General features: G+C 34.7%; 51 protein-coding genes and 1 pseudogene (1 of these 52 running past the window's edge). 29 read left to right on the top strand and 23 right to left on the bottom strand.

Features of this window, described 5'->3' with window-relative positions:
- From IPM51_15715 to IPM51_15685, 7 genes are all read left to right on the top strand, one after another.
- Positions 1-614 carry the 3' portion of a MotA/TolQ/ExbB proton channel family protein gene (locus IPM51_15715; GenBank protein ID MBK9285744.1) on the top strand. 190 nt of this gene lie to the left of the window's left edge, so only the last 614 of its 804 coding nucleotides appear in the window; its start codon lies beyond the left edge, outside the window; the stop codon is at positions 612-614.
- 62 nt (positions 615-676) lie between these two features.
- Complete coding sequence (locus IPM51_15710; protein ID MBK9285743.1) at positions 677-1,342, top strand: biopolymer transporter ExbD; 666 nt, start codon at positions 677-679, stop codon at positions 1,340-1,342.
- A 24-nt stretch (positions 1,343-1,366) separates the two neighbouring features.
- Positions 1,367-2,005 (top strand): biopolymer transporter ExbD, encoded by a 639-nt coding sequence (locus IPM51_15705; protein MBK9285742.1) that lies wholly within the window; start codon positions 1,367-1,369, stop codon positions 2,003-2,005.
- 2 nt (positions 2,006-2,007) lie between these two features.
- Positions 2,008-2,802 carry an energy transducer TonB gene (locus IPM51_15700; protein ID MBK9285741.1) on the top strand — a complete coding sequence of 265 codons (795 nt, stop codon included), beginning with the start codon at positions 2,008-2,010 and terminating at the stop codon, positions 2,800-2,802.
- A gap of 65 nt (positions 2,803-2,867) precedes the next feature.
- The gene (locus IPM51_15695) at positions 2,868-3,089 is read left to right on the top strand and encodes a hypothetical protein (protein ID MBK9285740.1); all 222 of its coding nucleotides are present in this window, start codon (positions 2,868-2,870) and stop codon (positions 3,087-3,089) included.
- 59 nt (positions 3,090-3,148) lie between these two features.
- Positions 3,149-4,051 carry a substrate-binding domain-containing protein gene (locus tag IPM51_15690; GenBank protein ID MBK9285739.1) on the top strand — a complete coding sequence of 301 codons (903 nt, stop codon included), beginning with the start codon at positions 3,149-3,151 and terminating at the stop codon, positions 4,049-4,051.
- 97 nt (positions 4,052-4,148) lie between these two features.
- Positions 4,149-5,861, top strand: coding sequence for a tetratricopeptide repeat protein (locus tag IPM51_15685; protein ID MBK9285738.1), 1,713 nt, complete (start codon positions 4,149-4,151; stop codon positions 5,859-5,861).
- Between the two features lie 39 nt (positions 5,862-5,900).
- Here IPM51_15685 and IPM51_15680 read toward each other — a convergent pair whose 3' ends face one another.
- The 4 genes from IPM51_15680 to IPM51_15665 form a co-directional block, all read right to left on the bottom strand.
- Positions 5,901-6,503 (bottom strand): thioredoxin family protein, encoded by a 603-nt coding sequence (locus IPM51_15680; protein ID MBK9285737.1) that lies wholly within the window; start codon positions 6,501-6,503, stop codon positions 5,901-5,903.
- A 3-nt stretch (positions 6,504-6,506) separates the two neighbouring features.
- Positions 6,507-7,547 carry a transglycosylase SLT domain-containing protein gene (locus IPM51_15675; protein MBK9285736.1) on the bottom strand — a complete coding sequence of 347 codons (1,041 nt, stop codon included), beginning with the start codon at positions 7,545-7,547 and terminating at the stop codon, positions 6,507-6,509.
- A gap of 101 nt (positions 7,548-7,648) precedes the next feature.
- Positions 7,649-8,614, bottom strand: a complete 966-nt coding sequence (locus tag IPM51_15670) for a hypothetical protein (GenBank protein MBK9285735.1) — start codon at positions 8,612-8,614, stop codon at positions 7,649-7,651.
- Positions 8,611-9,669: a DUF255 domain-containing protein gene (locus tag IPM51_15665; protein ID MBK9285734.1), complete on the bottom strand. Its 1,059-nt coding sequence runs from the start codon at positions 9,667-9,669 to the stop codon at positions 8,611-8,613. Before IPM51_15665 ends, IPM51_15670 begins: the two co-directional genes overlap by 4 nt.
- A 36-nt stretch (positions 9,670-9,705) precedes the next feature.
- Here IPM51_15665 and IPM51_15660 point away from each other — a divergent pair, with 36 nt between their 5' ends.
- Complete coding sequence (locus tag IPM51_15660; protein MBK9285733.1) at positions 9,706-10,656, top strand: T9SS type A sorting domain-containing protein; 951 nt, start codon at positions 9,706-9,708, stop codon at positions 10,654-10,656.
- 85 nt (positions 10,657-10,741) lie between these two features.
- Here the strand turns inward: IPM51_15660 and IPM51_15655 are convergent, their stop codons facing one another.
- The 6 genes from IPM51_15655 to IPM51_15630 all read right to left on the bottom strand — a co-directional run bounded on the left by IPM51_15655 (position 10,742) and on the right by IPM51_15630 (position 19,101).
- Entirely contained in the window at positions 10,742-14,461 is a 3,720-nt protein-coding gene (locus IPM51_15655) for an ABC transporter permease (protein ID MBK9285732.1), read from the bottom strand.
- Positions 14,462-14,464: 3 nt separating this feature from the next.
- Positions 14,465-15,340, bottom strand: a complete 876-nt coding sequence (locus IPM51_15650) for an ABC transporter ATP-binding protein (GenBank protein ID MBK9285731.1) — start codon at positions 15,338-15,340, stop codon at positions 14,465-14,467.
- Positions 15,341-15,469: 129 nt separating this feature from the next.
- On the bottom strand, positions 15,470-16,108 hold the full coding sequence (locus tag IPM51_15645) for an ATP-binding cassette domain-containing protein (GenBank protein MBK9285730.1): 639 nt from the start codon (positions 16,106-16,108) through the stop codon (positions 15,470-15,472).
- Positions 16,109-16,125: 17 nt separating this feature from the next.
- The gene (gene lpxA, locus IPM51_15640) at positions 16,126-16,899 is read right to left on the bottom strand and encodes an acyl-ACP--UDP-N-acetylglucosamine O-acyltransferase (protein MBK9285729.1); all 774 of its coding nucleotides are present in this window, start codon (positions 16,897-16,899) and stop codon (positions 16,126-16,128) included.
- A gap of 1 nt (position 16,900) precedes the next feature.
- Positions 16,901-18,337 (bottom strand): bifunctional UDP-3-O-[3-hydroxymyristoyl] N-acetylglucosamine deacetylase/3-hydroxyacyl-ACP dehydratase, encoded by a 1,437-nt coding sequence (locus IPM51_15635; GenBank protein MBK9285728.1) that lies wholly within the window; start codon positions 18,335-18,337, stop codon positions 16,901-16,903.
- A 101-nt stretch (positions 18,338-18,438) separates the two neighbouring features.
- Complete coding sequence (locus tag IPM51_15630; GenBank protein MBK9285727.1) at positions 18,439-19,101, bottom strand: CBS domain-containing protein; 663 nt, start codon at positions 19,099-19,101, stop codon at positions 18,439-18,441.
- A gap of 67 nt (positions 19,102-19,168) precedes the next feature.
- Between IPM51_15630 and IPM51_15625 the strand changes: the two genes are divergently transcribed.
- Together IPM51_15625 and IPM51_15620 are read left to right on the top strand one after the other, a co-directional pair.
- A complete protein-coding gene (locus tag IPM51_15625; protein ID MBK9285726.1) occupies positions 19,169-19,885 on the top strand; it encodes a pyridoxine 5'-phosphate synthase in 717 nt (238 codons plus the stop codon).
- Positions 19,886-19,892: 7 nt separating this feature from the next.
- The gene (locus IPM51_15620; GenBank protein ID MBK9285725.1) at positions 19,893-20,660 is read left to right on the top strand and encodes an alpha/beta fold hydrolase; all 768 of its coding nucleotides are present in this window, start codon (positions 19,893-19,895) and stop codon (positions 20,658-20,660) included.
- A 43-nt stretch (positions 20,661-20,703) separates the two neighbouring features.
- On the opposite strand, the pseudogene IPM51_15615 reads toward IPM51_15620, so the two are convergent.
- The 3 genes and pseudogenes from IPM51_15615 to IPM51_15605 form a co-directional block, all read right to left on the bottom strand.
- Positions 20,704-21,499: pseudogene (locus IPM51_15615) on the bottom strand (undecaprenyl-diphosphate phosphatase).
- Positions 21,500-21,548: 49 nt separating this feature from the next.
- Entirely contained in the window at positions 21,549-21,965 is a 417-nt protein-coding gene (locus IPM51_15610) for a hypothetical protein (protein ID MBK9285724.1), read from the bottom strand.
- Complete coding sequence (locus IPM51_15605) at positions 21,962-22,198, bottom strand: DUF3098 domain-containing protein (GenBank protein MBK9285723.1); 237 nt, start codon at positions 22,196-22,198, stop codon at positions 21,962-21,964. The genes IPM51_15610 and IPM51_15605 overlap by 4 nt, the downstream gene beginning before the upstream one ends.
- A gap of 103 nt (positions 22,199-22,301) precedes the next feature.
- Between IPM51_15605 and gmd the strand changes: the two genes are divergently transcribed.
- From gmd to IPM51_15580, 5 genes are read left to right on the top strand one after another with little or no spacing between them, the layout of a single operon-like run.
- Positions 22,302-23,390 carry a GDP-mannose 4,6-dehydratase gene (gene gmd, locus IPM51_15600; GenBank protein ID MBK9285722.1) on the top strand — a complete coding sequence of 363 codons (1,089 nt, stop codon included), beginning with the start codon at positions 22,302-22,304 and terminating at the stop codon, positions 23,388-23,390.
- Between the two features lie 3 nt (positions 23,391-23,393).
- Positions 23,394-24,335 carry a GDP-L-fucose synthase gene (locus tag IPM51_15595; GenBank protein ID MBK9285721.1) on the top strand — a complete coding sequence of 314 codons (942 nt, stop codon included), beginning with the start codon at positions 23,394-23,396 and terminating at the stop codon, positions 24,333-24,335.
- Positions 24,336-24,359: 24 nt separating this feature from the next.
- Positions 24,360-25,919, top strand: coding sequence for a hypothetical protein (locus tag IPM51_15590; GenBank protein ID MBK9285720.1), 1,560 nt, complete (start codon positions 24,360-24,362; stop codon positions 25,917-25,919).
- Positions 25,919-27,043, top strand: coding sequence for an undecaprenyl/decaprenyl-phosphate alpha-N-acetylglucosaminyl 1-phosphate transferase (locus tag IPM51_15585; GenBank protein ID MBK9285719.1), 1,125 nt, complete (start codon positions 25,919-25,921; stop codon positions 27,041-27,043). Before IPM51_15590 ends, IPM51_15585 begins: the two co-directional genes overlap by 1 nt.
- A gap of 7 nt (positions 27,044-27,050) precedes the next feature.
- Positions 27,051-28,460, top strand: coding sequence for a TolC family protein (locus IPM51_15580; protein ID MBK9285718.1), 1,410 nt, complete (start codon positions 27,051-27,053; stop codon positions 28,458-28,460).
- A 51-nt stretch (positions 28,461-28,511) separates the two neighbouring features.
- Here the strand turns inward: IPM51_15580 and IPM51_15575 are convergent, their stop codons facing one another.
- The 3 genes from IPM51_15575 to IPM51_15565 form a co-directional block, all read right to left on the bottom strand.
- Positions 28,512-29,213, bottom strand: a complete 702-nt coding sequence (locus IPM51_15575; GenBank protein ID MBK9285717.1) for a response regulator transcription factor — start codon at positions 29,211-29,213, stop codon at positions 28,512-28,514.
- A gap of 64 nt (positions 29,214-29,277) precedes the next feature.
- Complete coding sequence (locus IPM51_15570) at positions 29,278-30,840, bottom strand: HAMP domain-containing histidine kinase (protein ID MBK9285716.1); 1,563 nt, start codon at positions 30,838-30,840, stop codon at positions 29,278-29,280.
- Between the two features lie 94 nt (positions 30,841-30,934).
- On the bottom strand, positions 30,935-32,407 hold the full coding sequence (locus tag IPM51_15565; GenBank protein MBK9285715.1) for an NAD(P)/FAD-dependent oxidoreductase: 1,473 nt from the start codon (positions 32,405-32,407) through the stop codon (positions 30,935-30,937).
- A gap of 129 nt (positions 32,408-32,536) precedes the next feature.
- Between IPM51_15565 and IPM51_15560 the strand changes: the two genes are divergently transcribed.
- The 11 genes from IPM51_15560 (at position 32,537) to IPM51_15510 (ending at position 50,273) form a co-directional block, all read left to right on the top strand.
- Entirely contained in the window at positions 32,537-35,320 is a 2,784-nt protein-coding gene (locus IPM51_15560; protein ID MBK9285714.1) for a sodium-translocating pyrophosphatase, read from the top strand.
- Between the two features lie 100 nt (positions 35,321-35,420).
- Positions 35,421-36,182, top strand: a complete 762-nt coding sequence (xth, locus tag IPM51_15555) for an exodeoxyribonuclease III (protein ID MBK9285713.1) — start codon at positions 35,421-35,423, stop codon at positions 36,180-36,182.
- Positions 36,183-36,288: 106 nt separating this feature from the next.
- Positions 36,289-38,049, top strand: coding sequence for an ABC transporter substrate-binding protein (locus IPM51_15550; protein MBK9285712.1), 1,761 nt, complete (start codon positions 36,289-36,291; stop codon positions 38,047-38,049).
- A gap of 40 nt (positions 38,050-38,089) precedes the next feature.
- A complete protein-coding gene (locus IPM51_15545; GenBank protein MBK9285711.1) occupies positions 38,090-38,761 on the top strand; it encodes a 2-C-methyl-D-erythritol 4-phosphate cytidylyltransferase in 672 nt (223 codons plus the stop codon).
- The gene (locus IPM51_15540) at positions 38,748-40,352 is read left to right on the top strand and encodes a DNA polymerase/3'-5' exonuclease PolX (GenBank protein ID MBK9285710.1); all 1,605 of its coding nucleotides are present in this window, start codon (positions 38,748-38,750) and stop codon (positions 40,350-40,352) included. Before IPM51_15545 ends, IPM51_15540 begins: the two co-directional genes overlap by 14 nt.
- A gap of 2 nt (positions 40,353-40,354) precedes the next feature.
- On the top strand, positions 40,355-41,881 hold the full coding sequence (locus tag IPM51_15535; protein ID MBK9285709.1) for a GH3 auxin-responsive promoter family protein: 1,527 nt from the start codon (positions 40,355-40,357) through the stop codon (positions 41,879-41,881).
- Positions 41,882-41,967: 86 nt separating this feature from the next.
- Positions 41,968-42,717 (top strand): hypothetical protein, encoded by a 750-nt coding sequence (locus tag IPM51_15530; GenBank protein MBK9285708.1) that lies wholly within the window; start codon positions 41,968-41,970, stop codon positions 42,715-42,717.
- A 180-nt stretch (positions 42,718-42,897) separates the two neighbouring features.
- On the top strand, positions 42,898-46,365 hold the full coding sequence (locus tag IPM51_15525) for a DUF4175 domain-containing protein (protein MBK9285707.1): 3,468 nt from the start codon (positions 42,898-42,900) through the stop codon (positions 46,363-46,365).
- Complete coding sequence (locus IPM51_15520) at positions 46,346-46,753, top strand: ATP-binding protein (GenBank protein MBK9285706.1); 408 nt, start codon at positions 46,346-46,348, stop codon at positions 46,751-46,753. Before IPM51_15525 ends, IPM51_15520 begins: the two co-directional genes overlap by 20 nt.
- 90 nt (positions 46,754-46,843) lie before the next feature.
- On the top strand, positions 46,844-48,667 hold the full coding sequence (locus IPM51_15515; GenBank protein ID MBK9285705.1) for a tetratricopeptide repeat protein: 1,824 nt from the start codon (positions 46,844-46,846) through the stop codon (positions 48,665-48,667).
- A 91-nt stretch (positions 48,668-48,758) separates the two neighbouring features.
- Positions 48,759-50,273 carry a tetratricopeptide repeat protein gene (locus IPM51_15510; protein MBK9285704.1) on the top strand — a complete coding sequence of 505 codons (1,515 nt, stop codon included), beginning with the start codon at positions 48,759-48,761 and terminating at the stop codon, positions 50,271-50,273.
- Between the two features lie 17 nt (positions 50,274-50,290).
- Here the strand turns inward: IPM51_15510 and IPM51_15505 are convergent, their stop codons facing one another.
- On the bottom strand, positions 50,291-51,340 hold the full coding sequence (locus tag IPM51_15505) for an anthranilate synthase component I family protein (protein ID MBK9285703.1): 1,050 nt from the start codon (positions 51,338-51,340) through the stop codon (positions 50,291-50,293).
- 163 nt (positions 51,341-51,503) lie between these two features.
- Here IPM51_15505 and IPM51_15500 point away from each other — a divergent pair, with 163 nt between their 5' ends.
- The 3 genes from IPM51_15500 to IPM51_15490 all read left to right on the top strand — a co-directional run bounded on the left by IPM51_15500 (position 51,504) and on the right by IPM51_15490 (position 53,992).
- Positions 51,504-52,562, top strand: a complete 1,059-nt coding sequence (locus IPM51_15500) for a hypothetical protein (protein ID MBK9285702.1) — start codon at positions 51,504-51,506, stop codon at positions 52,560-52,562.
- Positions 52,563-52,784: 222 nt separating this feature from the next.
- Positions 52,785-53,543: a hypothetical protein gene (locus IPM51_15495; GenBank protein MBK9285701.1), complete on the top strand. Its 759-nt coding sequence runs from the start codon at positions 52,785-52,787 to the stop codon at positions 53,541-53,543.
- Positions 53,544-53,794: 251 nt separating this feature from the next.
- A complete protein-coding gene (locus tag IPM51_15490; protein ID MBK9285700.1) occupies positions 53,795-53,992 on the top strand; it encodes a hypothetical protein in 198 nt (65 codons plus the stop codon).
- A 407-nt stretch (positions 53,993-54,399) separates the two neighbouring features.
- Here the strand turns inward: IPM51_15490 and IPM51_15485 are convergent, their stop codons facing one another.
- From IPM51_15485 to IPM51_15460, 6 genes are all read right to left on the bottom strand, one after another.
- On the bottom strand, positions 54,400-54,717 hold the full coding sequence (locus IPM51_15485; protein MBK9285699.1) for a hypothetical protein: 318 nt from the start codon (positions 54,715-54,717) through the stop codon (positions 54,400-54,402).
- A 15-nt stretch (positions 54,718-54,732) separates the two neighbouring features.
- Positions 54,733-54,924, bottom strand: a complete 192-nt coding sequence (locus IPM51_15480; GenBank protein ID MBK9285698.1) for a hypothetical protein — start codon at positions 54,922-54,924, stop codon at positions 54,733-54,735.
- A gap of 13 nt (positions 54,925-54,937) precedes the next feature.
- Positions 54,938-55,177, bottom strand: coding sequence for a hypothetical protein (locus IPM51_15475; protein MBK9285697.1), 240 nt, complete (start codon positions 55,175-55,177; stop codon positions 54,938-54,940).
- A gap of 394 nt (positions 55,178-55,571) precedes the next feature.
- The gene (locus tag IPM51_15470; GenBank protein MBK9285696.1) at positions 55,572-55,775 is read right to left on the bottom strand and encodes a hypothetical protein; all 204 of its coding nucleotides are present in this window, start codon (positions 55,773-55,775) and stop codon (positions 55,572-55,574) included.
- 165 nt (positions 55,776-55,940) lie between these two features.
- Positions 55,941-56,381 (bottom strand): hypothetical protein, encoded by a 441-nt coding sequence (locus IPM51_15465; protein ID MBK9285695.1) that lies wholly within the window; start codon positions 56,379-56,381, stop codon positions 55,941-55,943.
- A 5-nt stretch (positions 56,382-56,386) separates the two neighbouring features.
- Positions 56,387-56,644 carry a hypothetical protein gene (locus tag IPM51_15460; protein MBK9285694.1) on the bottom strand — a complete coding sequence of 86 codons (258 nt, stop codon included), beginning with the start codon at positions 56,642-56,644 and terminating at the stop codon, positions 56,387-56,389.
- Positions 56,645-57,671 lie beyond the last annotated feature (1,027 nt).

Genomic DNA, 57,671 nt, shown 5'->3' with positions numbered 1-57,671 from the left:
TGCCTATTTTAATTGGCTTTTTGTTAACTGTATTAACATTTGCCATTGAGCGTTTTATTACCATACAAAGAGCATCCGGCTCAGGTAAAACCGATAAGTTTATTGGTTCAATTAAAGAGTTAGTTAAAAATCATGATTTGGATGGTGCAATGGCTGCTTGCGATAAGCAAAAAGGATCTTTAGCTAATGTGATTCATGAAGGTATAGCCAAATACAAATTTGTTGAGAATGATTCAAATATGGATAAAGAATCTAAGGTAAATGCTATTTCTAAAGCTTTAGAAGAAGCTACTGCATTAGAATTACCGATGTTAACTAAAAACATGGTGGTTATTTCAACGATGGCCTCTATCGGAACTCTTGCCGGTCTAATCGGAACGGTTGTGGGTATGATTCGTGCGTTTGCGGCCTTAGCAAATGCAGGTGCACCTGATACTTCTGCATTAGCAACGGGTATTTCTGAGGCCCTTGTAAATACATTGGTTGGTATCTTAACTTCGGCCTGTGCTATTATTTTCTATAACTTGTTCAGTAACAGAGTAGATCAGATTACCCATGCTATGGATGAAGCCGGATTTTCAATCATTCAGGAGTTTCAAACCAGCGGAAAATAATTTTTTGAAATTATTTTATGGAATTTAAATAAACCAATCATCTAAATTAAAAACAGTAAACTATGTCAAAGAAAGGAAGTTCAGGAGGAGCACCAAGTTTGGATATGACGCCAATGGTGGACCTTGCCTTCTTGCTTGTTACGTTTTTTATGCTCACTGCGAGTTTTCGCATGGCAGAACCGGTAGTGGTTGACCCTCCTTCATCAATTGGAACGGTAACACTACCCGATAATCACATCATGGTATCTATTGATCCGGAAGGACGTGCCTTTTTTGGAATCAGTAATGCAGCAGCAAAAATGAATGCATTGCAGAAAATGGCTGATAAATATAAAATCTCCTTTACTCCTGAACAAATTAAAAAATTCAGTGGTTTACCAAGTTTTGGAGTAGATATCAAAGATTTACCAAGATATATAGATGCCAGCGAAGATGAGCGTATGAAATTTCAACCCCAAAAAGGTGTTCCTAATGACACATTAAATAATCCACAATTAAAGGATTGGATAAGTGCAGGAGGAGCCGAGGCGGTTAAAATTTATAATGAAGCGAAAAACAAAGCGGAAGAAAGTAATCAGGAATTTAAAGCTGAAAAACCACGATACGCAATTAAATGTGATAGTAAAACAAAATACATTTTAGTTAAGGATGTGGTAAAAGCTTTTACCGATTTAAAAATTTATCAATTCAATTTAATTACCAGTTTGGAAGCAAATCCAAATGAGTAAAATAAATAATTAAAAAATTAAACAATGGCAGAAATAGCAGAAGACGGCGGCGGCGGCGGTAAAAAAGGCGGTAAACGAAGGGCCAAGAAACAATCCACGCGGATTGATATGACGCCTATGGTGGATCTTGCGTTTTTATTACTTACCTTTTTCGTACTCACCTCCACCTTTAGTAAGCCTAAATCAATGGAGCTTACTTTTCCGGTGCCACCAAACCCAAATGATCCGCCTCCACCGGCAATTAAAAATGGTATTACCGTACTTTTAACTAAAGACGATAAGATTTTTTATTATGAGGGTGAATTCAGAGCGGTAGATAACGAAACGGGTGCAAAAACCACATTAAGCGAATTGGATTTTTCTCAAGGCAGTTTGCATAAATACCTGGCTGATAAAAATAAATGGGCCACGGATGAAATTGCTAAACTGGATGAAAAATTCAAAGCTAAACAAATGGCCGACACCACTTATAAACGAATGGTTCGTGAAATAAAAGCCAACAAACAGGCGCCAACCATACTGATAAAAACAGATGATAAAGCAACCTATAAAAATGTAATTGATGTGATTGATGAAATAAACATTAATCTCATTGGTAAATATGTTGTAGTTGACATCTTAAAATCGGAAATGGATTTAATGACTGAAAAAACAGGAGGTTAATTATGAATACTTGGAATGATGCAACCTTTGATAACCGTAACGACATTGTATTCGAAGGTCGGAATATTGCTTACGGCGCATATCAACTAAGAAGAAATTATAACAAAACCGTTACTTATGTAATTGGTGGAGTTTTAGCCTTTTCAATTATTTTAATGGGGGCTAAAAAAATAATTGATAACAGACCGGAAGAAGAGGAGATTGTACAAGACATGAGTAATATCGTTATTGATCTTACTCCTCCACCTCCGGTTGAAGAAACACCACCACCACCACCGCCACCACCACCACCACCAATGGTTGAAATGGTAAAATTCGTTCCTCCGGTGATTAAGGATGATGCTGTTGAAGAAGAACCTCAAAAACTACAGGAAGAAGTAAAGGATGTAAATGTTGGTGTTAAAGATCAGGAAGGTGATAAAGACATTGTTGCTCCACCAACCGAAGAAAAAGGACCAACAGAAGCCGCAGCTCCAGAAATTTTTACTATTGTGGAAGAATCTGCCGAGTTTCCGGGTGGCGTTACCGCCATGATGAAATATATTCAGGGAAATATTCAGTACCCTGCTATGGCACGTGAAGCCGGAATTAGCGGAAAATGCTTTTTAAAATTTGTGGTGAGTGAAAATGGCGATATCAGTAATGTGGAAATTTTAAAGGGAGTTCCAGGCTGCCGTGATTGTGATAAGGAAGCTATACGTGTTGTTAAATCAATGCCAAAATGGAAGCCTGCAAAAATGACCGGAAGAGCAGTAAAGTGTTATTTTAATTTACCAATCAGTTTCAAAATTCAATAATTAATTTTGTAATATTTTAAAAGCCATAATCGAAAATTGATTATGGCTTTTTTTGTCTGTTAATCATGAAAAATTTAAGTCAGTATATTTCTCTATGGTTTGGTGCAATTATGGTTTTGTTAGTTATATCAGGTGCTATTGCCATTGTATTTACCGACTTCCTTTCTGAACGACTGTACGGAAATAAAAGAACTATTTTTGTTTTTATTTTATTAGCATACGCCGTGTACAGAAGTTTCAGAATTTACCTTATCTTGAGTAAAAAAAGTAAATCTACATCGGCTTGAAATTCTTTTTGAAACATACGATCAATTTAAATATCTTCTTCAATTCAATACTTCTAATATTGATTTTGGTTTCCTGTGTTGACCCCTATTTCAAAAATGATTACGATGATAACACACCTACTTCCGGAAAATTAAAAATCCAATACGACGAAGGATTAGCGCTTCATGTGCTCAATCAGGTTTATACTTTTGAGTCGCAATATCACAACGCACATGTTGAAGTAAAAGAAACAACCGAAAACGAAGCGATTGAAGCCATGTACAAAGATAGTTGCAGAGCCATTATCATATCAAGACCCTTGAGTGAAAAGGAGATGAAACAATTTGCCTCCAAACAATTAGTACCCAAGTTTTCCATTGTGGCCTATTCAGGCATTACTTTTATCGCGAATGCGTCTTTACCTCTTTCGTCCATAAGTTATACAGCCTTACAAAAATTACTAGGTCAATCTGATTTATTAACGGATAGTTTGGGTAATCAAATCACTGTTCAAATTATCCTGGATAAAAAAAACTCGTCAGTAATACATTATCTAAGCGATTCCGTTCTTCAAGGGAAAAAATTTGCAGCGCATTGTGCAGTACTAAATTCAAGTAAGGAAGCCATAGAATATGTGATTGAGCATAAAAACGCCATTGCATGTATTGATTATGCCTGGTTGAGTGATGTAGATGACCCCTTATATAAAAATAATAAAGATTTATTAAAGTTTTTGGCCGTTCAAAAAGATACTTCTAAAGCAATTTACCCGAGTCAAAGTTCCTTCAAACTTAAAACATATCCACTAATGCGTGGAGTTTATGTTTATCGCCGAACCGGTGAATTTACTTTGGCAAAAGGTTTGGAAAGTTTTATTGCCGGACCAAAAGGACAAATGACATTTTTAAAACAAGGATTATTACCAAGCGTACAACAAGAAAGAAATATTCATGTAAATTTTGAACCTGTTCAATCTCCATAATATTATCTTAAAATATCATAAAATACAGTGACTTTTTCACCCTTGGCATGAGGCTTGCAAAATAATAAATAGTTAAATTTAGAGCTTAAACACGATTATGAGAAAATACATATATACAGTGGGAATTGCATTAACCGGCATAAGTATGCAATCTCAAACTTTACAGGAAGCCATGGTGAAAACAGATAATGAACGTTTTGAGGCAGCTGATAAAGATTTACGTTCCTTGATTAGTAAGGACCCATCAAAAGGTGAATATTACTTCAATTTGGGAGAGAATTTTTTCGCTAATGGAATACAGGATAGAGACGCATCTTTAATAGATAGTGCTAACTTCTATTACGCTAAGGGTTCAGAAATAAATGCAACCAACGCGTTAAATTATGTTGGATTAGGAAAAGTATTATTATACAATGGTAAAACAAATGATGCCAAAGCACAGTTTTTTAAAGCAGCCAGCGTAGCTCAAAATAAAAATGCAGAAGTTATGCGCAGAACAGCTGAGGCCTGGATTTTAACAGACAATAAAAATCCGGATGAAGCTATAGCTCAACTAAACAACGCCATAAAATTGGATTCTAAAACCGCAGAAAATTATATTTTAATGGGTGACGCACAATTAGAAAAAAACCCAACAGACGGCAGCGGGCCTATAAAAAGCTACCAACAAGCCACTACTTTAAATCCTAAAAGCGCAAAAGGTATTTTACGTGAAGGTAAATTATATCAGCGCGGTCGTAACTACCAGTTAGCACTTGAAAAATACAAGGCAGCCTTAACATTAGATCCAACTTTTGCACCGGCCTATCGTGAAATTGCCGAATTATATTATTTAGCCGGACAAAACAGTAAATCCATTGAGCACTGGAAAAAATATCTTGAATTAAACAATAGTGATTATGCACGTTATCGTTTTATGAGCGCTTTGTTTAAAAACAAACAATATAGTGATGCAATAACTGAATATGAAAATTTAAAAAAATCAAATTTCAAAAATGTTTATTTGGATAGAATAGCCGGAATGAGTTATTATGAAATTGGCGACGCAAAAGATAAAGATGCTTATTCTAAAGGATTAGATGCTTTAAATGATTTCTTTAACAGTGCAGGCCCTAAATTTAAGTACCTGGGAAGTGATTTTAAATATAAGGGTATGTTATTGATGAAAACAGGAAAAGATAGTTTAGGTATGATTGAGCTGGAAAAAGCTATTCAATTGGATACTTCTATGGCAGGAGAAATTTATAGTGAAATTGCTTATTCAAATTACAAAAATAAAAATTATGAGGGGGCGGTTAATTATTACGAAAAGAAAATTGGCAGAGGAGCTTCCTCTATGAATAATAACGATTGGTATAATTTAGGAAAATCATATTATTTTCCGGCTGTGACGAAATTAAATGAGGCAGCAAACACAAAAGATGCTAAAGTAAAAGCAGCAAAAGAAGCTGAAGCTATTCCGGCCTTGATTAAAGCAGATTCGGCTTTCGCTAATTTGGTTAGAAAAAATCCATCTTGGATACCGGCTTATGTATGGAGAGGTCGTGCCAATTCATTAATTGATTCAAAAGTTGAACGAGAGGATACCAAATTAATTTATGAAAAGGTACTTAGTTTAATTAAACCCGAAGAACTAAATGCGAATAAAAAAGATGCCGTTGAAGCTTATGAGTATTTAGGTGCCTATTATTTAAATAAAAAAGATAAAGCCAAAGCCGATGAAATGTGGACGAAAGTAAAAGAGTTAGATCCGGAAAATCAAAAAGCGAAGTATTATTTTACTCCACCTAAACAACCGGTAAAAAAATAAATTCATTTTTTCAAAAGCCTCAATATAAATTGGGGCTTTTTAGTTGATGTTTTTTAACAGTAAAATAAGCTCCCGCTGAAGAGAAAGTGTTTTATCCGTAGCATACCAGGCATGTATGGCTTTTGCGATATCGTTTTTTTCCTTTCCTTCTTTTTTTAGTTGAATCATAATATTCTGGCAGGTTTCTGGCCTTGGACCCCAAACAAAAAGTTCTGTTCCGGAAACGGAATCAAAACAAATCAGTTTAGGAATGGACTTAGAACCATTGGTTAAATATTGATTCATAATTTCGGAATTTTCATCCCGCAATATCAATTTCAAATTAATTTTATCACTTATTTTTTCTGCTAAAGCAAATACGGGCACATTTTGTGCTGCATCGCCACACCACCCTTCCGTAATAACATACCATTGAAGAGGTGTATTTAATTGTACTAAAGCATCTTTGAAGGCCGAATCCAATTCAATTTTTTGATCAATGCGATTCATTCGTTGAATATTTAATTTAGCATATTCGATCATGGCCTCACTTTGATCGAGGCCTGTAGTTTTATTTTGTTCCATTAACGAACTCAGCAAGTTTCGATATTCTACATAAGAATAGGCCTTGGAAATTTTAGAAGTAAAGGAAGATAATGTCACTGATTAATTGGATGAGGAAATATAATTTTCCGGGTAATTGATGCCTGCAATTTTATCAACTGCATTTATTTTATCATTCATCTCGAGCATGGCCGCTAAAATAAGCTGAGAATAATTTTGAGATGCGCTTTTAAATCTTCGTGTTTGCGCGTGCCATAAATTATAAACCACATTCATATCTCCGTTATTGGGTTTAAATGTTTGCAAGGCCTGATCTACATTACCTGAACCGGCATGATAACAATGCATCACCAACAACCTAAACCACAATTCATTTTCTTGGTAATTGCTTATCCCTAATGAATCCAGCATTCTTCGCGCATGTGGAATACAAACTCGTTTTATTAAACTACTTGCAGCAAACGCACTTCTTTTAAAATCTGCGCGCTCATCTATCTGCTTATTCACTTTTAATCCAAACAGGCGGGCCACTTCTTTCATTAATTGAAATGGACCATACGCTCCCGCATTTGATTTTTGCAGTTTATTCGGACTTTCAATAAGTAATATGGCCTGTGCATACCAAGGATCCACTTCATTTTCAATAAAACAATTAATTCCTTTATGGAAATTCTGATAGGTTCTATCAAAATTATAAAAAAAGCTTTTGCCGGTTGTTTGCAAAATACGCTCGGTAGAATCCAATTGTAAGTTCATTCTTATATTATCTCGATAAATTCTCTTTTCTTCGTCACTTTTTTTATCCCAATCTTTATTGTTTATTATTTCAATTACAAACCGATTTGAAGCCACGCATAAAATGGAACTATCTGCCGATAAATTCATGATTTTCCTCCAAAAACGAACCTGCTGAAGGGTGTCAACTCTGTACTTATACAAATCAGCATCCAATATATAATCTTCATTATTGTTGGTTTTAGGGTTTACAATACCAACTACACTAGTACACAATCCCGCATCGTTACAAATGAGCAGAGAGTCGGGCTTATCCTTAGATTTAACCGGCACGTCCTTACCTTTGGTCAACAAAGTAGTTCCCGACCAAAAAGCAAAAGCTAAAAATATGAAAGCCAATAATCGCATAATCGATAACCTTAAATCTAGTCAATTTTAACGAAAAAATCAAATCAGAATTGTAGAAAATGAAAAAAATACCGAATGTGCGCTGTTAGTATTTCGCTTAACTATGATTTTTTGGCGCTAAATGAGCCAAGCGCTTTTCCAATACCTGAAAAGGAAACAACATTCAACGGGAATTCAAGAAAAACATGTAAAAAGCTTAAGAAAAATAAAACATTCATGCCTAGAGAATAGTTGTAGGCATATAATCCAACCGAAGAAATCCAAATGATTAAAGTGATAGTTAAGCTCTTCCGTGAAACTTCGTGCCATTTAATTACCGAAGTTTTAGAAAACCAATTTAAATAGTGATACGTATAAGCAAAAGCAATAAATCGCATGATGACAAAACCTGCGTTGGAGGTAAACACCTGTGAAACTTCGGTAAAAGAATCTAATCCAAACAAATTAACTAAGCTGAAATTTAATAATGTAAAGTTTGAATAACTCTTTTGAATATATTCACTCACATTATAAAATAAATTTTGCGGTTGGATAGTAATCAATAAAATGGCGCAAATAATCAAAGTAAAGATAGAAACTAAACCGGGCCATGATTTTTCTTTCAATACTCCAAATAACATAAATGCCCAGGTAAAAATAAACACATGAATAATAGTTGGCAAAAATATTGCAGCCCAGGTGAAATAATGGGTGGTATCATTCACAAAACCTACCACCAGCAAGGCCAGTAAAATAACAGCGCCTCTGTACAGCCAGTCTTTCATAAACACAAAAACTATACTGCATAAAGCGCTAAATAAAATAATATCAGCCATAAGACCGGAATTTTTTGGGGGGAAAAAATTCCAAAATACCAGTATAGAACATGCAATACTCAGTAAAACAAAATCGTATTTACCTTTGGTAAAATAATTTTTCTTGTGCAACCAGCCTATTTCAGTTAAATAATGTAATGGACCCAAAACAGCGTACGAAAATAAAAATAATTCAAACGGAATAAAAAAAGCCACCATACACGACAATAAAATTAAGCCGGTGTTTAAATGATGTATGGTTGATGATTTCATTTTTTACTTTTTAATTGAGCAGAATTTGTAGAATACTCCTTAATAAAATCTGCCCAGGGCTTTGTTTTATATTTGTCACTTGCAAAATATTCAAGTATGGGTTTTATTTGCTGAGGTGACTGATAAAAATTAAGTACTTCCAGGGTATTTAATTGTTCGTCTAAAATACACAATGCGGGCAAAGAAAAACGGTTATTCGTTAACTTTAACGATAAAGTATGTAAAGGATAGCCATTAATCGGATTTTTGTAGAATTTTTCTTTCTTAAAAACGATAGTGTCATTTATTTCAGCATTCAAATTAACCAGGTTAAAGTATTTATTAATATAGGGGCCGATTAATGAATCACTAAAAGTTGTTTTTTGCATGACTTTACAGGTATTGCAAAATCCTGTTCCAATAAATACCAATGTCTTTTTTGGCTTTTTAGTATTTAATTTCTCCAAATCGTTCACGGCCTTCCAATTTACCGGCACTTTAAAATAAGTAGTATCGTAAAATGTACGCGAAAAGTTTTTATTAAATTCATCAAAAATGCTGCTTCTCCATGCATTTTCCACCATAAAAATTAAGATGGGTTCTATTTTTTTATCTTCCAAAAATCCTTGTGTAAGTAAGGTAAATTCAAAATTATTTGTAACAAAAACCGTTGAAGGATAACTCAAACTATTTCCCAAAAATTTCAGTGCCAATTCATGCGGCACTTTGGGTTCATTAGAAAGCGGTTTGTATATTTTACCATTATATTCAATAGTGTCTTTTCCTTCTGCATTAAATTTTACGGGGTAAAAATTAGCGTTGATGTAATTTGCCAGATTAGGATTGGAATAAGTAGTTTTCATCATATGCTTACACCAACCGCACCAATCGGTGTAAATATCAATTAAAAAAGGTTTTTGTGTTAATTTATTGTTGGCTTGCGCTTCCTTAAAATTCATCCATTTAACAAGGCCATCAGCCTCATTTTGAGCCTTAAAGTCAGTAAATAAGCCTGTTGAAATAAGACATAATAAAATAACCCGCTTCATATTATATGGCCCTATCTTTAATTTCAATTGTTTATTTTTGTATAAAATTAAAACTTTATAAGCATGATTAAAAAATTACTTTTTTCGACCATGGTCTTTTGCGGATTAATGGTATCAGCACAAAGCTTCAGTGGCATGTATCATTTCAGTAGTGTAATGTCGGGAACAGCAAATACCGGAACCTTGGATCCTACTCCAACACCTACAGCAAATGGTTTAACTTTTGGCGCATTTTCAGCAGTAGGCACTCCTTCTACAGTTTCTGCTAGCGGAGTATTTGCCTTTAATACCTGGGACTTAGGCGCTACAAATGGGGATAACATTACATTTACCGGATCTATTAATCCCGGTAAATATTTTGAAGTTACATTAACTCCGGCAGCCAATTCCACAATCAGTTTCTCTGATATTAAATTTAATATGTCGAGGTCAAGTACAGGGCCAAGACATTGGGCGGTGAGAGGAAGTTTAGATACGTATTCCACTAATTTAACAGCAACCATTGCCCCAACTAATTCCAATATTTCGGTTCAAGCCGGAGATAATTTTTTCTGGAATTTAGATTCTTATACAGTAACTGGCGGCGCTCAAGAAGTGGGTTCAACCATTTTATTGGGAAGTACATCTTATTCCAACGTTACTAATGCGGTTAGCTTCCGTTTTTATCCTTGGAATGCAGAAGGAAATGCCGGAACTTTCAGACTTGATACTGTAATTTTTAACGGTAGTGCAAATATGCAGGTTGGATTAAATAAATTAACTACAAAATTAAATTCAGGTTTTACAGTTTATCCTAACCCGAGTAATGAAGGTGTAATTCACATTGATGCAAAAGCGAATTATTCAAAAATAGAAGTGATTAATATATTAGGCTCAGTTGTTGCTAAACAGGAATTAACAGAAGCCGAAAAGTTAACACTAAACTTAAATAATTTACCGGCGGGAACTTATTTCATCCGAGCTTATACCCATGAATCGGCAATACTAACTGAAAAAATTATTCTGAATAAATAATTTATTTAAAACAAAATTAAAAAAAATCCCTGAGCGTTATTGTTCAGGGATTTTTTTTTGACCGTATATCTTTCTAAATCTATATTTATCCGGCTTGGATACTCACGCCGCCGCCTAAACCACTTCCCCCTCCAATTTCTTTTCCGTTTTTATCTCTACTATTATCTCCCGGGTTTTTATCTATTAGTTTGTTATACGGGTCAACTCCAAACATAAAAGGTTCCTGATCAACTATTACTTCTAAGGTATTTGATTTTTTATTGAACTTGTGCTTTTTTAAATAAAAACTTTCGCCTAAAATTTTGGATGAGTTATCATTCTTACCAAATACGCCCACATCAATCCAATCATTTAAATCTACTTCTTTTGCTTTACCTACACTATCACTTTGTGATTTATAACACTCAATAGTTGCTGTAATTTTAAATTTACCATCATTCATTTTTTGGTATGACCAATCTTTCACTTTATTATCAAACACCACTATACGCTCAAACAAATCCTTTACCGTTTCCAGTAAAGTATCAGGCGTGGCATTTTTAATAAAATCATAAAACTCCATAGATGTTGTAAAAGGCGGTTCCTGAAAGCCTACTTTTTGAATATACTTTTTGAGCGCATTATTCAGTGAATCTTCCCCAATATAATCCTTCAAAGCGTACATTACCACACTGCCTTTATTATAATGAATGTATTGTTGATTCTCACATAAAATGAGTGGTTGTTCTTTTTTACTTTCTCCGCTACGTGCACCTAAATAGGAATTCATTTCATACTTTAAAAATTTGCGCATAGCACCTTTTCCGTATTTCTTTTCCATCACCATTAAAGCGCTATATTGACTCATTGTTTCTGACATTACGGTACATCCCTGTACGTTAGCGCCAATCACCTGATGTGCCCACCATTGATGAGCAACTTCGTGCGCTGTTACGTAATAAGTATAATCAATAGCATCCGGATCACTTTCATCCAATCGGGCAATAAACCCAATACTTTCAGAATATGGAATAGTGTTTGGAAAGGATTGCGCAAAGGATGAATAACGCGGAAACTCAAGTATGCGAACTTGTTTGTGTTGATAAGGACTGAAGTTTTTTGAATAATAGGATAATGAAGCCTTTATGGCATCAATCATCACGTCAATATTATATTCATGACCTTTATGGTGGTAAATTTCAATATTTACATCTTTTCCTGCTTCAATTGGATTTACCCATTTATCTTTTTTGACTTCATATTCGGCAGATAGAAAGGCATAAAAATTTAAAATAGGCGCGTCCATTTTATAATGGAAATGGCTTCTTGTTTTTCCGGTTTTTGGATCTTTGTCTTTCCATTCCTTTTGCAAATATCCCGGTGCAATAGCAATTTGGCCATCTTTAGTAGATAATTTACATTCAAATCTAATCCAATCTGCGTCAGAAGAAATATAAGTGTTGCCATATTTACTTGAATCATAAACCGAAGCCATTCGGGGTTTAGGTGACAGATTGTATTTTTTACGAGTTGCATTATCACCAAGTTCCGAATCTTCACTATATCCTATGCTAGGTAATATACCGCTATTAAAGAACGTGCCGTTTTCTACAATTTGGGTTTGTTGTTTTTTCATGATAAAGTTTTTCGGAAAAAAACTTAAATCAAAATCGAATTTAATAGAATCACCCGGGTTTAAAGGAGAATTTAATTCATAACCATAAAACCCGTTCTTTTGGTCATCAATAAATTTTTTGCTGGGTATTGAAAACTTAAACGTTTCGATTTTTATCCGCTCAGAAATATTTACAAAAATTCTTTTTACGGCTGCCTTATTTTTATTCTTCAAAAAATAATAGCCTTTTACTGTTGCACCTAACTCATCGGGATAAATATCTACTTCCAAATTAGATTCGACGACACGGGGTTGTAATTCATTTTTATATTTTTTGTAAGCTAATTCAAAATCAACCGTTTTTTGCTCCTGCATTTTAGAAGTAACATACGGATTGAGCACGCGTATATTATAATATATCACACTACCACAGCCCACAAAGAAAAAACCACCTAACAATAATGCTAGTTTGTACGCTTTATTGAATCCTTTCATTCCTACTTTAAATCTGGTTTTAAATGAAGTTTCTTTTCCTCTTTGATAGATCGCAACCGCAAATGTTGCGAAAATTAGCATAATGCCTAACCAATAAAATTTATTCACAAAAAATGTTCCAACCGTATGTCCCATTTTATTCATATCCGAATAAGTCATTGTTCCGCCTCCTGAATTGAATCGCAATAAATCATTACTATAATCAAAGGCATTTAAAATGGCCGGTATTCCAAAAAGAACCAACACCGTAGCAAAAAAACCAATATACCTGTTTTTAAAAAATACTTGTAAGTTTAAAGCAAGAGCCACTAAACCAATTAAAGAGAATGTTTTCATTCCGAATAATTCTCTGACGTAAAGCCCTATTTCATAATTATAATAACCCTCATAGGTTTGTATCCCAATACAAGTAAGCATACAAACTGCAAAAACGCTTAAACAAAGCAATACAATTGAAATAAACTTGGAGGTAAATAAAACAATATTCTTAACCGGACTTGCCCCTACCAATTCGTCAATCTTACAATCTCTTTCTCTCCAAACCACCACACCGGAATAAAAAATTACAAGTATTAGAAGGAAAAAAGTAAATAAACCTGCAGCTGTATCAATTTGCTTATAGGTTACCGGCCAAGTAACTGTTCCATACATTACACCCGAATAACTATTTACCAATACGGTTAACAGAATACATAGAGAAATGATTATGTAGAAAAATATGGAGCGAGAAATTTTTCTGAATTCAAATTTGCTTAAAAAAAGTATTTGAGAAAACACTAATTTACGATCAAACACCTGAGTTACTTTGGGAAGTTGACCCATGGTTTGAATTAATTTGGATGGTTGCGATTTTCTTTCTGCTTTTTTACGACTGAAAATAGAAACCGGATTTAAAAACTGATTGAAATTAAATCTCCAAAAGGTAAGCCCTAATAAAAGCAGAGAAATTAAAAACCAAAAAACTCGGTTCACTAAAATATATCCGCTAAATGGAATTGGATTAACATTGCTCTCGGCCGGAGTCCAATATTCAGTAGCAAACTGTAATGCTTGTTGTCCGAACGGATCAATTAAAGTAGCCATGGTTTTATTATCCAAATCGCTGGTGATAGTACGAGCAATGCCGGCAATCACTAAAAATAACAAGCTTCCTACATAGCCACTGGTCATGTTTCTGGTCCAGGTAACCAGACTGAAAAAAACCGAACCAATCATAAATACATTGGGCAAAGTAAAAATTAAAAACGCCTGCAGGTAATTTGAAAAATGATTTTCGGTAATTTGCCCATTCTCATTCGGCGCTATTGCAAAGGCCAAGTACAAACCAATAATTAAACCAACACTAACTAATACCGTTAATAAAAAAGAGGCGGTGAAACGGCCAAACAAATAACTTGTTTTGGAAAATGGTTTCGTAAAGTAAAACGGGAAACAATTGTACTGAAAATCTTTTTGCACACACCCGGCCATTAAAGCTACACAAACCAAAATAGTAATAAGCCCTAATAAATAATCTGAACTGAAGCTGGTTAAAATTCCACCAATCATAATTGGCGAATTTAAATACGTATTGGTATCGTTTGTCACCTCGCTAAACATGCCACTGGCTGCTGCGCCCAATAAAAAAGAAATTGCAAAAAATATAACAAAATAAATATAAACTCCCGGACGTTTAAGCCACAGTTTTAGCTCGAATAAAAATATTTCTTTAAACATGAATTAGTTTTTATTTTGATTAATAAAAGAAAAATAAACGTCTTCCAAATCCGCATCAACCTGTTTAAATTGGCCGGATAAATTGTTCTCATTCATGAGATGCACAATTATTTTGCCATCTGCTACTTTAGTAGAGATAACCTGATGATGTAAACGGAAATCGGCTAATTCTTCCTTGGCAATAGTAGCAGAATAAATTTTTCCTTTTAATAAATCTAAGGCTTCGCTGGTTCGGCCTTTAAACATAACCTGACCTAAATTCATTACAGCCATATTGCTGCATAAATTGCGAACGTCTTCTACAATATGCGTAGATAAAATCACAATAATATTTTCTCCCACTTCGCTCAACAAATTATGAAAACGGTTTCGCTCCTGTGGATCTAAGCCCGCGGTAGGCTCATCTACAATTACAATTTTTGGATTTCCCAATAGCGCCTGTGCAATACCAAAACGTTGGCGCATACCACCACTATAATCACCGATGTATCGATGACGTACTTCATACAAATTAGTTTGATTGAGTAAAGCATCGCAAATTTCTTTCCTTTCCGACTTATCAGAAATTCCTTTGAGTATGGCAAAGTGGTGTAACATATCTTCAGCGCTTACTTTCGGATAAAAACCAAAATCCTGAGGCAAATACCCCAACACTTTTCTCACCTCGTCTTTTTTATTGATCATGTCGAGTTCATCCAGGAAAATAGTTCCACTACTGGGTTCCTGCAAAGTAGCGATTGTTCGCATGAGGGTTGACTTTCCTGCACCGTTAGGCCCTAGTAAACCAAACATCCCGTTAGTAATTTCAAGATTTACATCCGTTAGCGCTTTAGTGCCGTCGGCATACAATTTACTTAAGTTGGAAATTTTTAAAAGCATGAGATTAGATTTTGATTAAAATTATATAGAATAAAATTAAGCGATTTGCCAAATAATGCAAAATAAAAGGTATTAATTACTCAGAATGGGGGATTTTTGGAAAACTACTAATTCACTAAGGGTAAAACATCATTTACCAATTAATTTATAATCCTCTATATTCAAGTGTTTGGTGCAAAAGAAAAATTCATTTTGTATATTGTTTGAACATACTATCACCGTTCTGTCACCTGCAAATTCCTGAATCATATTTTTGTACCAGTCAATCGCCTGCGCATCCAAGTTGCTAATGGGTTCATCCAATAACAATAAGCCGCTGTCGCATAATAAAGCTAAAGCTATTTTTAAGCGTTGCTTCATTCCGCTCGAAAACTGTTTGATGAATTTATGTTCGGAAGCCTGTAAGCCCGACAATTTAATTAAATCGTTAATCTGCATGGAAGAAATGAGCGGTTTGTATGCCACAATATGCTCGGCCATTTCTCTTAACGTAAAATCTTCTACCAATTGTAAATAAGGAGATGCAAAAGAAATCTGTTTGTATATATCCTGTATTTGAATGGATTCATTTCCTTTAAAAGTAATTTCCCCTTCATTTAAGGAAATAAATCCACTGATTATTTGTAATAAAGTTGATTTACCTGAGCCGTTTCCTCCTTGTATAACTAGTCTATCCCCCGGCAAAATTTCCTGGTTCAGATTTCTGAAAACCCACTCTCTGCCAAACTTTTTACCTGCATTGTTTATTGAAATGGTAAGGGCCTTCATCTTTTTAAAATACGGGATTAAATTCCCCTCACAATACCGTCTTTCTGGTTTCTGATAAAATCCAGAATTTGTTTTCGATAAATACTATCCGGAATTTCTGATTCTACAATTTCCAACGCATTCGTTAAGTTATGTCCGCGTACAAAAATAATTCTATAGATATCTTCAATTTGCTTAATCACTTCCTTGTCAAATCCTCTTCTGCCCAATCCGATGGTGTTTACACCAATAAACTGAAGCGGTTCGCGAGCAACACGGATATAAGGCGGCACACTTTTTCTAACCAACGAGGCTCCGGCAATAAAAGAGTGTGCACCAATATTTACAAATTGCTGAGCAGAAACTACCCCTTCTATAATCGCAAAATCCTCAATGGTAATGTGCCCTGCCAAACTTCCATTATTGGCTATAATCACGTTATTTCCAACAATACAGTCGTGTCCTAAATGCACATAAGCCATAATCAAACAATTGTTTCCAACCTTAGTGGTCATACGATCAGCTGTGCCTTTATGTATAGTGGCATACTCGCGTATAACGGTGTTTGATCCAATCACCGTGTTAGATTTTTCGCCTTTGTATTTTAAATCCTGATTCACTATACCAATTACGGCACCCGGAAAAATCTGACAACCTGAGCCAATAATGGTATCCGGATAAATTAAAGCATTGGGATGTATATATACGTTATCTCCTATTTCCACATCATCAAAAATGGTGGCAAATGGACCAATGCTTACATTCTTACCTATTTTTGCTTTCGGACTTACCGAAGCGAGATTTGAAATCATGTTAATTTACTTCAGCGGTTTCTTTAACTTCTTTGCCTTTTACTTTAGAGAGTAGCGCCATCATTTCAGCTTCCATTACTTGTTTTTCACGCACAAAAGCTTCACCGCGCATATGCACAATTCCACGACGAATGGGAGTAACTAATGATAATCTGAAAACAATAGTATCTCCCGGAATTACTTGTTGTTTGAATTTAACTTTATCTATACTCATAAAATAAGTCAAATAATTTTCGGGGTCGGGTACTTTGCTTAAAGCAAAAATTCCGCCAACTTGCGCCATAGCTTCAATTTGAAGCACACCAGGGAAAACAGGAGCTTCCGGAAAATGTCCTCTGAAAAAATCCTCATTCATGCTGATGTTTTTCACACCAACAATTCCCTCTTCCGTAATTTCCATTATTTTATCTACAAATAAAAAGGGCTGACGATGCGGCAATATTTTTTGAATTTGATTTATGTCGTATAAGGCCGGTTTATTTAAATCGTAAGGTGTGATGATGTTTTTCTTTTTCCGCATGGCCTCTTCGCGTATCATTTGCTTTATTTTTTTAGCAAAAGAAACATTGCCGGCATGCCCCGGACGTGCAGCGAGTACGTGAATTTTTAATGGTTTTCCGGCTAAAGCCAAATCGCCAATAATATCCAGTAATTTATGACGGGCCGGTTCATTATAATAATGCAATTGCGTATTATTTAAAACGCCTTTTCCTTTAACTTCAACATGTTCCTTATTAAAAACTTTACGTAAATGATCTAATTTTTCTTTGGGCAACTCGCGATCTACTAATACAATGGCATTATCCAAATCTCCTCCCTTAATCAAATTATGTTGCAACAATGCTTCCAGTTCATGTAAAAAAACAAAGGTTCTGCATTTTGAAACTTCTTCTTTAAACTGATCTATAGAATATATTCCTGCATGTTGTGTGCCTAATACCTCACTATTATAATCTACCATTACGGTGCAACGATACGTATCTTGAGGTACCGCAAGCATTTCTACTTTTTTAACCGGATCTTCGTAAGTTAAGTTTTCAGTTAATTCAAAATACGTTCTCTCCGCTTCTTGTTCAACTATACCGGCTGCTTCTAAAGCTTCAATAAATTTCCAAGAACTTCCGTCCATGATTGGCATTTCGGGTCCGGTCATCTGAATCAAACAATTATCTATTCCTAAACCCACCAATGCAGCAAGCACATGTTCGGTGGTATAAACTTTGGCTCCGTTTTTTTCTAAAGTTGTGCCTCTTGCCGTATCAACCACCAAATCCGCATCCGCTTCAATAATCGGTTCGCCTTCCAAATCACAACGTTGAAATTTATACCAATGATTTTCAGGTGCAGGCACAAAAGTAATTGTGTTTGGCTCACCGGTATGCAAACCAACACCGGTAACTGAAATTTTTTGTTTAATGGTTTTTTGTTTTTCGGCCATCTTTTTTAAATCTATTAGGGTAAAGATACCAATATTTTATAAATAGGAAACCTCAATTTTTCGGGAATGCTAAACCAAATTTGTGAATAAATCCGAGCGAGTTACATGTTTAGATAACGCATAAATTCATCCATCCGGTTCTTATAATCTGAATTATAATCGCCTTGCTGAAAATGCGCTTTTACGGTATAGTTATATCGGGCAAAAGTTTGTAAAATTCCCGATAAATCTTCTCGGTTAACTTTAATGGTTACTTCCATTCTGCTACTATCCGGATCGGAAGAAACATGTAAACTCAATATTTTAGAATCATTTCCTTCAATTATTCCGGCTATTTGGGTAAGAGAATAATCTACCTGATTTAATTCCAGTACGATTACACCGCCCGGATTTTGAACGGACATCATTTTACTGATGTTTTGAACTATGCCTTTTAACGTAATACAGCCTTTATACAATTCATTTTCATCCAACACCGGCATTAAGGTTAAATTAAGACTACTCATTAGCTTTACTAAATCATAAGTGTGCTGATAATGATAGATAATGGGTTTTAATAAAGCTACTTTGGTAGAATTGATTTGCTCCTCGGGGTGCTCATAGTCCAGTAAATCTGCTTCCGATACCACACCAATTAATTCACGATTATGAACCACAGCCAAATGCGTTACCTTAAACTGCTCCATCCAGTCTAAGGCCATTTCCACCGTGTCCGTTACTTTTAACGGAGGAATCTCGTCTGTTATTAAATCGCCAACCAACATATTCTGTATTCAAAATTAGGAAATAAGTTTTACTTTTAATCTCTTTAAGTTACGAAAAATTAGTGTGATGTGCAAATTGAGTGTGAATATAAATAAAATTGCAACCCTGCGTAATGCCAGAGGTGGAAATGTGCCTGACGTATTAAAATGTGCAGCGGACATTCAACGATTTGGCGCGAACGGAATAACCGTACATCCAAGGCCCGATGAAAGACATATCACTTATGCCGATGTGCGGAATTTAAAAAAAATAGTATATACTGAATTCAATATTGAAGGTAACCCGAAAGAAAATAAATTTATTGATCTGGTTTTAGATGTAAAACCTCAACAAGTTACTTTAGTGCCCGACGCACAAGACCAACTAACGAGTAATCAAGGTTGGGATACCAAAACGCACAAAAAATATTTACAGGAAATAATTCAGGTATTTAAAAAAGCGGGAATCAGAACTTCGATTTTTGTGAACCCGGAAATTGCCATGATTGAAGGAGCTTTGGAAACGGAAACTGATCGAATTGAATTGTATACTGAAGCCTATGCCAGTACTTTTCTTACCAATAAAGAAAAAGCAATAGCTCCCTTTATTACTGCAGCGCAAAAAGCGCATCAACTTAAATTGGGTGTGAACGCCGGACACGACTTGAGTTTGGAAAATTTGCAGTACTTCAATAAAAATATTCCGCAATTAGAAGAAGTTTCTATTGGGCATGCTTTAATAAGTGATGCCTTGTATTTTGGTTTAGAAAACACCGTGCAAATGTATTTACGAAAGTTAAAATAAACGTAGGATGAAATTAGCTTATAGAGCGTTTGGAAGCGGAAAACCTTTAATTATTTTGCATGGTTTATTTGGTCAAAGTGATAATTGGAACACACTAGCCAAACAATTTGCCGAATCGGGATTTCAAGTTTTTACAATTGACCAGCGCAATCATGGATTAAGTGATCATAGTACGGAGTGGGATTATGAATGCATGGCTAATGATTTGCGCGAATTTATAGATACGCATCAACTGAAAAATCCAATTTTGTTGGGTCATAGTATGGGTGGTAAAACGGTGTTGTTTTTTGAATGGATGTTTCCGAAATATGCCGAACAATTAATTGTTGTTGATATAGCAACCCGGGCCTACACTCCGCATCACAATGAAGTTTTAAATGCATTAAATGCCGTAAATTTTGATGAAGTAAAATCAAGAAAAGATGCTGAAGTTATTTTGGGTGAATATATTCCTGACTTTGGAACAAAACAGTTTTTGCTTAAAAATATTTACTGGAAAAGTACCGAAGAAAATAAATTAGATTGGCGATTTAATTTAAAGGTTATCGGAGATAATTACAATAATATTGGCGTTATGGTACCCGAATTTAATAGCACCGTTCCTTGTTTGGTCATAAGCGGTGAGAAATCAGACTACGTGAATTTAAATGATCAGGAAGATTTTAAAAAAAGATTTTCTTCTATACAGTTTTTATCTGTTCCTGGTGCGGGACATTGGGTACATGCCGAAAAGCCCAAGGAATTTTTTGAGGCAGTGATTCGTTTTATAAAGTGATGTGATCATTTTAGTTATCGGTTTTGGAATCTGTAATTTCTTATTAAATCACGCTGATTTCAATTCCCATTAAGAAAAAAATAATTAAAATTCCGCCAACAATAATCCGATAATAACCCCACATTTTAAATCCGTATTTATTTAATAAACCTATAAAAGTTTTAATAGCGATGAGCGCCACTATAAAAGCCACTACATTGCCAAAAGCGAGTATTTTTATTTCTTCGTTATTCAACACCAATCCATCTTTATAAAAATCCAATAATTTTTTAGCCGTAGCTGCAAACATGGTGGGTACAGCCAGAAAAAAAGAAAATTCAGCTGCAGCTTGGCGCGATAATTTTTGACTCATGCCACCAATGATCGTGGCTGCGCTTCTGCTCACACCGGGAAATAAAGCCAAACATTGAAATAAACCAATTTTCACTGCTGTAATATTTTTTCACACCTTCCTCATCTTTTATCTTTTCCTCTTTAAACCACTTGTCTACAAATAAAAATATTATTCCACCAACAAACAAAGCTACGGCTACGCCAAAAACATTTTCTAACAATGCATCTATATAATCACCTAATAATAAACCGGCAATTGCGCTTGGAATGAAAGCAAAAAGTAATTTAATATAAAAATTAACTGTTCTGAAAAAACGTTTGAAATACAATACAACAACACTTAAAATTGCACCAAATTGTATTGCCACGGTAAACAACTTTACAAAGGAAGTGTGTTCCATTCCCAAAATTGCGGTGGTAATCATCATGTGACCGGTTGAAGAAATAGGAAGGAATTCACTTAAGCCTTCTACTATGGCAATAATTAATGCTTGTAAATAAGTCATATTGCCGGTAAAAATAATTGTTTATACAAAATAAAAAACTATCGCTGAATTAGTTTACCCATGTTATATTGTGAATAAAATAATTGGTATCCCCCTGCCAGAAAAATGCGTGAATGCGTTCTTTATAATGTAAGATAACTTTTTTACCCTGGGCCATTTCAAGACTTTTATAAATAGAATCTTGTTCGATAGAAAATTTAAATATAGAAGCCGGCATTATAGTGCCATCTCCCTGGCTAAATCCACCAACATTCAATTCCCCTTCATACGTTTTAAATACGTAACCTTTTTTACTTACTTTAGTTAATATACCTGAGCGAGTACCTTCGCTATAGGTCATGCCACAAATAAAATAGTAAATACTTAATGATACAATGAGTACTGAAAGAAAAATGACAAAGAATTTGCGCAGCTTGTATTTAAAAGGGCGTTGAACCGGTGGTTTATTGTCCGGAGAGTCTATCATTTTGCAGGTTCACCTTCGTTTTTGGGGCGCCACATGATGGAGACAATTATCGTAACAAAACCTGCCAAACAAACCATAGGAGCCAAGGTTATTCTTTGGAAGTCGAATATAGCCGGGTTGAAAACATTTGGATCATCGCTTCCTCCACCTATCATTAAAAGATAACCTATGAGAATAAGCAGTACGCCAGTGATTAGAATATAATAATTCTTTTTTGTGAAAGTTGTTTTCATTGTAAATTAGAAAGTCAAATATAGCTATTTTGCCCGACAGCGATTGAAAAAATCACTCTGTAAATCAGTTAAAATTTCGTAATATTGTTGATTATCATTTAACATGGCAAAAGTTGCATTAATTACCGGTATTACCGGACAAGACGGGGCCTATTTGGCTGAACTTTTATTATCCAAAGGCTATCATGTGCATGGCATTAAAAGAAGAAGTTCATTATTTAACACAGACAGAATTGATCATTTATACCAGGATGTTCACGAAAAAAATGTAGTGTTTAAGTTGCATTATGGTGATTTAACCGATAGTACCAACTTAATTCGTATTATTCAAGAAGTACAACCGGATGAAATTTACAATCTGGCCGCACAATCTCACGTAAAAGTAAGTTTTGAAACGCCGGAGTATACAGCAAACGCTGATGCCATTGGTGCACTAAGAATACTTGAAGCCATACGTATTTTAAAACTAGAAAAGAAAACCAAGTTTTACCAGGCCTCTACCAGTGAATTATATGGTTTGGTTCAGGAAGTTCCCCAAAAGGAAACCACCCCTTTTTACCCGCGCTCTCCTTATGGAGTTGCTAAATTATATGGTTTCTGGATAACAAAAAATTACCGCGAGAGTTATGGCATGTTTGCCTGCAACGGAATTTTATTTAATCATGAAAGTCCGATCAGAGGTGAAACATTTGTAACCAGAAAAATTACCAGAGCTGTGGCAAAAATTAGTTTAGGCATGCAGGATACACTTTTTCTAGGAAACTTGGATGCCGAGCGCGATTGGGGTCATGCCAAAGATTATGTAGAAGGCATGTGGCGTATGTTGCAACAAGATGAACCGGATGATTATGTTTTAGCAACCGGCATAAAAATTTCGGTTCGGGAATTTGTAAACATGTCGTTTAAAGAAGTTGGAATAGAATTAAAATGGGAAGGAAAAGAAGAAAACGAGAGAGGAATAGATATTAAAACAGGGAAAGTTTTGGTGGAGGTAGATAAAAATTATTATCGACCGGCTGAGGTAGATTTACTGGTAGGTGATGCCACAAAAGCAAAAACAAAATTAGGCTGGAAAACTAAATACACCGTTGAAACACTTTGTAAAGAAATGGTAAAGGCAGATGTGGAATTGTTTAAGCGTGATAAATATTTGTTGGAAGGCGGGCATAAAGTTTTAAGTCCAAACGAATAATAAATGGAGCTAAATTCCAAAATATACATTGCCGGACATAAAGGCATGGTAGGTTCGGCCCTTTTAAGAAATCTGCAGCAAAAAGGTTTCGATAATTTTATTTTTCGTGATTCTAAACAACTCGATTTAAGAAGACAAACTGAAGTAGAAGAATTTTTCAATGCTGAAAAACCAGACTATGTTTTTTTGGCTGCTGCAAGGGTTGGAGGAATTAACGCCAACAATACCTACCGGGCCGAGTTTCTGTATGACAACCTTTGCATACAAAATAATGTGATTCATGCATCTTACATTAACAAAGTAAAAAAATTATTGTTTTTAGGCTCCTCTTGCATTTACCCAAAAATGGCACCACAACCACTGAAAGAAGAATATTTGCTTAGTGGTTATTTGGAAGAAACAAACGAACCGTATGCGATTGCAAAAATTGCCGGAATAAAAATGTGTGAAAATTACCGCAGGCAATACAATTGTGATTTTATTAGTGTTATGCCTACCAATTTGTATGGGCCGAATGATAATTATAACTTAAATAACTCCCATGTTTTACCGGCCTTAATCAGAAAATTTCACGAAGCCAAAGAAAATAATGCCCCTGAAGTTACCATTTGGGGAACCGGAAATCCATTACGTGAGTTTTTACACGCCGATGATATGGCTGATGCCTGTGTGCATTTAATGAAAACATACAGTGGTGTAAAGCACGTAAATATTGGCTGCGGAACAGATATCAGTATTAAAGATCTTGCATTACTCATTCAAAAAATAGTAGGGTATAAGGGAGAAATAAAACACGATTTGAGTAAACCGGATGGCACTCCAAAAAAATTAATGGATGTGAGTTATTTAGAAAGCTTAGGTTGGAAATATAAAATTACACTAGAAGAAGGCATAAAAAGTGTATATGAGGATTTTAAGAAAAAGCAAAACGTAAAAACTTGGTAAAAACTTCCATTAACACTATATTATTTGGTAAAGTCGAAAACAAAATATAATCGCTTTTTATTTTTTACAGCTGCCTTATTATTTTCTAAAATTTATTTTGCTCAGTTTTACAACATGCCCGTTGATTATGCATTTTCATTGCTTACGGAAAAAAAACTGGCAAACAAAGATTCATCTATACATGCCGGCTTAAAACCCTACATTCATTTTTATTCTTCAAAATACGAACATGTACCCGACACGCACCGTATCTTTAAATTCATTTCAGATGACCCGGCGCTTGATATTGCTTTCTTTAAACACACACTTGATTTTTCTCCCAAAGGAACTAACGCACGTTTTATTCTTGATCCAATTTTAAATATTCAACCCGGAAATGATTACTACAAAGGAAATAAAACGCAAACCTTTACAAATACCAGAGGACTTATTGGCTCGGCTTACATAGGAAATAAAGTTTACGTTGAAACTATGTTTAGTGAAAATCAAGCCCGATTGCCATTTTATGTTGACTCCTTTGCTCGAGTGTTTGGTGTTGTGCCCGGACAGGGAAGATGGAAAAAATTTAAAGAATCCGGCTTCGACTTTGCTTACTCATCCGGTTTTGTATCGATACAAGCAACAAAACAAATTAATGTGCAATTTGGTCACGGTAAACACAAAATCGGAAATGGTTATCGCTCGCTACTATTAAGTGATAACTGCTTAAATTATCCCTATGCACGAGTAACACAACAGTGGTTCAAGGGTCGTTTGCAATACACCAATATCTATGCCTTGTTCATGAACCTAACACCGGCCTCAGCTAAATTTTCTCCATATGCCGAACCGCTGCTTCAAAAAAAACCAGCGGCGTTTCAATACTTGAGTATAAACCCTACGAAATTTGTTAATGTTGGGTTTTTTCAGGGCATTATTTGGGATGCGGGAGATCTAAAAAACAACTATCATGTAAATTATAATTATTATAACCCGTTTATATTTTCAACGGCAGCTACTAAAGGTTTAAACGACAGTAATAATATTTTAATTGGAGGAGATATTAAATTAAAAATAACCAACAAAATAAATATTTACGGACAGGTAATGATAGATGATTTAACTCCTGATGTTGATTTTCAGAAGGGTATGGGCTATCAAGCCGGTCTTTGTTTTTACGACTTACTTCGGGTAAAGAACTTATTCTTACAAGTAGAATACAATGACGTATACCAAAACAGTTATTTAAGTCCAGTCACAACTCGTAAAAATCAATCGTACTCACACTACAATCAAACTTTAGGATTTACGCCGGGACACGGAAAGGAATTATTTATTATGGCGGATTATAAACGGAAGCGATTAATTCTGAACGCTAGGTATCATTTAATTGAAAGAGAAAAAGACAATGATTACCTCAGTTCTACCGAAATTGCCAATTTTTCGATTGGTTATTTACTTAACCCGTCATACAACCTAAATATAAACATGGGTTATACCTATCGTAATGAGAATTTTCCTAATTTTAAAGTATTAAGTAATCAAACCAATTACGTGTATCTTATGTTACGCACCGGATTAACCAATCTCTATTTCGACTTTTAATGAGCGTATTGATACTTGCATTTTTCACCGCATTTATAGTGGTATTATACTCAACTCCCGCGTTGATTAAAGTTGCTGTATTAAAAAGATTGATTGACTCCCCCACCGAAGATCGTAAAATTCACAAACGATCTATCCCTACCATTGGAGGAATTATCATATTTGCAGGGACTTTATTTGCATATACACTATGGTATAGTGTTGAAGATTTACAACACTATGATAAAATTTTACAATCAGTAAAAGAATTTAAACTGGTTATTGCCACAAGTATAATATTATTTTTTGTTGGAGTAAAAGATGATATAATAGGTACTGCACCGGTAAAAAAATTATTTGCACATATAGTTGTTGCCCTTATTTTAGTATTAATGGGTGATATAAGAATTACCAGTTTGCATGGCATTTTTGGAGTTTATAACATTCCCATTTGGGGTAGTGTTTTCTTATCGATATTTACTTATGTAGTAGTAGTTAATGCTTTTAATTTAATTGACGGCGTTGATGGACTTGCTGCCGGTGTTGGGCTACTGAGTTCGGTAGCTTTTGGTATTTGGTTTATTTTTGCGAAAGAATTTCCTTATGCTGCATTATCTTTTTCTTTGGCAGGTGCTTTATTTGGTTTTTTAATTTTTAATTTTTCTCCGGCTAAAATATTCATGGGCGACTCAGGCTCATTAGTAATTGGTATGTTTATTTGTGTTTTAGCCATTCGCTTAATTGAATATCCTACCTCGGCTTTAGATAATTTTTGGGTTCATGTGAGTAAACCTGTATATGCCGTTGCCGCTTTAATTTATCCTTTGTTGGATACCTTAAGAGTTTTCATCATCAGAGCATTAAAAGGTGCTTCCCCTTTTCAGGCTGATCGCAATCACTTACATCATAAATTAATTGATTGCAAATATGGCCATGCCAAATCGGTAATAATTATATACCTGTTTACTATTTTCACTATTGGGGCTTCTTTACTTACATACTTTATCTACGAAGCAACTTTTGGATTATTAACTATTTTATTCACGAGTCTGATTTTTCTTTTAGTAGTTTTAGGAATTAATAAATCGGTCAAAAAAAACAATCGGATTTCCAGAAAAAAATACGAAACTGATGATGAAATGTGATTAAACAATGAAACACGCCTTTAAAATATTTTTCATTTTCCTAATACACCTATGTGCTTTTTCGCAGTCACCCTGGGATTTACAACAGTGTATACAATATGCAATTAGTCACAATATTTCACTTAAACAATCTGCTTTAAATAATGAAATAAACAAAAACAACAGCAATCAATCCAAAGCTAATGTTTTACCTACATTAAATGTTGGAGCACAACATAATTATAATTTTGGTAAAACGGTGGATCGTTTTTCCGGTACTTTTGCCAATACTCAATTTTTATCGCAAAACTTTTTCGCAAGTACAAATTTGGTGCTTTGGAGCGGCCTTTCTCAGTACAATACCATTCGCGCCAATGAATTTAATTATTTAAGTGGAATTGAAAATTTAAAACAACAGGAAAATGATTTGTCGCTGAATGTAGCAAACGCTTATATCAATGTGGTTTTTAGTGAAGAGCTTTTAAAAATATCTACAAGCCAGTTTAATGTAACCAAAGAACAATTAGAACAAACCATGAAATTGGTAAACGCCGGCGCCTTGGCTAAAAGTGTTGAGTACGATATCAGAGCTCAATTAGCTAATGAGGAATTAAATGTAACGAATGCGGATAATAATTCTAAACTCGCCGTATTAGGACTTCGGCAATTAATGAACTACGATAGTATTGCTAATTTTGATGTTAGTCGACCAACGATTGAAATTGAAAATAATACTTTGCTCGAAAACAACGTGCAATATATATATGAAACGGCTCTAAAAAATCAGCACAACATAAAGAGCGGAGAATATGCGATAATGAGCGCTGACCGAACTTACGCAGCCAGTAAAGGACGAATTAGTCCTTCCTTGAGTTTAACCGGCTCTATAGGTACTGGTTATTCCGGAGTGGCAAAACGATTGGCCGGTTACAATAATGTAACTGACACTTTAGGAAATATTCCCGGTATAGGGCCATTGGTTTATAACAGACAAGATCCTTTATTTGAAGAAACACCTTTTTCAAATCAAGTGAAAGATAACGTAAATAAAACGATAGGTTTTACTTTAAACATTCCATTGTTTAACGGACTTCAAACACATACTTCGATTAAAAATGCAAAAATTAGTTTGTTGAATTCGAGATATACCCAGGAATTAAATCAGCAAAATCTGTATAAAACTATTGCGCAGGCGCATATGAATGCAAAGGCAGCACTAAACAAATACAATGCAAGCAAAAGTAATGTAACTGCAGCAAGCGAATCATTTAAATATGCTCAGCAAAAATTCAACGCAGGCTCAATCAGCGCCTTTGATTTTACAAATTCAAAAAACAGACTGTTTGCTGCCGAAAGTAATTTACTTCAGGCCAAATACGATTATCTTTTTAAAATAAAAGTATTAGACTTTTATCAGGGCAAACCCCTCACCTTCTAATAAAAAAAGGGCGTAAAAATTTACACCCTTCTCGTCAAAATCATTTTAAAATTATGAATTCACTAAAAGCTTAAAGCCTTTGCCGTGTATATTGATAATCTCAACTTTTGAATCATCGCGTAAGTATTTTCTTAGCTTGGCTATATAAACATCCATGCTTCTGCCATTAAAATAATTATCATCATGCCAAATAGTTTTTAATGCAAAGTTTCTGTCTAATACATCATTTTTATGTACACATAACAAACGCAACAACTGACTTTCTTTGGTAGTTAATTTCTGTTCATTAGTTCCGCTTTGCAGAATTTGTTTTTCAGAATTGAAACTGTAATTGCCAATTTTAAAATTAACATCATCACTTTCGGTTGAACGAACTTTGTTTGTTCTGCGTAAAACTGCATTTACACGCACCAACAATTCTTCCATACTAAATGGCTTGGTAATATAATCATCAGCTCCGGCATTGAATCCTTCAATCGTATCTTCTTTCATGCTCTTGGCAGTTAAGAAAATAATGGGCACATTTTTATTTACTGTTCTGATTTCTTTGGCTAGCGTTAATCCGTCTTTAACCGGCATCATTACATCTAGCAAAAGCAAGTCGAATGAATCTTTAAAAAATAAATCAGCACCTTTTTTACCGTCGTTAGCTAATTTGGTCTCAAAACCTTTAGCCTCGAGATATTCAAGTAACAATGGACCTAGACTTTCATCGTCCTCAACTAGTAATATCCTGGTTTTAACATTTTCCATAGCTTATTTGTTAAATTTTAAATTAAAGATAGCATGAAACGTGCCAATTTTAACATCTTTAACATTAATTATCAAAAGGGAGGTGTAATTTAAAGGTGCTTCCTTTACCTAACTCACTATCAACCGATATGGTTCCGCCATGTTTTAGAATTACAGCTAAAACATAAGATAAACCCAAACCAAACCCCTTAACGTTGTGTACGTTACCCGTTGGAACCCTATAAAATTTATCGAATATCTTTCTTTGATTCTCTTTGCTAATACCTATACCGTTATCCTTTATTTCAATCATCAAACCTTCGGCGGTGTTAAAGGTTTTGATATTAATCTCAGGTATTTCACGGGTATACTTTATGGCATTATCAATCAGGTTAAAAACAATATTGGTTAAATGCACCTTATCGGCTAAAAGTTCATGCTTTGTGGCACTTAAATCGGTAACTATTTTGCCATTTTTTTGAGCGATTAATAATTGGGTGTTGCTGATAGCCGTATTAATAATATCATGCACATCAATTTCAGTTTTCTTTAATTTAAATTCCCCCTTATCTAAAATTGAAGTTTGCAATATACTTTCCACTAAAACACTCAGCCGCTTGTTTTCATCACGAATCATTCTTAAGAATCGGGTTTGTTTATCGGGAGTTTGATTTATACTTGAATCAGAAAGCATTTCACTGGCTAAAGCAATAGTGCTAATGGGTGTTTTAAATTCATGCGTCATATTACTTATAAAATCATTTTTGATTTGGGAAAGTTTTTTATGACGAAGATTACTAGCCAGGATATAATAAAAAGAGAAAATTAAAATTAGAATTACAAGTAATGATAAAATCAGCGACCCTAACATGCTTTTGAATACATCTCTTTCCTGCGTTGGAAAATGAACAATTAAATACTCCGGATCAATAAAACGATTACTGGGTGAAAGATTTATTTTATACACAACACCAACCGAATCTTCCATGTTTTCTGCCTGAGCTAAATTACTATGGTGTGAGCTGCCCGGATATAAAGAGGTTAGATAATAATTGTATTTTGCTTTAATACCATTTCTTTTGAATTCATTTTTCAAAATAGAATCCAGTAAAACCGTATCTACTTTCTGCTTATAATTATTGTAAGATTCAAACAAATACTCATCCTTAAAAAAATCATTGCCGGAAGGGTACTTACTAAAAACATCATTAGAAGAAGTTTGTAATTGCTTCTTTTGAGCCTTTATTTGATTAATAAAATTAAAAGCAGAAGGGTCATCCTTCATGTTCTTTATCAATGAATCGAATGCATAATCTTTTGAGGTGATTCTGCTAAACTGTGTGCCGTTACTATCTACACTTTGATTCGTGATCATGCGCACAAAATTGCCTTGTTGAATTTGATTATTCACAAAAGGTGTATTAATTACCACGGCCGATCTGCTCACTCGGGTTCGTTTATAACCCCGGGTGGTATCTAATCGTTCTAACTTAGATGAAGTAACATTTAAAACATCGTTCACTTTTTCAGCAAACAAATCTTCCTTGGCGTTAAAATCATTGGTAATCCAAAATGCCTGTATACCTATTAAGGCCAATAAGGCAACTGAAAATGCTATAGAAATTATTAATGGTGTACGGCTAATCATGCAATAAACAAAATTAGCTTATAATTTTACAAATACATGCTAAATAATTATAAAGTGAGTTCACTGTTAATGTGGAGTTTTTATTCGAATTCATTTAGTGAAAATTTTCAATGGGTGTGGTTTTTCCATTTTCATAAACGTAACATTTCAAGCGATCGGTAAACACATATGGTTTATAAATGGATTTATTCAACAGCATCCTTAAACATTCCTGCACACCTTCAATAATACTTGGGTGCGGATGCATCATGTCTGCCAATTCACGAATACCCTGATTGGTATAAATTAAATAGGCCACTCCCTGAATAGCACTACTGGCATGTTCTCCTACTACGCGCATTCCTAAAATGCGCATCCCGTTATCGTTAGTAACAATAATTTTAAAAAAACCTTTTGTTTTTCGCATGGCTATAGCACGTGCGTTGGTTGCAAAATCCAATTTCACCACCTTATGTGGTATATCTTTTGCCCGGCATTCTTGTTCATTCATGCCAACAGCCGCCACTTCCGGATTTAAAAACATAATGGTACTTATATTTTTATAGGAAAGCGGTTTAACAGTAGGCCCAAACATTCTCACCACTGCATGCCTAGCTTCACGTTCACCAACATTTACCAATGCCACTTCTGTTGTAACATCACCGGCCACATAAATATTACTAATATTGGTTTGGGTGTCATCGTCCCAAACTCCACCTCGTTCAGCCATTTTTAAACCTACATTTTCAAAGCCTATGTTATTCACATTCGGCACCCTTCCAATAGATATCAAAGCTTTTTCCACAGTAATTTTTTCTGTCGTTCCGTCTTTATAACTCAACTCATATTCTACCAACCCGTTTTTAATTTGCATGTGCTTTAACGATGCACCGTGGTGAATTACTGCTCCATGCGATTCTAAATCATCCGAAATTACTTTGGCCACATCTTCATCTTCAAACGGTAAAATCCGGTCAGCTTTATCCACCAAATAAACTTTGGTTTTTCCCAGCGCCGAAAATATTGTTGCAAATTCACAACCAATTACACCGGCTCCAACTACAACTAAACTTTTGGGTAATGTTTTAATATTTTTTATTCCATCGCTGGTTAAGATAATTTCTTCATCTACTTCAATTCCTGCGGGCATTCGGGGCCTACTGCCGGTACATACTAAGATATTGTGTGTTGTGAATTTTCTGGTACTACCATCTTCTTTTTTTACTTCTACGGTATTTTTGTCTAAAATTAAACCGTGACCTTTTTCGTAGAAAAATAAATCGGGTAAATTGTTTTGTAGCAACCGCATATGAATGGTCATTTGCGATTTTCTTTCATACAGGGCTTCATTCACCAAACGGGTTAAATTTTTAAAATCCACTTCAAAACCGGGTATCAATTCTCGAATTGCGGCAATTTTTAGTGCCTGTTCCCAAAATGTTTTAGAAGAAAGTACTCCGTCATAGATTGCCGCGCCACCCAACTTGTTTTTTTCTATTAATAGCACCTTTTTGCCAAAATCTATGGCGCGCATTGCTCCCGCATATCCACTAGGTCCGCCTCCAATTACTATTAAATCAAATTCCATTTTATTTAAGCAAATGTATCATTATTAGCGGAATCGGGTATATTATGCATGATATTATATATCAATTACATACAGAATTTTAAAATTCACACAATTTTCCTATTTTTGCACCCCTAATAAAAATAGTTTATGAGTGAGAATTTGATTTATTTAATTCCGTGTTTAGGAATTCTTGGTTTAATTGTAATGGCGGTTAAATCTGCTTGGGTTAATAAACAAGATGCGGGAGATAAGAATATGCAGGAACTCGCCGGTTACATTGCCGACGGAGCTATGGCCTTTTTGAAAGCAGAATGGAAAATTTTAAGCGTTTTTGTAATTTTTGCAGCAGCTTTATTAGCATACTCCGGTACAATTCATGAAGTAAACGGTCAACAAATTCACTCCAGTTGGATAATTTCAATATCTTTTATTATTGGTGCCGTGTTTTCTGCAACAGCAGGATATATCGGAATGAAAGTGGCAACTAAAGCAAATGTTCGTACCACACAAGCAGCTCGTACCAGTTTAAAACAAGCCCTAAAAGTTTCGTTTACAGGCGGAGCCGTAATGGGCCTAGGAGTTGCCGGTTTGGCTGTTTTAGGATTAGGCGGATTATTTGTAGTGTTCTTAAAAATGTTCAATGTGGTTGAGGTTGATTCAGATCAAATGAAAACTGCCATTGAAGTTTTAACCGGTTTTTCTTTAGGAGCCGAGTCAATTGCCTTGTTTGCACGCGTTGGTGGAGGAATTTATACAAAAGCGGCTGATGTTGGCGCTGACTTAGTAGGAAAAGTTGAAGCGGGTATACCTGAGGATGATGTGCGTAACCCGGCAACCATTGCCGATAATGTTGGTGATAATGTTGGTGATGTTGCCGGGATGGGAGCAGATCTTTTCGGATCATATGTAGCCACTATTTTAGCAACTATGGTGCTTGGTCAAGAAATAAAAGTAACCGATTCATTTGGCGGTATGTCACCAATACTATTACCTATGGTGATTTGCGGTTTAGGGATTGTATTTTCAATTGTTGGAACTTGGTTTGTAACAATTAAAGATGAAAAATCAAATGTTCAGAATGCATTAAATATGGGCAATTGGGCTTCTATGATTTTAACTGTTGCTGCTTCTTATTTTATTGTGAATTGGATGTTGCCTGATGGTGAAATTGATTTACGAGGCGTGTCTTTTACAAAAACCGGTGTTTTTATGGCGATTTTGGTAGGAACCGTGGTTGGTGCCATTATGAGCATTATTACCGAATATTATACGGCCATGGGCAAAAAACCCGTATTGTCTATTATACAGCAATCGTCTACCGGACATGCCACTAATATTATTGGTGGTTTATCCGTAGGTATGAAATCTACCGTAATTCCAATTCTAACTTTGGCAGGTGGTATCATGGGCTCATATTATTTTGCCGGATTATACGGGGTTGCTATTGCAGCAGCTGGTATGATGGCTACTACAGCCATGCAATTGGCCATTGACGCATTTGGGCCTATTGCAGATAACGCCGGCGGAATTGCCGAAATGAGTCAGTTACCTCCCGAAGTTCGCGAACGTACGGATAATTTAGATGCAGTGGGTAACACCACAGCTGCAACCGGAAAAGGTTTTGCCATTGCCTCTGCTGCTTTAACTTCGTTAGCCTTATTTGCTGCGTTTGTGGGAATAGCGGGTATCGAACAAATTGATATTTATAAAGCCAATGTTTTAGCCGGATTATTTGTTGGCGGAATGATTCCATTTATTTTTTCTGCGTTATGTATTCAGGCGGTTGGCCGAGCTGCTATGGACATGGTACAGGAAGTAAGAAGACAATTCAAAGAAATTCCGGGCATCATGGAATACAAAGCAAAACCGGAATACGAAAAATGCGTTGCCATTTCAACAAAAGCTTCAATCCGTGAAATGATGTTACCCGGTGCCATTGCATTAATCACACCGGTAATAATAGGATTTATATGGGGACCGGAAGTATTAGGGGGTTTATTGGCAGGGGTAACAGTTTCAGGTGTTTTAATGGGAATTTTTCAATCAAATGCTGGTGGAGCCTGGGACAATGCTAAAAAATCATTTGAAAAGGGTGTGCTAATTAATGGTGAAATGTTCTACAAAAAATCGGAACCACATAAAGCATCCGTAACTGGTGATACCGTTGGTGACCCATTCAAGGATACTTCAGGACCTTCAATGAATATTTTAATTAAATTAATGTCTATTGTTTCATTAGTGATTGCACCGTATATAGCTGTTAATGGCGAAAATAGTGAAGCCTGCTGCGAAAAAACAGTTTCTGAAGAAGTACTTAAGTGCAACATAAATGGTAAAGAATATACCTGCAATAGCAAAGAACAATGTGATAGTATTTTGAATGCAGGAAGAAAAAGTATAGATGAAATAAAAGGTGCCTATAACGTTGATGGTTCTCACAGTTCATTAAGTTTCGCGGTTAAACATTTAATATCTGATGTAAAGGGAAGTATTAATATTGATAGTGGTTATGTGAATTTTGAAAATACACCGGGCGTTAAAATTTTTGTACAATTGGATATGAAGAGTATAAATACGCAAAATGAAATGAGAGATGATCATTTAAAAGAAAAAGAAAAGTTTTTTAATGTGCCTAAATTCCAAAAAGCTAATTATGAAGCTTCAGTGATCGAAAAAAACGAAGACGCATTTTCTCCTTACATGTATGTTGCTAAAGGAAAATTAACACTAAAGGGGATTAGCAAAGAAGTGGATTTAAAATTCAATTACAAAGGATCTACAGAGCAAGATTGGGATGGCAAAAAAATGAATATCATTGGTCTTGAAGGAGAAACAACTATAAACCGAAATGACTTTGGAATTGAAGGTGGTGGTTCTTCCGATGAAATTAAAGTTGAGGTTACACTGGAAGCATTAAATGAAATAAAATAAAAATAGTTGTTACTAACTAATCATTAAAAAGCGGGCGGTTGTCCGCTTTTTTTGTTTCGAGAATTTATATTTGTTTGAAGATAAGACGTCTCTTTTTTATATGAAAATAATAAGTTATAATGTAAATGGCATAAGAGCAGCAATGAGCAAGGGATTTCTGGATTGGATGAAAGAAGAAAATCCGGACGTGGTTTGTGTTCAGGAAATAAAAGCCAATCCGGAACAAGTTGGCGTTTTTGAATTCGAAGAAATGGGCTATAATCATTATTGGTTTCCGGCTCAGAAAAAAGGATACAGTGGTGTTGCCATTTTTTCAAAAACAGCGCCTAAAAAAGTAATTTACGGATGCGGAATTAAATCATATGATGATGAAGGAAGGATTTTAATTGCGGATTATAATGACTTTTCGGTTATGAGTGTTTATCACCCAAGCGGTAGTAGCGGAGACGAACGGCAATCTTTTAAAATGGGCTGGTTGACTGATTTTCAACTATATATAAATGAATTAAAAAAAACAAGGCCCAATTTAATCCTAAGTGGTGATTTTAACATTTGTCATAAGCCTATTGATATTCACAATCCGCAATCTAATGCAAAAACCAGCGGATTTTTACCAGAAGAGCGGGAATGGATGGAAGGATTTATTCAAAGTGGCTTTATCGATAGTTTTCGCCACTTTAATCCAGCTCCTCATCAATATAGCTGGTGGAGTTATAGGGCCAATTCAAGGGCCAAAAATTTGGGGTGGAGAATAGATTATAACCTTGTTTCTAAACCAATGGAAAATCGCTTAAAAAGCGCAAGTATCTTAAATCAGGCCATGCACAGTGATCATTGCCCGGTGGTATTGGAAATTAGCTAAAAAATCAGCCCTCCTATAATAGCAGAAATTTTCTAATAAAAAAATTAGGCTACTCCAATGTAAAACATATATTTGTTGTTCGAAATCTACGATATTGATTAGCGTTATGAATAAATTATTAATTATTTCTGCCTTTTCACTGTTTTTGTTTGCATCCTGTGGCGATGGCCCGGATAAAAAGCAAGGTACAAACACAGAAGCAAAAGGAGGAGTTTATATGGGCGGAATTCTCCGCACAAACGAAGTTGAAGCTTTCAAAAGTTTGATGCCAATTTCAATCAATGAAGTGAATAGCTATCATATTGCTTCTCAAGTGTACGAAGGATTAGTTAAGTACAATCAGGTAGACATGACCATTTTACCCGGCATTGCACACTCATGGGATATTAGTGAAGATAAAAAAGAATATGTTTTTCATTTACGCTCTAACGTAAAATTTCATGACGACCCGTGTTTTGCAGGAAATAAAGGCCGAATGGTAAAAGCAGAAGATGTAAAGTATTGCATGGAAAAATTATGCTCTATTGATCCTTTCAATAATCAGTTTGACGTAACTTTAAAAGACAGAGTAGTTGGAGCCAATGAGAGTTTTGAAGGTTCTAAAACCGGAAAAAATCCGGGAGTTAGTGGTATTACTGTAATTAATGATTCTACATTAAAAATTAATTTACTTTATCCCGATGTTAGTTTCTTAAGTATTCTAGCTATGCCCGGATGTTATGTTTATCCAAAAGAAGCTGTGATGAAATACGGTAAAGATATGCGTGCAAAATGCGTAGGTACCGGACCTTTCTTTGTAGAAACTATTAAAGAAGGTGAAGTGGTTATCATGAAAAAGAATGCAGACTACTGGGGTGTTGATGCGGACGGAAACAGACTTCCTTATTTAGACGGAATTAAATGGTCTTTTATACGTGATAAAAAATCCGAAATTCTTGAATTTAAAAGAGGAAATTTAGATATGGTTTATCGTATTCCGGTTGAAATGTTCCATGAGTTTATGGGAGATTTGGAACATGCAAAAACCAGAGAAAGTGAATTTGAAATTCTATCGTCACCGGCGTTAAACACTTTCTATTATGGATTTAATGTGCAAGCTAATCCGGTATTTGCTAAAAAAGAAGTTCGTTTAGCTTTTAATGCTGCAATTGACAGACAAAAAATTGCTGATTTTACAATTCAAGGGGAAGGAAATGCGGCAGAATACGGAATTGTTCCTTACGCTGAAATATTTGAGAATGCCGGTTATGATTACAAATCAATAAACGGATATAAGTATGATGTAGACAAAGCCAAAGAATTGATGAAGCAAGCCGGATATCCAGGCGGTAAAGGTTTTCCTGAATTAACTTTACAAATCAACAGCGGTGGCGGTGACCGAAACATTTTAATTGCTGAAGTAGTTCAAAAAATGCTGAAAGAAAATTTAGGTGTTACCATTAACATCAACACAATCCCTTTTGCTGAACATATAGAGAACATTCAAACCGGAAAAGGTGATTTCTTCCGATTTGCTTGGGTAGCTGATTATCCTGGTCCGGAAACTTTCTTAACTTTATTTTATGGTAAACACGTTCCTAAAAGCTTGAGCGAAAAATCATATATCAATACTTTTAGATACATTAATCCGAAATTCGATTCGATTTTTGAAATGGCACGTTTTGAACCCGATCAGGCTAAACGTATGAAACTGTTTTCCGAAGCGGAAAACATAATGTTAGCCGATGCTCCTTTTATTCCTATTTTTTATGATGAGAATTTCAGATTGGAACAAAAAAACGTACGGAACTTACCGGAAAACGTAATGAATTACATGGATATGACAACTACCTATTTAATTCCACCGGATAAAATGCCGACAAAATAATCTTAAATTAGAGGCTAACAATTCGTTAGCCTTTTTTGTTTTGAATAATTACCTCATCATAGTAGCAGGCGGAACCGGGAATAGAATGAATAATACTATTCCTAAACAATTTATTCAACTTAACGGCAAAGAAATTATTCTATATAGTATTGAAAAGTTTAGATTGTATCAAAAACAAATTCCCATAATCATTGCTGTACATAAAGAATACTTAGAATGGATGCAACAATTATTAACGAAACATAAATTAGAGAACATTGAAATTTGTGAAGGCGGAGAAACTCGATTTCATTCCGTTAAAAAAGCCCTTCGCCTATTAAAAGATAAATCAGGTATAGTTGGAATTCATGATGCAGCCAGACCTTTTGTAAGTGTTTCAACCATTCACCGTTGTTTTGATATGGCCTCAAAAAAATTAAATGCAGTTCCTTCTATTCCCGTTGGAGAATCGCTTCGAGTTATTGAAAACAATAAAAATAAAGCCGTTCCTCGTAATCAGTATTCCATCATTCAAACTCCACAATGTTTTGATATTTCTAAAATTCAAAAAGCGTATGAAGTTAATTATAATGAAAATTTTACCGATGATGCCAGTGTTTATGAGACCGCCGGCGAAAGTATTTATTTAGTTGAAGGTAATTCCGAAAATATTAAAATAACACATCCTAACGATTTAATTATTGCACAAGCTTATTTAAATGTTGAGCAATGATGAAATATGCGAGGCCCTGGAATTAAGTGGCAAATTATTAGAATTACACGGCGAAAATTCTTTTAAAGTACGCGCATACTCAAACGCCTCTTATCGTTTATCAAAACTCCGGTATAATTTTGAAGGGAAAACACAAAAAGATATTGAAGGTATAGAAGGTATTGGAAAAGGAATCGCTTCTAAAATTCATGAATTAATTCAAAATAATATTACCGAAGAACTAAAGGAATTACTTAATAAAACCCCAACCGGAGTAATTGAAATGTTGGGCGTTAAGGGTCTGGGACCAAAAAAAGTTGCTCAACTATGGAAAGAATTGCAAATAGAAAGTGTTGGAGAGTTGTTGTATGCCTGTAACGAAAACCGCTTAACTACTCTAAAAGGATTCGGTGAGAAAACGCAAGAAGCAGTTAAAAATAATATAGAATTTAAAATTTCGAATGCTAACAAACATCATTACGCTACCGTAATTAACGCTGTAAATTCATTGGTGGATTTTATTAGCAACCAGCAATCTGAATTAAGTGTAATGCCTGTCGGGCAAATTCGAAGAAAATGTGAAATCATAGATAGTATTCAAATTTTAATTGACGGAAAGAAGAATTGCGATACCGCCGAATTAGAAAAACGAATTCCAATTGCTGTTGAATTTATTTATTGTGAGCCGGAAGAATTTCATCTCAAACTTTTTGAATTAACAGCAACAACCGATCATTTAAATAAATGTGGCTTTCATAATTTAGAAGAAAATATTTTTTCAGATGAAGAAGAAATTTACAGCGCACTTCATCTGCAATATATTGAACCCGAATTAAGAGAAGGGTTAAACGAAGTTGAGTTGGCCGCTCAAAATAATATTCCTGAATTAATAACGTATACCGATTTAAAAGGCATTCTTCATAATCATTCCCTTTACAGCGATGGTGTTCATTCCCTCGAAGAAATGGCCATGTACTGTAAACAATTGGGGTTTGAGTACTTTGGCATTTGCGATCATTCTAAAACCGCAGTGTACGCACAGGGATTAAGTATTGAACAAGTAATACTACAACAAAAAGAAATAGATAAATTAAATGCTAAAGAAACTTCCTTTAAAATTTTAAAAGGTATTGAAAGTGATATTTTATCGGATGGCTCCTTGGATTATCCTGAAGAAATATTAAAAACATTTGATTTTATTGTGGCTTCCATTCATTCTAATTTTAAAATGACGGAAGAACATGCAACCACCCGATTAATTAAAGCCATTGAAAATCCCTATACCAGTATTCTGGGTCATCCCACCGGACGATTGCTGTTAGCCAGGTCTGGTTATCCCATCCATCATAAAAAAGTAATAGACGCTTGTGCCGCTAATAAAGTGCATATTGAATTAAACGCACATCCTTATCGATTAGATATTGACTGGAGATGGATACAGTATTGTATCGAAAAAAATGTACTAATTTCCATTAATCCCGATGCACATCATAAAGAAGGTTTTCATGATATGTATTACGGGGTTTGTTCCGCACGTAAAGGCATGCTTACCAAAGAAATGTGTTTAAATGCACTTTCCTATACCGAATTAATTAACGCATTTAAAAAATAAAATTGGCGATTTTAAACTCCATAGCCAGCTGGTTGATGAAAAAAAGAATGCATCAAATTGAATTATTCATTAAATATCCAATTGATGTACAAAGCGAATGGTTAAGCAGTTTATTAAAAGATGCTTCAAAAACCGAATACGGAAAAAAATATTCATTTGCCCACATTTCCAGTTATGATGAATTTAAAAACAAAGTGCCCGTTGTTAATTACGAAAGTTTAAAACCCTTTATAGAAAGAACCCGCAAAGGGGAACAAAATATTTTGTGGCACAGTGATATTAAATGGTTTGCGAAAAGTAGCGGCACAACGGATCAAAGTAAATTCATTCCTGTTTCTGAAGAAAGTTTAAACGGTTGTCATTACAATGCCGGAAGAGACATGGTTACTTTACATTGTTACAATAATCCCGAAACCAAATTATTCACCGGAAAAAATCTGGCTTTAGGCGGAAGTTTAAAAACCGATCAATTTGGAAATCATAATTCTTTTCATGGCGATGTAAGTGCCATCATCATTCAAAATCTTCCCATGTGGGCCGATTATTTCAGAGCTCCTGATGTGAATATTGCGTTGATGGATGAATGGGAAGCTAAACTCGAAAAGATTGCCCTTAGTATGATGGATGAAAACGTAACCAGCATAGCCGGTGTACCCAGTTGGATGTTGGTTTTGCTGAATAGAATTCTTGAATTAAAAGGATCGGATCATTTTAAAAATGTTTGGCCTAATTTAGAAGTGTATTTTCATGGCGGCGTTAGTTTCACCCCTTATCAGGAAAAATTCTCCGAAATATTTAGTCCTAAAGTAAATTATTTACAACTCTATAACGCCTCTGAAGGTTTTTTTGGCATTCAAGATCAATTGAAAAGCGATGAAATGCTTTTAATGCTCGACTATGGTATTTATTATGAGTTTTTAGAATTAAAATATTTGAAAAATAATGAATATAATCGATGTATACCATTGGAAGATGTACAAATTGGCATCGATTATGCCATGATTATTACATCCAATGCCGGTTTATGGAGATATGATTTGGGCGACGTTGTACAATTTACAAGTACTAACCCCTATCGATTCAAAATTAGTGGTAGAACAAAACAATATTTAAATGCATTCGGAGAAGAATTAATGATTCACAATACGGATTCTGCAATTGCATGGGCTTGTGAAAAAACGCATGCCCTGGTCAATGATTATACAGTTGCGCCCTTGTTTATGGATACCTCATCGGGAGCCCATCAATGGATTATTGAATTTGAAAAAGAACCTGATAATTTTGAATATTTTGTGGCCCTGCTCGATGAAAGCTTAAAAAGTCAAAACAGCGATTATGAATCAAAAAGATATAATGATTTTGTTTTAAAAGTTCCTCAAGTAATAAAAGTACTGCCCAATTCGTTCTATAATTGGCTTAAATCTAAAAATAAATTGGGCGGACAAAATAAAGTACCTCGTTTATGTAACGACAGAAAAATTGCCGATGATATTTTGTCTTTTTTAAACGAAATTCAACCGGTTTTTTAATTAACTTTAGTTTATAATTGAATTCTGACAAAAAAATATCAAATTCCTTTTTACGATTCGCGTTTGTCTGTATCTCTTTTCTATTCGTGAATTTCGTTCCGCCCGATGTTGGACCTGTATTCACCATTAAAACAAAACACAATTATTTTACTACCGATAATTTAGGAAACATCTATGCGGTGAACGATGATGAACTCTTAAAGTATTTAGCAAACGGAAAATTTTTTAATCGATACAGTAACCTAAAATTAGGAAGCATTACCAGTGTAGATGCCGTTAATCCATTAAAAATTCTATTATACTACCGTGATTTTCAACAAATCGTTTTTTTAGATAATCAATTAACTTCCAATAGCGATAATATTTCTTTAGAAGCATTGGGACATGAACAAACCGAGTTGGTTTGTGCCAGTGCCAATAATAGTTTTTGGATATACGATAAACAAAACAATGAATTAACCCGGTTTAATGAAAACTCTAAAAAAACAGCCTCAACCGGTAATTTAAAACAAATTTTGCAAAGCGAATTGAACCCGAATTTTATGCTCGAATACAATAATTATTTGTATTTAAACTGTCCACAAACCGGAATTTACGTATTTGATATTTTTGGCGCCTATAGTAAATTAATTGCATTAAAAAATATACAAAAGTTTAGGGTAAACGACGATTTAATTTATTATCAGAAAGATTCATCTATTTGTAGTTACAACCATAAGTTGTTTGAGGAGGGCTGTAAACCTATCCTTAATGGATCCGGTTGCAAAAGTGTAGAAATAGGTAAGCGTTTATTATACTTATCCTATTCCGACTCCATCGCCGTAGTAAATCTATAAGGCCCTTATGTGACAAATACTGGACCCAGCGTCATCTCATTTATTATTCAAATTTCACCCTCTTTAACAATTATTCATACAAGAAAAAACCTTCCTTTTTGTTATATTTGAACTAAGCCATCCTGGTATTTAATACATGAAATGTGTGGAAAATTAAGCTTTAAAGCATCTAAATATTAAATGCAGCAACAACAAAATATTTTAATTGAAAAACTGGACGAGTTTGTACGCAAGTATTACAAAAATCAATTATTAAAAGGCCTCATTTATTCCGGTGGGATATTACTTTCGGCTTTTTTAACCGTTGTATTGTTAGAATATTTTGGTGAATTTAATTCGGTTACCCGCGCTATTTTATTTTTTGGTTTCCTCAGCGCTGTAGTATTGGTGCTTATCAAATACATTACCATTCCTTTATTAAAACTGAATAAAATAGGCAATATTATTTCGTATGATCAGGCGGCCGACATTATTGGTTCACACTTTAACAGCGTTCAGGATAAATTGCTTAATGTATTGCAACTTCAAAATAATCAGCTTTTAAACGGATCTGACGATTTGCTACTCGCCGGAATCAATCAAAAAATTAAAGAACTAGAGCCCGTTCCTTTTTCTACAGCTATAGATTTATCCGAAAATAAAAAATATTTAAAATATATAATTCCGCTTTTATTATTCTCCTCTGCACTTTTTATTTTATGGCCACAAGTGATCGCCAAAAGCACAGCTCGTTTGGTTAATTATTCCACTTATTACGAAAAAGAAATGCCTTTTGAAATAAATCTTTTAAATGATAAACTGGAAGCGCTTCAAACTAAAGATTTCACCCTTAATGTAGAAGTAAAAGGAAATCAGTTACCGGCCGAATTATATATCAATATCAAAGGAATTGAATATAAATTGGAGAAAGAAAGTAAAAGCAATTTTTATTTTACTTTTAAAAATCCTCAGGATAACACGCCTTTTCATTTAAATGCCGCCGGCTTCGATTCTAAAGAATATGAACTCAAAGTTTTACCAAAACCTACCTTATTACAATTTAATCTCCAGCTTATTTATCCGGCTTACTTGCAAAAAAATAACGAGCGCTTAACAAATAGCGGTGATTTACAAATTCCACAAGGCACAAAAGTAGTATGGACTTTCAACACCAAAAACACCGATGATTTGTATTTACGTATTGCCGATAGCGTATACAGCACCACGCACAGTTCTATGGATTTGTTTACTTACGGTAAACGATTTATGGAAAGCAGTTCGTATAGCATAAAAGCCGTAAATCAAAAAGTAAAAAGTTTTATAGATTCGGTAAACTACAGCATTCGTGTAATGCCCGATCAATATCCCATTATTGAAGTAAGTGAGAAAAAAGATTCGTTGGAAACCGGTAATGTTTATTTCAGCGGTCAGGTAAAAGATGATTATGGATTTACTCGCTTGAATTTTCATTATAAAAAATACAGCACCGATTCCAGTGGTAAAACCTCAGAACTTTCCGGATCAAATCCTATTAATATCGACAGTAAACAAATTACGCAACCCTACTATTACTTTTTAGATGCTAATCGTTTTGAATTGGGCCCCGGCGACAAAATAGAATATTATTTTGAGGTGTACGACAATGATGGAGTAAACGGTGCTAAATCCGCCAAAACACAGTTAATGGTTTTTAAAGCCCCAACCAAAGATGAAATAAACGAAGCTACCTCTAAAAATAATAACGCAATAAAAGAAGATTTAGAAGAAAGCATTAAAAAAGCCAAGCAATTACAAAAAGATGTAAATGAAATGGCCAAAAAAATGAATGAGAAAAAACAATTGGGCTATGAGGAGAAAAAGAAAATTGAGGAACTTATTAAAAAACAAAACGAGTTAAGAAATAAAGTGGATGAAGTAAAACAACAAAACCAATTAAACAATCAGCAACAAAATCAGTTTTCACAAACCGATGAAAATATTTTAGAGAAACAGAAACAGCTAGAGCAATTGTTTGAAAATGTAATGACTCCGGAAATGAAAAAACTTTTTGATGAGTTAAATAAGTTGATGGAAAAAATGGATAGAAATGAAATTCAACAAAAATTGGATGAACTCAAATTAACCAATGAAGATATTGAAAAAGAACTCGACAGAAATTTGGAAGCCTTTAAACAATTGGAAGTGCAACAAAAAATGCAAAATGCTATTGATAAACTCGACGAGTTAAAAAACAAAGAAAATGAACTAGCTAAAGAAACTGAACAAGCCGCTCAGGATAAAAAAGAAAACAAAAACGAAGAAAAGTCAAAAGAGTTAGAAAAGAAACAAGATGCCATAAATAAAGAATTTGATAAATTAAAAGAAGAATTAAAAGATATAGAGAAGAAAAACAGTGAATTGGAGGAACCCATGTCGCTTCCCAAAAATGATACTAAAAAAGAAGAAATCAGTAAAGACTTAGAAAAGAGTTCGGAATCATTGAAGAAAAATAAAAAAGAAAATGCATCGAAGTCGCAAAAGGAGGCAGGCGAAAAAATGAATGAGATGAAGGAAGACATGGAAAAATCCATGGAAGAAGAAGAGAGTCAGCAACAGGAAGAAAACGCTGAAGCCCTGCGTCAAATTCTTGAAAACTTATTAAACCTGTCTTATGCTCAAGAAGAATTAGTAAAAGAATTACCTAAAACCCGAATTGATAATCCATTGTACGTTAAAATTCCACAAGTACAAAACAAACTGAAAGACGACAGTAAAATAATTGAAGATAGTTTATTGGCCTTAAGTAAAAGAGCCCCGCAAATTAGTGCCATTGTAAACCGCGAAATTAATGCCATTAACTTAAACATGGATAAAACCGTAAAATCATTAGCGGAAAGAAATACCAGTGAAGCTACCATACGGATGCAATCAACCATGACTTCCGTTAATAATCTCGCACTTCTTTTAAACGAATCGCTCGAACAAATGAAAGAGCAAATGAAACAACAACAAAAAATGCAGGGTATGCCCGGCAAAGGTAAATGCAAAAAGCCGGGTAGCGGGTCGGGTAAAAAACCTTCCGATAAACCCGGCATGCCTAACATGCGTCAATTACAAGAACAATTAAATCAGCAATTAGAACAACTTAAAAAAGCCCTTGAAAACGGTAAAAAGCCGGGGGATAAACCGGGGGATAAAAAAGGACCTAAACCCGGAGAAGGTGGGCTTGGAAAAAACGGACAACCCAGTATGATACCCGGAAGCAGCGAACAGTTGGCTAAAATGGCCGCGCAACAAGAAGCCATACGCCGACAAATTGCAGAAATGATGAGTAAATTAAAAGATAAGGGGGGAAATCCGGGAGGAGAAATGATGGAAATGATGGAACAAACCGAAAAAGACATTGTAAATCGCCAGATTAGCAATGAAACCATGAAGCGCCAACAACAAATTTTAACCAAACTGCTTGAAAGTGAGAAAGCTGAGCGGGAAAGGGAACAGGATGAACAACGCAAAAGTAATGAGGCAAAAAATGAAAATTTAAGCAACCCTGCGCAGTTTTTAGAGTATAAAAGATTGAAAGAAAAAGAACTGGAGTTGCTGAATACCGTACCTCCGGGTTTAACCCCTTATTATAAGGAAAAAGTAAATAATTATTTCAATAACGTAAATGGTGCCGGCCAAAGGTGAAAATATAAAAATAAGTTCTAGTCCTGAAAATCTGCGACTGGTAGAACGCTTAATTGATGATGTTTGCCAGGTTTATAAAGTAAATGAAGATAGTTACGGTAATATTTTAATTGCGGTAACCGAAGCGGTAAACAACGCCATGTTTCATGGCAATAAAAATGATCCGCAAAAACAAGTACATATTGGTTTCGAAAGCAACGATAAGCAACTTACCTTTAAAATAAAAGATGAAGGTCCGGGTTTTGATTACACCAACCTCCCCGACCCTACCGATCCGGCTAACCTCGAAAAAATAAATGGCAGAGGCGTTTTTTTAATGAAAAATCTGGCCGATAAAATTGAATTTCAAAACAACGGCAACGAAGTTTACCTGCATTTTCAGAATTAAACTTCCTCACTTTATTCTTTTTCGGCCAACACAAAATTCCTTAAAATTATAGGCATCTATTCAAATTACAAGTATCTTTAATGTACTAATATGAAAAGAACCGCGCTATACTTTTTACTTTTTTGTTTCTCTTTTCAGATTAGCCTTGCGCAAACCCGTTCAGGTAATGAATATGCTTTAGCCATGCAGTATTACGAACAGCGGGAATATGAAAAGGCCAACATTTACTTTGAAGACTTATTCGAAAAAAATCAGCACGGTATTTTTCCTTATTATTATCAGAGTTTGTTTGCATTAAAAGATTTTTCTAAAGCCGAAAAAATCACCAAAAAATTTCTGAAAGCCAATCCATACAACGTGTATTTATACGTTTACCTTGCCCGCATTTATAAAGCCGAAGAAAATCCCAAAAAAGAAAAAGAAGCTTACGAGAAAGCAATCAAAGAAGTTCCATCCATTCAACAATACGCGCAAATGTTAGCCAATGCATTTGCCGAAGATGGTTTATATGATTATTCATTGAATGTATATGATAAGGTAAAAACCAAAGATTATCCTTACTTCTATGAAAAAGCGGAAGTGTATAAACAAAAAGGAGATTTAGTGAGTATGATTAATCAATATCTGGATGCGCTTGAATTCAGAGAAACTGAAATATTGATGGTGCAAACTCATTTACAAAACTCCTTAGGTTATGATGATGATGAAGGTGGAATGAAAAACCCAATACTAAAGCAAGAACTTCAAAAACGATTACAAAAAAATCCGGATAAACTAATTTTAGCTGAACTCTTGGTGTTTATTTTAAAACAACAGAAAGATTTTGACGGCGCATTTGTACAACTAAAAGCATTAGATAAAAAACAAAATGAAGAAGGAAGTCGCATTTACGATTTAGCTCGAATTTGCACGGCCAATGAAGCCTGGGATGCAGCCTATCGTTGTTATGAATACATCATTCAAAAAGGTCCCAATAATTTATTTTATGACGGAGCTCGCGTTGATATTTTACATGTGGAATACAAGGCCCTCACCGCTATTGCCCAACCTAAAAAAGAAGATTTATTGGCCTTAGAAAATAAGCTCATTAAAGCGCAGGAAATTTATGAGAAAACGCACCTCAATGCCTTTATTGTAAAAACACTCGCCAACCTGCAAGCCTATTATTTAAATAAAGCCGACCAAGCCATTGAAATTTTGGAGACCTTAATTACACAACCCGGATTGGAAGCAGTGGCTAAAGCAGAATATAAAATGTTACAAGCCGATATTTATGTAATCATTGGGCAAATTTGGGATGCTTCGTTATTGTATTCTCAAGTTGAAAAAGATTTTAAATACGAGGCCATTGGGCAAGAGTGTAAATTCAGAAATGCGAAGTTGAGTTTTTATGCCGGAGATTTTGAATGGGCTAAAAAACAAGCCGATATCTTAAAAGGAGCAACCAGCAAATTAATTGCCAATGATGCCTTGGATTTAAGTTTAATTATTACCGATGCCATTGGTGTAGATACCAATGCTGTGCCTTTACAGATTTTTGCTTTATCCGAATTAATGGTACTGCAACATAATTTTGATGCCGCCTTGTTAGCATTAGATAGCATTAATAAAACATTTAGCACGCACACTTTAGGTGATGATATTTATTTTAAAAAAGCGCAGATCTTTAAATCAATAGGTAAATACACGGAGGCGGAAAGCATGTATAAAAATATTTTAGAATACTTTCCGAATGAACTGTATGGGGATGACGCTCAATTTAAATTGGCCGAATTGTATGAAAGAAATTTGCTCGATCAAGAAAAAGCCAAACTGGCTTATCAGGATGTGCTCACCAAATACCCCGGCAGTATTTATGTAGTTGAATCTCGTAAGAGATATAGAGATTTAAGGGGTGATGCGATAAAGAATTAAAGTAAAACTTAATTATCTTTTTACCCCGCCGCATTTTTCTGTATTTCCCACTATCATTTGTTTTGTCAAAACTTCATTCTTAAATTGCAATATGTTTTTTAAAAGATATATTTTTCCATTATTTCTAATGGCTCCTTTTTTAATTTCTTACGGCCAGGAAATTGATTCACTTAAAAATATATTGAAAACAACGACTAACGATTCAATCAAAATGGAAGCCTTAGGTTCTTTGGCTGAATTGGCTAATGATGAGGAATGGCCTGCATATAACAAACAAGCAAAATCCTTTGCACTAAAAAAATTAAAAGAATTAAATACTAAAAATTTTAACTTTTACACTAAATGCCTAGCCGATGCGCTTGGAAATGAAGGTTATTTACACGGTCTCAACGGCCAATTAAATGAAGCGCTTGAGTCATACAATCAAAGTTTGCTATTACGTATTCAAATAAATAATAAGGATGGAATATCCAATTCTTATAACAACATGGGGGCGATATTTGAAGAACAAGGAAATATATCCAAAGCCTTAGAATATTATTTAAGTGCTTTAAAAATTAGAGAAGAATTAGGGCTTAAGAAAAATATTGCCATATCTCTGATTAACATAGGTGTACTTTACAGTGATCAAGGGGATAAAGATAAAGCATTAGAATATTATTTGCGTAGTTTAAAAATTCAAGAAGAAATTGGTGATTTGGCTTATCCAGCAACCTCTTTAAACAATATTGGCGTAATTTATGCCGACAGAAAAGAAAACAAGAAAGCATTGGAGTGCCATAATCGTAGTTTAAGTATTCGTAAAAAGTTAGGGGATAAAAGACAAATGAGTTATACCCTCAATAATATAGGCATGATATATTTGGATTCGGGAGAAAAAGACATAATTGATACGGTGCTATTTACACTACCCGAAAAAAGAGAAAAAGCTTTGGCTTGTTTTAAAGAATCACTACATATTAGTAAAGAGTTGGATGATAAAAACGGAATAATTGTAGCCATGAACAATATTTGTTATTACTATTTCTGTACAAAAAGTTATCATAAATCGACAGAAAATGGAGAACTAGCTTATGAGATATGCAAGAATAGTGGTTTTTTTAAATACATTAAAAGTATTTCTTTCAATTTGTATCGTTCCTATAAAGAATTGGGAAAAACAGCTCAGGCCCTAAAATTTCATGAAATTTATGTTTATACAAGAGATAGTATTCAAAATTTAGATTTCAGAAAATCAAACTTTAAAGCCCAGGTAAAATACGAATTCCAAAAAAAAGCAGCTGCTGATAGTTTAATCATTGTAGAAGAAAAAAAGGTTGCTGAAGCAAAATTAGAAAATGAAAAAACACAAAAGTATGCTTTGTTCGGGGGTATTGGCCTTATTGGTGTATTTGCCTTATTTATGGTTAATCGCTTTAACGTAATTAAAAAACAAAAACGCATAATCGAATTAAAAGAAAAGGAGACTCAAATTCAGAAAAATAAAATAGAAGAAAAACAATTGGAAATAATACAAAGCATTCAATACGCCAAACGAATTCAAAATTCATTTCTACCAACCAATCATTACATTAATAAAAATTTGACTAAGATGATAAATAAATAGTGATGGCTTATTAAAGATTAATTTATCTCCGCATTCAAAGCTTTTAATAAAGCCTCTGCTTTTAATAAACATTCTTTATATTCTTGCTCCGGGTCGCTCAGGTACGTTATGGCACTGCCTACCGCAATAGACAAACGATTTGTTTTTTGATTATAAAAAATACTTCGGATAATTACACACAATTCAAAATCCCCATTTTCTTCTATCAAACCCATTGCCCCGGAATAATACCTTCTTGCAAATTTTTCATAGTGTTCAATAAAATTCATAGCGCTTATTTTAGGAGCTCCTGTCATACTGGCCATCGGAAATGTGGCCTTGATAATGGTATCAAAATCAGCATTTTCTTTTAAGGTACACTGCACCGTGCTTACCATTTGATGCACGGTTTCAAAACTTTCTATATTATATAATTTATTTACGTTTACACTTCCCCGTTTTGCAATTACCGATAAATCATTCCGGGCCACATCCACGGCCATTACATTCTCGGTCCTTTCTTTTTTGTTCTCAAATAATTCTTTTTTTAATTGTTCGTCTTCTTCCGGCGTTCTCCCCCTTCGTATGGTTCCCTTTATGGGTTTTGTAAAAAGTTGGAGTCCTTCTTTTTTTAAAAACAATTCCGGACTAGCGCAAATAATAAATTCGTCTTCTATTTTTACTAAGGAAACATAAGGAGCCTTGCTAATTTCGCAGAGTTTTAGAAATACAGATTCCGGGTCAATTTCCACCCCTTCGGCATAAAATTCCAAGCAATAATTTAATTCATAAATATTCCCTAAAGCAATTTCAAGCATTAATTTTTTAACATTTGTAAGATATTCCTCTTTAGAAATAATAGGTTTTAATTTTATTTTTAGCTCACCTTTATGTTGGACTTTTGGATGGTAAACTGTTGAATTATTTATCTTAAAAAACTGGGGAATTGTAGTTTCCCTAAGGGGATGCTGATATTTAATCAGACAATAAGAGAGTTCACCCAATGAAAATTGTTTAACAGAAGAGCTTAATTCCATTTTAATAAACTTTCCTCCTTCTTGCTTATTTTGATTAATTAAAAAATTCACTTCGTATTTTTAGATTTTTTAGATGCTAATCTGCCTACAATTCTAACTAAAATTATCAACTTATTCACGCGAATTTTGTAACTTTAATAGTCCAAATCACATGAATTTTATTAAGATTAAAATATTTTTTATCCTTTTATACTGTTTGTGTATTAATACCATTTTGGCACAAACGAGTGTTAGCGAAATTGGCATGCAACCTAAAATTGCGAACTACACTTCTTTTAGCCCCAGTCCGTCTCCTATCATAAGCAGTGAATTAGACCTGAAAACTCAAGAAGCATTTAAATCACATCCTGAATATGGCATTAATCCCTATAACACCCAATGCAGTGATTGTATTGAATTAATTGATCGCCGAACGGACAGTAGCCGATATTTTATTAAAAACGGAAGCAATGGCTCCAACTTTTTTGTTCAAAAAGGTTTTGCTCCACTTCATTTCAAGAATACTAATAATCAATTAATTTCTATTGATGCTCGACTAAAACCTCATCCGTTCACAGCCAATAAATATTATGCTCCTAATCAGCAAATGCCCACATCTTATAATTCCATAAATGGTAATACTTCAATTCTATTAAGTCAATTTGAATTGATATTTAACAAAAACAATAAAGTTTATCATGTAATTAATAATAGTGAAAATATTATTTTTGGTAATGGAAACTTAGCCTCAACTACTATTGGTGAAGACGGGGCAAAAACTACCGGTATTTGGCAGGGAATAGATAGAACTATATTGTTTGACAGAGGAAGTGTAAAAACAAATTACATTTTAAACGCTTCGCCAAATTTGCCGAATTCTTTAGGTTGGCTTGCCTTTGAAGATGAAATTACATTACCTATAGGATATAAGATATTTAAAGATACTTTAGAGGGGGGTGTTTATACCCCTGAAGGTTATTGGAATGGAGAATTAATTATTATAAATATGTCTAACGGTCTTGAAGTTGGTAGAATTGGGAACCCCTTAGTATATGACAGTAATGAACAAAAAGCCTCATCCCATTTAACTGCTTATAGAATAAAATATTCGGGCAACACTTATTTTTTGCAAGTGATGGTTAAGGCGAGTTGGCTTATGGACATTAACACTTCATATCCGGTAACCGTTGATCCATTGATATCCGGAACAAATACTTGGTCCGCCGGAAATATCGGATTTAAAAACTATAATCCAGGGAATGGTTTTGCGGGAATTCATCCACATGGTGTTTAGGAGGGACTTTAAATGTAACCTTTCCGGGAGGTGGGCAAATTACTAATGTATTGTGGTCAATGGTATATATTGCCACATTAGAAATCCAATGCAAAGTGCGGGCTTTAGAATGGTTGGTCCATGTGGAGAAAACCCCACAAACACCAATAGCTGGTGGAGTTGCAACACAATTGCATCCGGAACTTGTAACACAACTAATTTGTCGGTTCCTAACTTGGCAACATGTTATCTTCCTTCCTGCAACCCAACTGTCGTTCCATTCCAGGTAAAAATATTAATTGTGCTCAAAATGATGGAGTCTGCGGAACTACAAGATATTATACATTAAATAATTCTTGGATAGTTACCGTGCAAGGATTAACCGTAGAACAACCACCTGTTCCAAATTCGTCTTCCGGAACAACATTTTGCTCAGGTTTTTGCACAGTATTATCTGCAACTGGAAATTATGGTGTACCAGCTTACTCATATGTATGGAATCCGGGCGCAATCGCTGGTAATTCTATAAATGTATGCCCGCCTCCAAACACAACAACTAATTACACTTGTACAATTACAGATCAATGTGGAAACACTGCAACAAACGTCGTTGCTATAACTACACAATCTGCCACACTCCCCTTACCCGCTATTAACGTTCAAATGAATCCTCCGAGTGGTTCTCCTTGTCCGGTAACCGTTACTGCTTGCTCGGATGTTGGAAATAATTACGGTGGTGGGCCAGAAAATTATCAATGGACTTTTCCAGGTGGTGTTGTTACAGGCGGAGGTGCATTATCCGGTTCTGCAAACGGTTCTACATACGGAGGTGCAGGATCTGCAACGTTTTGCGCCGGAGGAGCATCATACACTATCGTTTACAATAGTCCCGGAACATATAATTTAGGCGTAGACATGGTTAAAGGTTCTGATTGCGCGGCTAACACAACACCCATAACTGTAAACTGTTTTATTTTACCCATAGAACTTTTTGGAATTTAATGCGCACTATAACGGGACAAATGTGGAATTGAATTGGGCCACGAGTTCCGAAATAAACAGCGATTATTTTAAATTGAAAGAAGTGTTGATGGCTTTAATTTTACATCTATTGAAAATAAAAGCGGCAGGTAATTCAAATACATTAAAAAATATTCGCCCTGGATTTAAATCCGGGAGATTACGGACAAGTTTACTATAAATTAAAATTATATGACATTGGGCACTCAGATGCTAAATTCACGCAAACTAAAATGGTAAACATTGTGAAAGGATTAAGCACTAAATTAAAAGTACAACCTAACCCCGCGCAACACAATTTAGAATTATTTGTGCCAAAATCTTTTTCTAGTAATCAATTGTTTATACAAGTATTTGATCAAAACGGAAAACGTGTATTCAATAAATTAGAAGAGAATTCTATTCCCGGTGCAGCTTTAAAATTAACTTGAACAATTTCCTAATGGAAGATATATTGTTCGGGTGGTAGATGAATTCGGCAAGTCTACTGAAAACAGTTTTATTAAAAATTAATATTCAAGCTTCTTCTTTTTTGAAATTGAATCATAATACAAAAGTAAAGTATTCTGAATTAAAATATTGCTATGATTAATAGCAAAACAATTTATTGTCAGTTCGAGTAGCGAAATGAAATGAAGTGTATCGAGAACTGCTTCGAAGAATCACTTCTCGATACGTCCCGCTAAATGGGGGACTACTCGAAGTGAAAATATGGTTCAATAAACTAGAAGATTTGAAAATTAGTATTTTACCCCCACTTTACTGCGAGTAAGATTAGTGGGTAGTGCACAGGCGTTCTAAAAAATTCTTCCAATCAAAAACTTTCGTTTTCTTGAGTTTAAAACTTAAACATATCGGCAATTAATCCGGGAACAACCCCAATTGCAATAATAACGATAGAGGCTATCACAATCACAAAGGAGTTAGAAGGTTTAATTTCAATGGACTCTTCCGTTTCCTGATTTTTAAAATACATGGCAATAATTACTTTTAAATAATAATAAGCGCCAACTGCGGAAGTTAAAACCGCTAAAATCAATAACCACTTATATCCTGTTCCAATCATGGCTGAAAATACAAAAGTACTTGCAAAGAAACCGGAAGTGATTGGTATACCTGCCAACGAAAGCATGGCCACACTCATACAAAGTGCCAATGCCGATTTCTTTTGCTAAACCGTTAAATGCAGAGATATCTTCATTGCCGTTGCGCGTAACGTTATACAAAATACCGAAAGCCGCAATGGATCCAATTGAATAAGCAAATGAGTAATATAAAATAGCATCAATCGATAAATTGCTTTTACATTGGCTAAAATAACCATCAACATAAATGCAGCATGACTAATACTTGAGTAAGCCAACATACGCTTTACGTTATTTTTGCATGGCTGCGCTAAAATTGGCGATAATTAAAGATAAAGCCACAACAGAAGCAAGTGTTCCGGTCCATATAGGACTTACTCCCGCAAATCCTATCATAAACAAACGAAGAAATGCGGCAAAGGCTGCGGTTTTTACTACAGTACTCATCAACGCGGTTATTAACGTTGGAGAACCTTGATAAACATCCGGGGCCCAGAAATGAAATGGAGCGGCAGAAACTTTAAAACACATGGCCACCAACATTAACATCACACCTACATAAAAAACATGGGCATATCACCTGAATGATTAGCAATATACTGCTGAATGGCGCTCATGTCAAAAGTGCCGGTAGCGCCATAAATTAAAGCTATACCAAACAATAAAATCCACTGGCGAAAGAACCCATGATTAAATATTTAAATCCGGCTTCATTGCTATATAAACTATTTTTTTGCGCTGGATGCTAAAACGTACATAGGAATACTCATGATTTCTATTCCTAAAAATAAAGTAGTCATGTTTTTAAACGACGTCAACATCAACGCTCCCGTTAAGGCAAACAAAACAAGTGCCACGTGATCAACAATTGTATTTTCGTTGGAGAAATAATCATTGGCCAGAATAAACCATAAAAATGCTGTTGCTAAAATAATTCCGGAAAAAGCCAGTGCAATTTTATCAAACCTATCATGTTATCAAAATAAGAAATACTGCAAGGCTGATTCCATTCCATAAAATTGAATGCATATGCGCTACAATACCCAATAACACAAGTGGTAATAAAGTTTTTAAAGCGGAATATTTCTGCCAGCATGGCAACAATCCCTAGTCCGCTTATGATTAACATTCCTTTTCATGTGTATTTATTTTATAAGTTTTTAAAGGTTACATGGAATGCCGCATAAAATTTATTCATTATCGGTGCGTATAATGTTAAATTTTATGCTTCATTTCATAATATTATAATCTCACTTTTTAATTTCAAATTTATTTTAATGATAACATAATCATTTTAATTCCTTCTTCGGCCAAAATCGTTTAAAGGTTTAGGATAAACTCCAAAAACAATAATCACAATACAAATTATACTTAATACAATTTTATCAGTGGATGCTAGAGATCCGAATGCAATATGTGAATCTTTCTTTTCTCCCAGCATAATGCCCTGATAACTTCTGAGCATATAAACTGCGCCTAATATTACACTCAATCCTGCAAACGCGGCCATTGTGGCACTAAACTGATACACGCCATTTATTAATAAAAATTCACCAACAAATCCATTCGTTAACGGTAAAGCTACAGCACCCAATAAAACAATTAAAAATAGCACTGAGAAGTTTCCATTCATACTACGAATACCTCCTAATTTATCAATTTCGCGGGACCGGTATGTCGCAATAATATATCCGCTATTAAAAACAAGCCAACCATTTACGCCGTGTGCTAACATTTGAATTACCGCGCCTTGTAAGCCTTGTTGGTTAAGTGATAATATTCGGCGGAAATTAATCCCACGTGAGCAATAGAAGAATAAGCAATTAAACGTTTGAAGTCCTTTTGCACAATGGCAATACACAAGCATACACCACACCACCAACTTGAAAGCAACATGGCTGAATCCGCCCCCACTGTTCTAACCCCATTGGTACAATTGGCAATAACCATTTGATGGCTCCAAAAGTTCCCATCTTTTAACATAATACCGGACAACATGGGACTCTTGTGTAGGTGCGTTCACATAGGTATTGGAGCTTGCCGGTATGAAAAGGGAAAATTGGCATTTTAATAGCAAATGCAATAAATATTAACCAGAATACAATACCTTGTTGTTTATCCCCCAGTGATTTTCCGGCTTCATACAATTCCTGAATTGCCCACGATTTTGATCCATCAGCTCCGGTGTGATTGTAATCCGATTAGCATGAACAAGGAACCCAATAATGTATACACAAAAATTTTAAGGTGACAGCACCTCGATTCTCTCCTCCCATAATAAACAAATAAAATAAATTGGAATTAATGCAAGTTCCCAGAATACATAAAATAGAAAACCATCATTTGCAACAAAACCGCCAACCAATGCTATTTACAGGTTAATTAAAAATTCAATCCGTAAAATGAAGATTGATTTGAATATCTGTTTCTAAATGAAGAAAGAACGATTAGTGGAACTAAAAAGCAGTTAACAAAACCATCAGCAAGCTCAAATTATCTATCCTAACGGAGAAGTGAATGCCCAATGAAGCTACCTAGGCATAATTAGCAGAAAGCACGGGCAATCCGGATCACCTTTATGACAAAAATATGCAGCAATGGATAATAGAAATTTATTATAGAAAACCAAGCGCTGCATTTCTGGCTGAATTTCCTTAAAAAGAATACCAACAAAGCTGCCAGTAGTGGGAAATCCTATTAATGTAAGTGTAAGCATAATCTATTCAGAAATTAAATTAAAAAAGGTTAATAATATTATACAAACAACACTAAGCACCATGCCTACAACATAAAAACCAATGTTACCTTGTTGTAGTAATCGTATGCCGGATCCAAGTCCTCTTACCAGCTGCCCCTACGCCATTCACAATTCCATCAATCATGGCTAAATCAAAATTTATGAAACACTTCGATAATATATCCAAAGGCTTACGGATAAGCGCATCGTAAATTTCATCTACTTTATACTTATTATAAATCAGCCTTTGCCAAGGTTTAAGTTCTCCTCTTTTGAACCGGAAGTACT

It is taken from the genome of Sphingobacteriaceae bacterium (genome assembly GCA_016715905.1).
Taxonomy (GTDB): Bacteria; Bacteroidota; Bacteroidia; order B-17B0; family Aurantibacillaceae; genus Aurantibacillus.
This window is presented reverse-complemented; position numbering and strand designations above follow the sequence as displayed.

Excerpts from the sequence above, each read along its gene's own strand:
- IPM51_15710 (MBK9285743.1), top strand. The coding sequence starts at position 677 with ATGTCAAAGAAAGGAAGTTCAGGAGGAGCACCAAGTTTGGATATGACG.
- IPM51_15705 (MBK9285742.1), top strand. The coding sequence starts at position 1,367 with ATGGCAGAAATAGCAGAAGACGGCGGCGGCGGCGGTAAAAAAGGCGGT.
- IPM51_15700 (MBK9285741.1), top strand. The coding sequence starts at position 2,008 with ATGAATACTTGGAATGATGCAACCTTTGATAACCGTAACGACATTGTA.
- IPM51_15695 (MBK9285740.1), top strand. The coding sequence starts at position 2,868 with ATGAAAAATTTAAGTCAGTATATTTCTCTATGGTTTGGTGCAATTATG.
- IPM51_15685 (MBK9285738.1), top strand. The coding sequence starts at position 4,149 with ATGAGAAAATACATATATACAGTGGGAATTGCATTAACCGGCATAAGT.
- IPM51_15675 (MBK9285736.1), bottom strand. The coding sequence starts at position 7,547 with ATGCGATTATTGGCTTTCATATTTTTAGCTTTTGCTTTTTGGTCGGGA.
- IPM51_15670 (MBK9285735.1), bottom strand. The coding sequence starts at position 8,614 with ATGAAATCATCAACCATACATCATTTAAACACCGGCTTAATTTTATTG.
- IPM51_15660 (MBK9285733.1), top strand. The coding sequence starts at position 9,706 with ATGATTAAAAAATTACTTTTTTCGACCATGGTCTTTTGCGGATTAATG.
- IPM51_15655 (MBK9285732.1), bottom strand. The coding sequence starts at position 14,461 with ATGTTTAAAGAAATATTTTTATTCGAGCTAAAACTGTGGCTTAAACGT.
- IPM51_15650 (MBK9285731.1), bottom strand. The coding sequence starts at position 15,340 with ATGCTTTTAAAAATTTCCAACTTAAGTAAATTGTATGCCGACGGCACT.
- IPM51_15645 (MBK9285730.1), bottom strand. The coding sequence starts at position 16,108 with ATGAAGGCCCTTACCATTTCAATAAACAATGCAGGTAAAAAGTTTGGC.
- lpxA (MBK9285729.1), bottom strand. The coding sequence starts at position 16,899 with ATGATTTCAAATCTCGCTTCGGTAAGTCCGAAAGCAAAAATAGGTAAG.
- IPM51_15635 (MBK9285728.1), bottom strand. The coding sequence starts at position 18,337 with ATGGCCGAAAAACAAAAAACCATTAAACAAAAAATTTCAGTTACCGGT.
- IPM51_15630 (MBK9285727.1), bottom strand. The coding sequence starts at position 19,101 with ATGTTGGTTGGCGATTTAATAACAGACGAGATTCCTCCGTTAAAAGTA.
- IPM51_15625 (MBK9285726.1), top strand. The coding sequence starts at position 19,169 with ATGTGCAAATTGAGTGTGAATATAAATAAAATTGCAACCCTGCGTAAT.
- IPM51_15620 (MBK9285725.1), top strand. The coding sequence starts at position 19,893 with ATGAAATTAGCTTATAGAGCGTTTGGAAGCGGAAAACCTTTAATTATT.
- IPM51_15610 (MBK9285724.1), bottom strand. The coding sequence starts at position 21,965 with ATGATAGACTCTCCGGACAATAAACCACCGGTTCAACGCCCTTTTAAA.
- IPM51_15605 (MBK9285723.1), bottom strand. The coding sequence starts at position 22,198 with ATGAAAACAACTTTCACAAAAAAGAATTATTATATTCTAATCACTGGC.
- gmd (MBK9285722.1), top strand. The coding sequence starts at position 22,302 with ATGGCAAAAGTTGCATTAATTACCGGTATTACCGGACAAGACGGGGCC.
- IPM51_15595 (MBK9285721.1), top strand. The coding sequence starts at position 23,394 with ATGGAGCTAAATTCCAAAATATACATTGCCGGACATAAAGGCATGGTA.
- IPM51_15585 (MBK9285719.1), top strand. The coding sequence starts at position 25,919 with ATGAGCGTATTGATACTTGCATTTTTCACCGCATTTATAGTGGTATTA.
- IPM51_15580 (MBK9285718.1), top strand. The coding sequence starts at position 27,051 with ATGAAACACGCCTTTAAAATATTTTTCATTTTCCTAATACACCTATGT.
- IPM51_15575 (MBK9285717.1), bottom strand. The coding sequence starts at position 29,213 with ATGGAAAATGTTAAAACCAGGATATTACTAGTTGAGGACGATGAAAGT.
- IPM51_15570 (MBK9285716.1), bottom strand. The coding sequence starts at position 30,840 with ATGATTAGCCGTACACCATTAATAATTTCTATAGCATTTTCAGTTGCC.
- IPM51_15565 (MBK9285715.1), bottom strand. The coding sequence starts at position 32,407 with ATGGAATTTGATTTAATAGTAATTGGAGGCGGACCTAGTGGATATGCG.
- IPM51_15560 (MBK9285714.1), top strand. The coding sequence starts at position 32,537 with ATGAGTGAGAATTTGATTTATTTAATTCCGTGTTTAGGAATTCTTGGT.
- xth (MBK9285713.1), top strand. The coding sequence starts at position 35,421 with ATGAAAATAATAAGTTATAATGTAAATGGCATAAGAGCAGCAATGAGC.
- IPM51_15550 (MBK9285712.1), top strand. The coding sequence starts at position 36,289 with ATGAATAAATTATTAATTATTTCTGCCTTTTCACTGTTTTTGTTTGCA.
- IPM51_15540 (MBK9285710.1), top strand. The coding sequence starts at position 38,748 with ATGTTGAGCAATGATGAAATATGCGAGGCCCTGGAATTAAGTGGCAAA.
- IPM51_15525 (MBK9285707.1), top strand. The coding sequence starts at position 42,898 with ATGCAGCAACAACAAAATATTTTAATTGAAAAACTGGACGAGTTTGTA.
- IPM51_15520 (MBK9285706.1), top strand. The coding sequence starts at position 46,346 with ATGGTGCCGGCCAAAGGTGAAAATATAAAAATAAGTTCTAGTCCTGAA.
- IPM51_15515 (MBK9285705.1), top strand. The coding sequence starts at position 46,844 with ATGAAAAGAACCGCGCTATACTTTTTACTTTTTTGTTTCTCTTTTCAG.
- IPM51_15510 (MBK9285704.1), top strand. The coding sequence starts at position 48,759 with ATGTTTTTTAAAAGATATATTTTTCCATTATTTCTAATGGCTCCTTTT.
- IPM51_15495 (MBK9285701.1), top strand. The coding sequence starts at position 52,785 with ATGTTATCTTCCTTCCTGCAACCCAACTGTCGTTCCATTCCAGGTAAA.
- IPM51_15490 (MBK9285700.1), top strand. The coding sequence starts at position 53,795 with ATGGTAAACATTGTGAAAGGATTAAGCACTAAATTAAAAGTACAACCT.
- IPM51_15475 (MBK9285697.1), bottom strand. The coding sequence starts at position 55,177 with ATGTGTTTTAAAGTTTCTGCCGCTCCATTTCATTTCTGGGCCCCGGAT.
- IPM51_15470 (MBK9285696.1), bottom strand. The coding sequence starts at position 55,775 with ATGTTAATCATAAGCGGACTAGGGATTGTTGCCATGCTGGCAGAAATA.
- IPM51_15465 (MBK9285695.1), bottom strand. The coding sequence starts at position 56,381 with ATGTTAGCACACGGCGTAAATGGTTGGCTTGTTTTTAATAGCGGATAT.
- IPM51_15460 (MBK9285694.1), bottom strand. The coding sequence starts at position 56,644 with ATGTTGTCCGGTATTATGTTAAAAGATGGGAACTTTTGGAGCCATCAA.